Source organism: Pedobacter insulae (assembly GCF_900113525.1).
GTDB lineage: Bacteria > Bacteroidota > Bacteroidia > Sphingobacteriales > Sphingobacteriaceae > Pedobacter > Pedobacter insulae.
This window is the reverse complement of record NZ_FOPP01000006.1, coordinates 115,344-173,014: the sequence shown is the minus strand read 5'-3', so window position 1 is coordinate 173,014 and position 57,671 is coordinate 115,344. Positions and strand designations below refer to the sequence as shown.

Genomic DNA, 57,671 nt, shown 5'->3' with positions numbered 1-57,671 from the left:
TCTAAATTAATGAGTGAGCCAGTGCAGCTTGCTCCGCAAAAAGGTTATGGAGAGGTAAGTTGGAAAACACCGTTGGAAGTGAACGCATTTACAGTGCCAATACCGCAGAAAGTAGAATTGTTATTAAATGTAAATAGTGAGGCGCTAAAAGGTGGGGCTAAATATGTTAGCTCAAACTTGTTCATGGTCAATGAACAAAAATATTTTGCTTCTACAGAAGGATCGTATATTGATCAAGATATTCATCGGATATGGCCGAACTTTACGGTAACAAAAATTGATGCTACTAGTGGGAAATTTGAAACTCGCAATGCTTTGAGTTCCCCTATGGGAATGGGTTTTGAATATTTGACGCCTAAAGAGGAAGAAAAAATAAAGGGCGGCCCGGTTACCATGTATAAAAAGCGGTATGACATGTTCGAAGACGTTAAAGAAGCCACTCGTCATGTGAGCGAAAAATTAAAAGCTAAACCTGTTCCTGCTGGCAAATATGATTTAATATTAGATCCATCACACCTTTTCTTAACCATTCACGAATCGGTAGGACACCCAACAGAGTTAGATCGCGTGCTTGGTTATGAAGCTAATTATGCTGGGACAAGTTTTTTAACGCTCGACAAGTGGGAGAGTAAGAAATTTAACTTTGGTAGTGATCAGGTCGACGTTATTGCCGATAAATTAGAAGTTGGTTCACTGGGTGCAGTTGGTTATGATGATGAAGGTGTTAAGTGTGGGAGCTGGGATATCATTAAAAAAGGAATTTTGGTGAATTATCAAACTATTAGAGACCAGGCGCATATTTTGGGGTTAAAAGAATCTCAAGGTTGCTGTTATGCTGACAGTTGGGACAGCATTCAGTTTCAACGGATGCCTAATGTGTCGTTGGCCCCAGATAACACTTCGCTAACAGCGGCAGAAATGGTTAAGGATGTAGAAAAAGGTATCTATATGTTCGGTCGTAATTCTTATTCGATAGATCAGCAGCGCTATAATTTTCAATTTAGCGCGCAATTAGCCTACGAAGTTAAGGATGGAAAAATTATAGGGATGTTCAAAGATGCTGCCTATCAGTCAAATACGCAAGAATTTTGGAATGCATGTGCCAAACGCTGCGGAAAAAACGATTACCGTTTGGGTGGAACGTTCTCTGATGGGAAAGGCCAGCCTAGTCAAGTAAGTGCCGTATCACATGGAAGTGCAACTACTCGTTTCAACGGTGTAAAAGTGATTAATACAGGAAGTAAATTGGGATAATTTACCCCTAGTTATAAGTTAAAAGACTTACGAAGTTTGTTTTGCGCTTGGTCTGTTAACTTCGTAAGTCAATACATTTTTAAACCACTACGGGTGGGATAATTTCTTCCGTCGATTCGGCAAGCTCCTTAACTTTAGCTAGGGCTTTGGGCCACATCTCTGCGAACATATCGATCATTTGTTTGTTTTGTTCCGACTCATCCATTTCCATAAAGATGTGTAAATTGGTTTTACCTCCTAAATCGGTGAGCGTATAGTTTTCTTTAGCGCCAGCCCACATTTTTACCTGTTCGCTTTCGTAATCTTCCACACCATTATCGTACATTCCTAAATGTTCGATAGACATGTACTCGTTCGGTACATTGTCGGCAATTCTGGAAACCATTCCCCGATTGCTTGAATCTAAAAACAGCGCCTTACTCCCTTTTTTCCAGTCCGTTTCTACTTTGGATCCTTCACTAAAGGCAGTGGTCCATATTGGATAAGTTTTTTCTCCAAAAAGTACATCCCATACTTTTTCTCGTGATGCATTGATTTCAATGTTAAAGTCCATATTGATAGGTTAAAGGTTATAAAATTTGATTGCTTTAATTTACATCGCAATTATTAACAATTGACAGCGATAAAAGATTAAATAAAATTCAGCTTTTTTTAGCGAACAATTCAGGTGAAAAGAGACAATTATAGGGGGTATATGCGACAGTGAAATGTTCTTGGATTACACATTGATTCTCAATATATTCGTAAGTGCTACCTACAAATACTGAATGAATAAACTCTACCCCATTTTACTTTGCCTATTTATCATCCTTGCTTTTAAGCAAGATGACCCTAATTCGCTCGTTAAGGTGGGTAGATTCGTATTACCTAAGGGCGTAACTTCAAAAGATTATCTTCCTAATACGCTTATAGTCAAGTTTAAAAAGTCAAGTAGCAAGCAAGTAAATAGTATTGCTTCTGTTGCAAAAATCCAACTTAATGCTAAGGGCGTTTCTATTGTCAGTTTGAAAAAATTATTTCCCAGTAACTTAAAATCAGTGGGTACTCAATCACTTGCCCAAAGTCCTTTACCCGATTTGAGCGATTTATACGTTGCGCAATATGAAGGTGGCCAAAGTATTACAGATGTCATAAATGCGTTGCTAAAGGATGAACAGATCTTATATGCCGAGCCAAGTTATATTTATAAAACATCTTATGTTCCTAACGACCCTAATTATACTAATCAAAGTTATTTAACAAAGGTACAAGCCCCGCAGGCTTGGGACGTTTTACGCGACGCAAGCTCGGTTATTCTAGCCATTGTAGATTCTGGATCCGATTTGCAACACGAAGATTTAGCGGCAAATATTTATTTAAATACTGCTGACCCAGTAAATGGAATAGATGATGACAATGATGGCTACATAGATAATTATAGCGGATGGGATTTTGTTGGAAATTCCGCTTCGACCATGATTCCGGATAACAATCCAGATGTAACTAGCGATACTACAGATCACGGCGTACATGTTAGTGGTATTGCCAGCGCTGTTAGCGATAATGGTAGGGGTGTTGCAAGTATTGCTTTTAATGCTAAGTTAATGATTATTAAAACTGGTGCTGATAACAACGGCAGAAGTATTTACAAAGGGTATGAAGGAATAAAGTATGCTGCTGATCATGGTGCGAAAATAATTAATTGTTCCTGGGGTGGTCCGGGGGGAGGACAATTCGGGCAAGAAATGGTGGACTATGCCGTTGCTAAAGGGAGTTTGATTATCGCTGCGGCCGGAAATGAGTCTGATGAAGAACCTAGTTACCCTGCGGCGTATAAGGGCGTATTATCGGTAGCTTCGGTTACCAATGCCGATGTTAAGTCGGGTTTTTCTACTTATGGATATTCAGTTGATATTTCTGCACCTGGTACTTCAATTTTTAATACGCGTAATGACAATAAATATGGGTCTTTAAGCGGTACTTCGATGGCCACACCTATGGTTGCAAGTGCTGCGGCATTGGTAAAGGTGAAGTATCCAAATTACAACGGTTTGCAAATAGGAGAGGTGCTGCGTACCACAGCCGATCCAATAGATGCTTTAAATCCAATGCATGCCAACAAAATGGGCAAAGGAAGATTAAATGTTTACAAAGCATTAACCCAACCAACTTCCTCCGTACGCTACCAACAAATAGCTATTGCCGACCAAAGTAATGGCAGCCGCACGGCGGGAAGTGAGTTAACTTTAAGCTTAGATTTAAAGAGTTTTTTAACTCCGGTTGCAGGCCTGACGGTCGATATATCGAGTACCAGTCCATATGTACAGATCTTAAATTCCAGTATTTTAGTGGGTAGTATGGGAACACTAGAAACAAAAACAAATATTGGCCCTGTGGCTGTTAAGATTTTGGCAAATACTCCGCAAAATCAAGAAGTAACTTTTAAAATAAACTACTCGGGAAATGGAGGCAGTTACCTTGATACTGAATTTTATACTATCACGGTAGCTTTGGATTATTTAAATGTAACTGTTAATAAAACGAGCACTACCTTTACCTCAAATGGTAGGGTTGGTTTTAGCAAGGCCGATGCTACGGGTGGCCTGGGATTTATTTATAGAGATGAGCCCATGCTTTTTGAAGCAGCATTAATGATTGGTAATTCGCCCACACAGGTTTCGAATAACGCTAGGAGTGAGGGGAATTCTAGTGAAGATTTTGTTAAGCTTATTAGCGCAGCAAAAGTAAGTGGTTCTCAAGCAGCCTTTGAGTGGGTTGCTACATTCACGGATGAAGGCGCTAGTAATCCGATAGGGTTAAAAGTTAAGTCAAAGATGTTTGCTTATGCGACAGCTCCGGATGATAAATATGTAATTGTAAATTACGATATCACCAATACTTCTTCTACAACGCTACAAGGTGTATATACAGGCATGTTTACCGATTGGGATTTAGATGAATCATCAGCCAACGCTACTCGATATGACGCTGCAACTAAAACTGCTTATGCCTTTGCAAGAGAAAATGTCGATTATCCTTATGCTGGAGTTCGATTATTGACAAATTCAGCGCCTGCTGCCTATTATCCAATGTCGTATCAGTTAGTTGGTGATCCATTGGCGGATAATAAATTTACGACAGCCGAGAAATACCAGGCTTTGAGTTCAGGTATAAAATCAACAAGTTTAGGAACTACAGGTAATGGTTATGATATTATGTATACGATAGGAAGCGGCCCATATAGCATACCGGCAAATGGAACTATAACCGTTGCCTATGCTTTTATTAGCGGAGATAATTTAAGCGACCTATTGAACAGTGGTAATGCGGCGCAAACAAAGTATGAAACTATTCAAAATAAACCCACAGACCCCCAGCCCGGAGACGCAACAGCGTTCTTATTGAAGCAGAATTATCCAAATCCAGCGAAGGATTTTACAACTATACCGTTTAGCATTGCCGAAAGATCCGCTACAAAATTAACCTTAACGAATGTGCTTGGCAGAGTAGTTCAAACGCTCATAAATGAAACCTTAAATGCTGGAAGTTATCATGTTCCGGTTAATTTAAATAAGTTACCGGCGGGAGTGTATTTTTACCAGCTTAGTGCGGGCGGCTATCAGAAAGCTTTAAAAATGATGGTGGTAAAATAGTGGGATGAACTGGTTATTGGAACTGAATTATCCTAAGGCGTTATAGCAAGCTCTGCAACGAGGCTCATAACTATCTTTTTCTCCTAATAAAATCTTCGCATCGTTTGCAGCGGTGCGATAAGAATAAACAGCTGGGCTACCACATTGCATACATACAGCGTTAACTTTGGTTACGTGCTCAGCGATAGCCAAGAGCGCTGGCATCGGACCAAATGGTTTACCTTGAAAATCCATATCTAAACCTGCTATAATTACGCGAATTCCCTTAAGAGCTAATTTATTGCATACATCCGGTAAGTTGTCATCAAAAAATTGCGCCTCATCGATACCTACCACTTGAGTGTTTGTGCCTAATAATAAAATTGAGGAAGAATGGGCAACCGGGGTCGATTGTATGGAATTTAAATCATGCGATACCACCGCATTTTCATCATATCGCGTATCTGTTTTAGGCTTAAAGATTTCAACATTTAGTTTAGCGATTTGTGCGCGTTTTAGTCGCCTGATTAACTCTTCTGTTTTACCAGAAAACATCGAACCACAGATAACTTCAATGCTTCCACAAAATTCACCTCTTCTAAAGTTTTGTTCGCTAAATAACATCTCCAAAATTAGCTAAAATTCTCTTTAAACACCACGTAATAACAGATTTTTATATTACTTTTGGGTTCACTGTTAACATAAACAATAAATTTTTTCGTTTAATTGCTATGATGAACCAAGAAGACCTTTTTAAGAAAATTGGAGTGATTTTAAATGAGTTAAATAGTCAATATGAATTTTTAGCTCAGAACCCACAACAGCTAAATGAATTGGAATTAGCACTTTTTCACGCAAATGCTGATTTTTTAGCAAATCATGCTCAAATTCTTATTAAAGTAAGTAAGAGTGGGCAGCCACTTGAAATACAGGCTAGCGAAGAAGTAAATGAGGTAAAAGCCACCAATTCAACTATTGATAGAACTGAGGAGTTGGAATCTGAATATTATCGTGAACCATTGCAGGAGGAACAAGTTGAAACAATAGCATTTGCAGAAGAATCTAATAGCGATACCATTGGGGTTAAGGAAGAAGAACTCATTGATGTTAAGGTAATTGAAGAGGAGATTTTTAAAATTGACAATGAGCCCTCTACTTTCGAATTTATCTTAAATGAGCATTCTGAGCACGAGAATGTAGCGGATGAAAAATTTGATTTCGAACAGAAGCCTATTGATGAATTATTTAACCGCCCTTTAAGTGAGGAAGAAGAAAATATACTGGCGCAAAAAGGAAAATTGAATTCAGTACCTATCGAGACGGATGATGATGAAATAGGACCAGAGCCTTTTTTAGTTTCACAACTAATTGAGGAAGAAGAATTCCCAATCCAAGAAGCAGATTTGGAGTTGAAGGAAGCGATCGAACCGGCGATTAACAAAACTCAAGCGGCCGTTGAAGACCCCGGTTATAAACCTACATTGAACGAATTACTTGCTGCAAGGACTGACAAAAGTTTAAATAACCAAAATGGAGCAAATTCAATAAGTGATTTGAAACAAGGTATTAACTTGAATGATAAACTGCTATACATTAAAGATCTTTTCAATGGTTACAACCTGGCTTATGCCGAAGCGATTGATTTAGCCAATAGGCTTCCTAATTTTGAAGCTGCAGATAATTTTTTCAAGAAAAATTATGCCGTTAAAAACAACTGGGCCGAGAAGCAAGCTACTGTCGATAAGTTTTATGCGCTTTTGAATCAAAGGTTTAAATAGCTAAAAAAGAAAGAACTTTTAAATAAAGCCCATTCTATTCGAATCGAGTTTTAAGAAAATAAACAGCAAGATTGTAAAACTCCAGAGTGATGAGCCTCCATAGCTTATGAAAGGTAAGGGAATGCCAATAACAGGCATTACTCCTATTGTCATTCCAATATTGATAAATACGTGGAAGAAAATAATGCAGGCAATAGCGTAACCATATACTCTGGAAAATACAGAACGTTGTCGCTCGGCCATATTAATAATCCTTAATAATAAAAAGATAAAGAGGGCAATTACTGCAAAACATCCAACAAATCCCCATTCCTCGCCCACGGTGGAAAAGATAAAATCAGTGCTTTGGGCTGGTACATAATCATATTTGGTTTGGGTTCCTTGTAAAAATCCTCTGCCGGTAACTTGTCCAGCGCCAATGGCGATTTTAGATTGAATTACATTATAGCCCGCCCCTTTATTATCGGATTTTAATCCTAAGATTAACTCGATACGTGTTTGTTGGTGAGGCTTTAATATATTATAGAATATATATTTTGCAACAAATAGGTAACCGATTGCTAGTAAAGTAATGATGCTGATGCTAATTATTTTTTGTTTCCTTTTACGGTTGTTGTACGCGAAGAGGCCACCTATTAATAAGATAATTGATATAAGCAAAAAGGAGCTCAAAAATAAATTGAGTATAAATAGCAATACCATTCCCCAAAATATGATAAGTAAGTTTCCTGGTAAACCTTCCCGGTATAGGGGGAACATAAATGAAAGAAAGACCAACATTGATCCTGCGTCTGGTTGAAGCATAATTAAGCACATAGGCAAACCAATAATGCCCATGGATATTAAGATAGGTCTTAGGGTATTAAGCTTAATATTAAACGTGCTGATGTAGCGCGCCAATAGTAACGCAGTACCAAATTTAGCCAGTTCGGAAGGTTGCAAACTAAAAGAGCCAATTTGAATCCAGGCCTGGTTTCCACCAACGTTCTTCCCGATTACCAACACGGCTATGAGTAAAATAATGGTAACCCCATAAATCACGGGAGCAAAGACACTGAAGAATTTTGCATCGAATAGTAAAATAGATAGGCCTAAAATTAATGCTGTGAATATGAAAATAAGTTGTTTGCCATATTCGGCAGCAAAACTAAAAGCAGCAGATTTATCAGGATCGTATTGTACCGAGAAAATATTTAAAAACCCAATCATGCACAAAGCGATGTAGATTAGGATCGTTATCCAGTCTACATTAAAGAAAAATCGATTGCTTTGTTGTTGAATCATTTTTTTGGCTTTATAACTTGCTTAGTAGGGAGTATTGCGGTTGAATTGATCTTAACTTGGGGCGTTTTACTTTTAATTGGCAATGAGTTATTCGTACTATCCGATTTCTTAGTGGTATCTGCTTTAACCACACGTTTAACAGGCTTGGCTATTAGCGCTGGAAGTAAATTATCAGCTTTGTATTTTTCGATAGAACTTCCATTAATGAGTCTGCCAGAAAGCGAATCGGTTAAATATTTTTCTGTAATGAAACTCGCAATTGGGGCTGCATAAGATCCACCGTACCCCCCATTTTCAATAATGACGGCGATGGCAATTTTTGGGTTATCGCGGGGTGCGAAACCAATGAATACTGAGTGATTTTTACCACCGTTCTGGGAGTTTTGTACTGTTCCCGTTTTTCCGCACATGATGATATTACGTAAGCGTGATTCAATTGCCGTTCCGGTTGATGTGTTTACTGCGTCTTGCATGCCGTCTATCACGGGATCATAGTGCCGTGCGTCAACACCGGCAAAATGTTTTTCTTTATATTTTTTATCAATTAATTCATTGTTACCTATTCCTTTTACAACATGCGGTTTAATGTAGTAGCCTCTGTTAGCTATAATAGCCATTATATTGGCCATTTGCAGCGGTGTAGTGGTAATCTCTCCCTGACCAATGGCTACGGATAGAACCGTATTATAGTTCCAACGATTTTTATACATGCGGTCATAATCTGCCTTTCTATATAATTTGAAGGCTTTTTCTCCCGGGAAGTCTATTCCTAGGGTATCTCCAATCCCGAATTTCCGTACTTTTTTTTGCCATTCCTCATAGGTGGCTCGCTGATTTTTAACCCCATTTTTAGTCATCATTTTGGCAAAAATGTTAAAGAAATAGGTGTTGCAAGATCGGGACAATCCCCATCTCAAGTTGGTATTTAAATCTACATGTTCACATTTTACTTTTCGACTTCCCGACATAAAGTAGCCTGGGCAAAAGAACGTCGAGTTGGCGTCAATCACGCCATCTTGCAAAGCAATAAGTGCATCTAAGGGCTTGAAAGCCGATCCAGGGGAATATCTGCCAGATATTGGCCTAACAGTTAGCGGCCGGTATGGATTTTTGGAAAGTTCGGAATAGTTATTGCCAGTTTCTCTTCCAATCATTTTGTTAGGGTCATAACCCGGACTACTCACAAAGGCTAAAATCTCGCCAGTACTTGGTTCAATGGCTACTAAGCTCCCAACCTTATGGGCTAATAACTCTTCCCCTAGTTTTTGGATACGGCTATCAATAGTTGTCACCAATTGTTCGCCAGAAATGGCTAGTGAATCTAGTTTGCCGTCTGCATAACTGCCTTGAGCTACGTTTTTATTGTTGTACAGTACGTGTTTTACCCCCTTTTTTCCTCTCAGGTATGGTTCGTAGAACTTCTCTATTCCACTTTTGCCAATATCATCCCCAGGTTTGTAGTAACCATCATGCTTTTCTATTTCAAAGGGTGAAACCTCCTTTACGTAGCCTAAAAACTGACCGGCGATGCTATCTGGATAATAACGAATGGTTCTGTTTTGAACAAAAAAACCACTATAGTTATGCATCTTTTCTTGTAGCGAAGCATAGGTTTCGATAGATAAGAGTTTTTGGAAGATAGAAGCCCGACCTCGAGAATACACAATTGCTTTACGAAGTTTCTCATTAAATTCAACCGTATCAATTCCTATTATTTTGCAGAGGGATAAAGTGTCAAAAGCTTTCACTTGGTTTGGTATTACCAACAAATCATAAGTGGGCTGGTTTTGCGCTAAAATCTTATGGTTTCGATCAACTATCACTCCACGCGCAGGATATACATACAGTTTACGCAATGCATTATTGTTGGCATCTAGAAAATACTTATCACTAGCAACCTGCATGTAAAATAATTTACCTAGTAGAATAAGTGCAATTACAATAAATAAGCCTTGAATAATGTATCGTCTATTAAATAATTGATCCATTAGTTCGATTTTCTATTATGAAAGATAAATTCTGTTAGTAAGATTATAAATAACGTAAAAACGGCACTTAATAATGTCCTTCCAATAGTATAACTAAACTCGGTTAATTTAAATGCTTCCAGAAAAAATACCACAATATGATGTATTAGGATACATAGAATGATATATAGGGAGAACCACTTAAAACCCATATTGCCTAAGGATGGTTCAGGTTCATCGATCGATTCTCGATTTAAACTAACCGATATAAATAAAATTCTCACAAAAGCTAATGCCACACAGCCCGCAGTATGAACGCCTAAGGTGTCGTAAAATGCGTCAACAGTTAAGCCTGTAAGAAAGGCTAAACTGTATAAGATTAAATTGGGTGTATTAAATGGAAGTACTAAAATGAATAAGATATAAAGAAAGGGCGTAGATAAATTATAGAAACCAATGTTTCGCAGTAAGAAAATCTGTACAAATAAAAGTACAATCCATCTAAATAGGTTAATAAAAATAACTTTACTGTTCATTGGGTAATTTAGCTTCTAAAAGTTTTTGTTCTAACGCTAACCTATCTTTGATAATGTAAACATATTGCAAGGAACTAAAATCGTTAAAAAGATCGATTTCCAAAGTCATAAAGCTATCGCCGGTGCTGATTTGTGTATTACTAATTCGTCCCACAGCAATTCCTTTCGGGAAACCCCCAGCTCCTGAAGTGATAATGGTATCTTTTAAATTGATTTTATAATGATTCGGAATTTCCTTTACATAGGCCTTTTTGAGGTTAAAATTCCCTTCACCCCATACCAAGGATCCAAAAGCATTGTTTTTTTTGATGAGCACACTAATGTGTGTCTCTTTATTGAGCAGGGATCGAATAGTTGAAAAATTAGCAGAGACGTCCATAATAAATCCTACCACACCATTTTGAGGAGAAATAACAGCCATGTCTCTACTTATTCCATCCTTACTACCTTTGTTAATGGTGATGTAGTTATTACGGTGAGTGATAGAGTTCTTAATTACCTTAGCCGATAGGAGCGTATACTGTTGGTTGTAAATAGTATCTTTAATATTCACAATTTTGCTGCTATCTACGTTTTTGATATTCAACAATTCGCTTCTAAGCTTTGCATTTTCCAGTGCCAAACTATCATTGGCCTGACCAAGGTATAAGTAGCGTTTAATTACATTTAAGCGTTCGTATAAACTTCCAACTACTGAATTGGTAGAATTTAAGGTAATACTTCTTTGGTAAGCATTATTTTTAATGCAAAGGAAAATACCAATAGTAAAGAAAATGATGAAAAAAAAGAATGCGTTATATCTACTTATGAAAATCCAAAGGTTACGCATCTTAGTTGAAAGTTGAAGGTTGCACGTTGAAAGTTTGGGCTTGCAACCCATAACTCACATACTGCAACTCTGAATTATTGCATTAAAAATTTAAAACCGCCTATATTTTTTAAGGCTATCCCTGTTCCACGAACAACCGCTCTAAGTGGGTCTTCAGCAACATGAACTGGAAGCTTTGTTTTAGCGGCAACACGTTTATCAAGCCCGCGTAATAAAGCTCCACCACCGGTTAAATAAATACCGGTTTGATAAATATCTGCAGAAAGTTCTGGTGGAGTAATCTCCAAAGCCTTCAGAATTGCTTCTTCAATTTTTGAGATTGATTTATCCAGGCAGTGCGCTATTTCTGTATAAGAAACCGTGATTTGCTTTGGAACTCCCGTCATTAAATCTCTTCCTTGAACAGCGAAATCGGCAGGAGGATCAGCTAACTCAGGTAAAGCTGCGCCAACTTCGATCTTAATTTTTTCTGCGGTACGATCACCAATCATAATATTGTGCTGGCGGCGGATGTAATTCACGATATCTGAATCAAAGTTATCGCCCGCAACGCGAATAGATTGATCACAAACAATACCAGATAGCGCAATAACAGCAATTTCGGTTGTTCCACCACCTATATCGATGATCATATTTCCCATTGGTTCCTCTACATCGATCCCAATACCTACTGCTGCGGCCATTGGCTCATGTATAAGATAAACTTCTTTAGCACCAGCAATTTCCGCGCTGTCTCTTACCGCACGTTTTTCAACTTCTGTAATGCCAGAAGGAATACAGATTACCATTCGCAACGAGGGAAACATCCAGCCTTTTCCGCCATTTAGCATTCTAATCATGCCTTTAATCATGGCTTCAGCGGCATTAAAATCAGCAATTACTCCATCTTTTAATGGTCTAACCGTTCTAATGTTGTCATGTGTTTTACCTTCCATTTGCATGGCTTGGCGACCAATGGCGATGATTTTGTTTGTCTGCCTGTCAAAAGCTACTATCGAAGGTTCGTCTACTACTACTTTGTCGTTATGTATGATGAGGGTGTTCGCAGTACCTAAATCGATAGCCACTTCTTGCGTAAACCAGTTAAATAATCCCATTGATGATTGTTGTATTAAAATTAAGTGTACCTATACAATGTAAAAATACACCTTTTTATTGTATTTAAAATTAAAAAAAAATGCATTCGTGTTTATTCATCTTATTCAAAATGAACAGAGAGCTAATTCAATTTTAATGTTTAAAATGTCTAACGCCTGTAGTAACCATTGAAATGCCTTTTTGATTGGCCATGTCAATTGAATCTTGGTCTTTTATTGAGCCTCCAGGTTGTAATACAGCAACAATTCCGGCATCAGCGGCTAACTCCACACAATCAGGGAAAGGGAAGAATGCATCAGAAGCCATTACCGATTCCTGTAAACTGAACCCAAATGAATCAGCTTTTACAATGGCTTGTTTCAAGGCATCAACTCGGGAAGTTTGACCAACACCACTCGCAATTAAAACGTTGTCTTTCACGAAAACAATGGTGTTTGATTTGGTATGTTTTACAATTTTGTTTGCGAAAATCAGGTCCTGAATCGCAGCGTCAGACGGCGCTTTTTCTGTGACAACGGTCATTTGATCTGCAGCTTCTAAGCTTAAATCTTTGTCCTGTTCAATTACACCGTTCAGTAGTGTTTTAAATTGTTTTTTGCTCAATTCAACCTCATTACGCTGTAAAATAACTCTGTTTTTCTTTGCTTTGAACAACTCTACAGCTTCTGGTTGATAAGATGGTGCGATAAGCACTTCGAAAAACAAATTGTTGATTTCTGTCGCAGTAGCTAAATCGACTTCTTTATTAGTGATTAAAACACCGCCAAAGGCCGAAACCGGATCGCATGCTAATGCGTCTTTCCAAGCTTCTAAAACTGTTGGTCTTGAAGCTAAGCCACAAGCATTTGTATGTTTTAAGATGGCAAAAGTAGGTTCCGTAAATTCATCAATCAGACTAACTGCTGCATCAACATCAACTAAATTGTTATAACTCAATTCTTTGCCATTTAGCTTGGTAAACATCTCCTCTAAATTGCCATAAAAAGTACCTTGTTGATGAGGGTTTTCGCCATAACGCAATGTTTGAGCTTGTTTTATACTTTGTTTAAAAACGTGGAGCGGCTCTTCTTCATTAAAATATTCAAAGATTGCAGTGTCATAATGAGAAGAAGTATGGAAAGCCTCCTTTGCGTAAGCTTTACGCTGCGCTAAAGTAGTTGTGCCGTCTTGACGCGTCAGTTGGTCTAATAATGTACTATAACTATCTTTTGAAGCAATAATTACTACATCATTAAAGTTTTTGGCAGCTGCACGGATTAAGGAAATACCGCCAATGTCAATTTTTTCGATAATCTCGGCATCCGTACCGCCAGCTTTTACTGTTTCCTCAAATGGATAAAGGTCGACTATAACCAAATCAATTTCGGGAATTTCATATTGAGCAATTTGAGCTTGATCGTCGCTTAAATTTCTACGGTTTAAAATACCACCAAAAACTTTTGGGTGTAACGTTTTTACACGACCGCCTAAAATAGATGGATATCCGGTTAAATCTTCAACTGCGGTAACAGGTAAACCTAAATCTTTGATAAACTGTTCGGTTCCACCAGTAGAAAATAGGGTTACACCTTGCTGTGCAAGATATTGAACAAGAGGAGCTAATCCATCTTTATAATAAACTGAAATTAAAGCGTTTTTGATCTTTATTGACTGACTCATTAGGGCTGTTATTTTAAGCCGCAAAGGTAAGAAAATACGACGATTTTTTAAAGAAAAACGAGTAGAAAAATATTACGAATTTCTGAGTTTAGGGAAAAGACTATTTCTTGATCTTTTTTATAATGCCCTCTACTATACGGGGGTAATGCAAATGTTCTAGTTGTTGGCCTTTAAACTTGATCATTTCCAGGTTGTCGCTTTTATCAATACGGTATTTTGCTTGATAGATATATTCACCTTCATCGTAATTTTCATCTACATAATGAATTGTGATGCCACCTTCAGGTTCATTGGCTTCCATCACGGCAAGGTGAACAAAATCTCCATACATGCCTTTACCTCCATATTTAGGTAAGATTGCAGGATGTATATTGATAATCCTTCCTGGATACTCCTGCAATAAATTCTTAGGGATTAACCACAGGAATCCAGCTAGCACGATTAGATCAATATCTAGATTTTTAAGCAGGTCGATAATATTGTCGGTATGATAAAATTCATCTCTATCGAAAATATGGGAAGGAATCTCAAAGCTGTCTGCACGTTGCAAAACATATGCGTCTGCATTGTTTGTTAACACCAGAGCTATCTCTACTTCTGCGCTGCGTCTAAAATGCTCCATTAATTTTTGTGCATTTGATCCTGATCCTGAAGCAAAAATGGCGATACGTTTTTTCATGGTATGATTTGTTTTTAATCGCAAGAGTTTCTTAGTCAATTGATCGCTAATGACTATTGATTAGGAGTTTTACTTGACAACATACTAAGCTAGTATTTTTTCAAAAATAACATTTTAGGCTTTTAAAGGAAATATTTTAAGCGTTTTTCTTTTTAGGAGGATGGTTTGGCTTTAAAATCCGACTTCGTAAGTCGACGTTTTTAGGTCGACTTACGAAGTCGGAAAAAATAATAAAAAAAATATTTCAAAAGCATTTTGCATTTTAAAAACATAAACTCTATATTTGCAGTCCGAAAATTAGTAAACACAGAAGATAAAAGGCTAAACAAGAATGGCAAATCATAAATCGTCTTTAAAAAGAATTAGAGCAAACGCGACAAAACGTCTACGTAACAGATATCAAGCAAAAACTACCCGTACCTTTATCAAAAGATTACGTGCTGTTGAAGATAAAAAAACTGGTGCTGAGTTATTACCTAAAGTAATTTCTATGTTAGATCGTTTAGCTAAAAAGAATGTTATTCATAAAAATAAAGCTGCAAACAATAAATCTAAATTAACGAAATTCGTTAACGGTTTAAAATAGTCGCTTTTTATTAAAGATATAGACGGGATAGTTTAATTACTATTCCGTTTTTTTTTGCGCCAAATCGGTCTTAGAATTCCTTACCTTTAAGCAAGAAATAATCCATCCCCGTTATTAATAATAATTAAACCAGCAGTTGGATGGAAAATGATGCTCAAAAATTAGGAGTTAAAACTTGGGCGGAGGCAGATCGGCCCCGTGAAAAATTGATGTTGAAAGGCAGGAGAGCCCTAACAAATGCAGAATTGATTGCTATTTTGATAGGGTCTGGTAATAGAGATGAGTCGGTGGTCGATTTAAGTAAGCGTATTCTTCGGTATTATGAAAATGACCTTAATAAACTCGCAAAACTGGGTGTGAAAGAGCTCGCTAAATTTAAGGGAATTGGAGCTGTCAAAGCGATGGGTATTATAGCTGCCTTAGAGCTTGGAAGAAGAAGAGATGGCAGGGAAAATAGCAAAGAACTCCTTAAGATAGTTTCTTCTAAAGATGCCGACGCTCTTTTTAGACCTGAAATGGCAGATTTGACCCAAGAAGAATTTTGGATTCTTTTACTTAACCGATCTCATCGCGTTATCGCAAAGCAGCATATTAGTAAAGGCGGTCAGGCTATGACTGTTGTAGATCCAAAAGTAATATTTAAAGTAGCCCTCGAACAAAATGCAGCCTCTATCATACTTGGTCACAACCATCCTTCGGGAAATCTTACGGCCAGTAGCTCTGATATCAGTATTACCAGGAAATTAATTGAAGCAGGAAAAATGCTAGGATTGCCTGTACTAGACCATCTTATTATAACAGATCATTACTTTTTAAGCATGGCTGATGAAAACTTGGTAGATTTCAATTAGTCAATTAAAACAAGATTACGTAGCTTAGCATTCATATGAAAAAAATAGTTGCCTTATTAATATTGCTTTTTTTAGTCGGACAAGTTAGTTACGCCCAAAAAAATCACCCCCTTAATGTTATTACTTATAATATTAGATATAGTAATGATACAGATGGGGCGAATGTTTGGGAGAAAAGAAAGGAAAACGTCAAAGCACTGGTTAAATTTTATGATACCGATATTTTATGTGTCCAGGAAGCTTTGTCGGATCAGTTCGACTATTTATTAGCTGGTACTAATTTCGACGTAGTAGGTGCTGGCAGAGATGACGGTCAGCGTAAAGGCGAGTTTTCTGCTATCTACTTTAATAAAGATCGTTTTATAAAAAAGGATGGGGGTATTTTTTGGTTATCCGCTACGCCCGATGTTCCCAGTAAAGGTTGGGACGCTGCTTTGAACAGGGTTTGTTCTTGGGTTAAGCTGTACGACAAATCGAATAAAAAGGAATTCCTAGTTTTTAATACCCACTACGATCACGTTGGTGTACAAGCAAGAATTGAATCTGCAAAATTGATTAAACAAAAGATTCAGGAAATTGCACCTAAGTTGCCGGTTATATTTACAGGAGATTTAAATGTAACCCCAGAAACTGAGGCGATTGCTACTATAAAATCTTTCTTAACGGATGCAAAGGATATTTCACTGGAGCCACATTATGGGCCAAATGGCACTTTTAACTCATTTAATTTCAACAGTGAATTGAAGAATAGAATTGATTATATCTTTGTAAATAAAGGTTTTAAAGTGTTGAAGCATGCTACGTTGTCTGACAGTAAAGATCAACGTTATTATTCTGATCACTTGCCAGTTTTTGTAAAGCTTAAATTTTAACTTGATTTTCTATAAATTTTATGAAAAGGATAGCACTGATTTTATTTGTAGCCCTCATTCAAATATCATGTAGAGAGAAGAACTGTTGTACGATAATCGATGCAACTGTAGACCTATCGATCATGAACTCAAATGGCTACGATCTTTTAAATCCTAATACCCCAGGGGCGCTTAACGAAGAAAATATAGATATATTAATATTAAAGAACGGAGCAAAAGTTCGTCTTTATCGAGGGAATTTAGATGTTGCGAAGTTTTTTAAAATTCGCAATTCCAATAACAAGCATATCTTTCAAATGTACTTTGATGTTAGCCCTGAGAGTTTTAATGGAAATAAAATTACTCAGTTCATTAGATACAAAGACGGCACTGAGGATGAAATTGTTGGTGAGTTTAACGAAAACAGGAAAACAAATACGCTATTGCAAAAAGTTTGGATTAATGGCGTTGTAAAGACACGCCCTTTCGTTGTAGTGAAATAATTGGGATAATTTCGGTTCAGTGGTCAATCGGACTAATTCTTTCTTCTTTCCGTATTAAATAATATCTTTGCGGTTCAAAAACGCAATACCTCGACGATGAAAATATCATACAGCTGGCTTAAGCAATTCATAAATACCGATAAAACTCCACAAGAAATTTCTCTAATTTTAACAGATATTGGGCTGGAAGTTGAAAGCTTGGAAAAAGTGCAGCCAATTGTTGGTGGCTTGGAAGGCTTGGTAATCGGTCACGTTGTTGATTGTGCACAGCATCCAAATGCAGATCGTTTACGTGTAACGAAGGTTGATGTGGGTGGCGAGGAACTTTTACAGATTGTTTGTGGGGCGCCAAATGTAGCTGCAGGTCAGAAAGTTGTTGTGGCAACTGTAGGCACTACTGTTTATCCTAATGAGGGTGAGCCTTTCAAAATCAACAAATCGAAAATCAGAGGTGAAGTTTCAGAGGGCATGATTTGTGCTGAAGATGAAATTGGATTAGGTGCTTCTCATGCGGGGATTATGGTATTGCCAGAAGATATCCAAATCGGAATTGCAGCAAAATCATACTTTAAAATGGAAGATGATTTTATGTTCGAAATCGGCTTAACGCCTAACAGGGCTGATGCAGCCTCTCATTTAGGTGTAGCTAGGGATTTAGCGGCCTATTTACGCACTAGCTACCAAATGCCCGACGTGAGCGCCTTTAAGGTGGCTAATGAAAGCTTAAACATAGCGGTAAAAGTGGAAGATGCAGTTGCTTGTCCACGTTACAGTAGTGTAAGTATAAGTGGCGTAACCGTAAAGTCATCGCCAGACTGGTTAAAGGATAAATTAAAGGTAATTGGCATCCGCCCAATCAATAACATTGTTGATGTAACCAATTATGTACTACATGAATTAGGACAGCCCTTACATGCATTTGATGCCTCGCAGATTAAAGGTAAACAGGTCGTTGTAAAAAAATGTGTTGAAGGAACATCTTTTACCACATTGGATGAAGTAGAACGTAAGCTCTCAGCTGATGATTTAATGATTTGCAACCTTGAAGAACCCATGTGTATTGCCGGAGTTTTTGGCGGTAAAAATTCTGGGGTAAATGAACAGACAACCACAATTTTCTTAGAAAGTGCATACTTTAATGCTGTTTCAGTTCGTAAAACTTCTAAAAGACATAATTTAAAAACAGATGCTTCATTTAGGTTTGAACGAGGTACCGATCCGGAGATTACGGTAATAGCCTTAAAAAGAGCAGCGCTATTAATTCAGGAAGTTGCTGGTGGAGAAATATCATCTGCTATTGCTGATCATTATCCTGTAAAAGCAAACCCATTTGATGTAGCAGTTAGCTATGCAAATATTGTTAAATTAATAGGTCAGGACATACCAAAGGAAGAAATAAGAGGAATTATTGTGGCATTAGGTATTGAGATAGTAGGCGAAACAGCTGAAGGCTTAAATTTAAAAGTTCCACCATATAAAGTAGATGTTACGCGCGAATGTGATATTACAGAAGAGGTGTTAAGGATTTATGGCTATAATAATATCCATATTCCCACCAAAGTAAATGCGTCACTCGCTTTCACCGAAAAACCCAATAAGGAAAATATTCAAAATCTAATTGCCGACCTATTAACCGCCAATGGGTTTTTGGAGATCTGGTGCAACTCGCTAACTCGCGCTAGTTTTTCTAAAAGGCCTGAGGAAGCAGTACAGATTTTGAATCCTTTAAGCTCAGATTTAAACGTAATGCGTCAGAGTTTGCTGCAGCCGGCTTTAGAGAGTGTTGCCTACAATCAAAACCGTAAAAATGCAGATCTTAAATTTTACGAGTTCGGTAAAACCTATCACCTTCTTGAGGGTAAGTACGTAGAGAAGCCGCGGTTATTGATTTTAGTTACCGGTGCTAAGCAAAGTGAACAATGGAACCATGTGACAACACCTTCTACCTTCTACAATCTTAAAGCAGCTGTTGATGCGATCATTGGTAGAATGGGGATTGCAAATTACCAGATAGAAGAGGTTAAAGACGAAAACTTTGCTTTTGGGTTAAAATACTTTAGAGGTGATAAGCCCTTAGTAACCTTTGGTGCAGTTACAGCCGCAGATAGAAAACAAACGGATGTGGAAAAAGAAGTGTTTTATGCTGATTTTGATTGGGCAGCATTATTGGACGCAGTCAAGAAAAACACTATAATAAATAAAGAAGTACCTAAGTATCCTGCAGTAAGAAGAGATTTGTCAATGTTGGTAGATAAGCGGGTTACGTTTAATGAGTTAAAGGCAATTGCTTTTAAAAGCGAGAAAAAATTAGTTAAGAGTGTGCAGGTGTTTGATGTTTATGAAGGAAATAAGCTCCCTGAAGGTAAAAAATCGTATGCATTGAATTTCACTTTGCAGGATGAGGAGCAAACTTTAACCGATAAGCAAATTGATGCGATTATGCAAAAGATTATCCATAACTTAGCGCAAAGTGCAAATGCAGAAATAAGAAAGTAAGATTTCTTAAATTAGTTTGATTGTTTTAAATTTTAATTTTATTTAACGATGTCTTCTGTTGCCAGTCAATTAGATAATGTGTTGCAAAAAACAAATCGCTTAATTGAGCTTTGTAATGCATTGCAAGAAGAAAATGAGTTGTTGAAAGTTGAAAACAAGCAAACAAAACTGGCGCTGGAATTGGCAAAAAGCAAAGGTTTAGAATTAGACGAAAAAGTAAGAGTACTCAAATTAGCGAAGAGTATTGAAGGAACAAGTGAAAAGACGCTTGATATAAAGCAAAAAATTAACGAATTTGTGCGTGAAATTGATAAGTGCGTAGTGTTACTTAAAAAATAAGCAACATAATTATTGAAACAAAGCTACAAAAATGGGAGAAATCTCGATTAAAATAACTATTTCTGACCGTATTTACCCCCTAAAGGTAAATGTTGAGGAAGAAGAAATCGTAAGACGGGCTGCTAAAATTATTAATGAACGTATAAAAGACTACCAAGAAAATTATGCGGTTAGAGATAAGCAGGATTTGCTATCAATGGCAGTGTTGCATTATGCAACAGCGGTATTGAGAACAGAACATAAGGTGCAAAACCAGGATACTGCAGTTGCTGAAAAAGTTGAAGATTTAGATAGTTTATTAAACGAGTTTTTCGCTAAATAAAAACGTTCTTTATAGGTAGTTTAGAAATTTGGCCGTGGCTAGATTTTTATGTTTCAATAGTACAAGAAGATTTAATTGCCATCCCTGATGCGCAGTTGATTTTTTTGGCATGAGTCATAAATATTTAGTTACGGTTTTTTTATATAACAAAAAAATGGAGCCAATGTCATGCTTGAAAAATTATGATAGGACCATTCATTAAAACAAAAGAGAAATAATGGAGATATTAGGAATAATAGGATGCATACTGGTCAGTTTAATTATTGGCGTAGTTTTAGGAAGATACCTTTTGCGAAGTTTGTTTAAGCAACAAGAAATTGCTGCTCAAAATAAAGCTAAAAAAATATTAAAAGATGCAGAAAGTAACGCAGAAATCTTAAAAAAGGACAGGCTTTTAGAAGCGAAGGAGAAGTTTTTACAGATGAAAGCCGAGCATGAACAACAGGTAAATTCACGAAATAATGAAGTCAACCAACGCGAAAACTCTATTAAACAAAAGGAACAATCTCTAAATCAAAAATTAGAGAACATGAACCGTAAAGAGCAGGAATTAGATAATCATAAGGCTAATTTGGAGAAACAGACTGCAGTTGCCATAAAAAAACAGGAAGAGGTAGATATTCTAAAAAATCAACACGTTCAACAATTAGAAACCATTGCAGGTTTAAGCGCTGAAGAAGCTAAAAACCAATTGGTTGAGAACATGAAAAGTGAAGCGCGTTCTCAAGCAATGATGCAGGTTAAAGATATTGTTGATGAAGCCAAGCTCACCGCAAGCAAAGAGGCTAAAAAAGTTGTTATCCAAACCATTCAACGTACAGCTGCAGAGGCCGCTATTGAGAATTCAGTATCAATTTTTCACATCGATAATGACGAGATCAAAGGACGCGTAATTGGAAGAGAAGGAAGAAACATCCGTGCGTTAGAAGCTGCGACTGGTATTGAGATTATTGTAGACGATACCCCGGAAGCGATTATCTTGTCTGGTTTTGATCCAGTTAGGAGAGAAATTGCCCGCTTGGCATTACACCGTTTGGTAACCGATGGCCGGATACATCCTGCGCGTATTGAAGAGGTTGTAGCGAAAACCAAAAAACAAATTGAAGACGAAATAGTAGAAATCGGTGAACGTACTGTAATTGATTTAGGAATTCATGGGCTGCATCCCGAGTTAATTAGAATGGTGGGTCGTATGCGTTACCGTTCATCCTACGGACAAAATTTGCTACATCACTCTCGTGAGGTTGCAAATTTCTGCGCAACCATGGCAGCCGAGCTCGGTTTAAATGCTAAAATGGCTAAACGTGCAGGATTATTACACGATATAGGTAAAGTGCCTGATGATAATCCCGAATTACCACACGCAATTTTAGGTATGCAATTAGCTGAAAAATATAAGGAACATCCGGAAATTTGTAATGCGATTGGAGCTCACCATGACGAGATCGAGATGACCTCTATGATTTCGCCAATTATCCAGGCATGCGATTCAATTTCTGGTGCTAGGCCAGGTGCTAGACGTGAAGTTGTAGAAAGTTATATCAAACGCTTAAAAGAATTAGAAGAACTGGCTTTATCTTATCCAGGAGTTGAAAAAACTTTTGCTATTCAGGCTGGTAGGGAACTACGTGTAATCGTAGAAAGCGAACGCATTAGCGATCAGCAAGCAGAATTATTGGCAGCTGATATCTCTACCCGTATCCAAACTGAAATGACTTATCCGGGTCAGATTAAGGTGACGGTAATTAGAGAAACTAGATCGGTAGCATTTGCTAAGTAAGCTTCTCATCCCTCGCAAAGTGAAGGATCAACAATAATTTTTAAGCGATGGAATTTCCATCGCTTTTTTTAATTTTATACAATTAATTCAAATCTCCATGGAAAAAATTGAAAAACGACCAGTTGATATCCTTTTCGATAAGTACGCCGAAAGCCATCAAAACCATACGAATGAAGTAATTCATTGGATTTGTGTACCGCTGATAGTTTTTAGTTTACTAGGTTTGGTTTGGCAGATTCCCTTTCCTCATCTTGATTTTTTAGGTCAATACAATACTTTTTTAAACTGGGCATCATTTGTCATTGCTTTTTCTGTATACTATTATTTCACATTATCTCCAGTACTTGCTTGGTTAATGGCTGGCATTGTTGGTATAATGAGTTATTTCATTGTAAAAATCGAATTGTTGTACGGCTTGGGTAGCTTAACTTCTTGTTTAATTTATGTGGCAATTTTTGTACTGGCGTGGATTGGTCAATTTATTGGTCACAAGATAGAAGGGAGGAAGCCTTCATTTTTAGATGATGTTAAGTTTCTGTTAATCGGCCCTATCTGGTTACTACATTTTATCTGTAAAAAAATAGGTTTGAGGTATTAAGGAAAGATCGTCATTGCGAGGTACGAAGCAATCTTAAAGAAGCGCAAAGCTAGATAAAGAAAAAACGTAAAATTTAACACTGAGAAACAAGAGTATTTCGCAGAGAACATAGAGCTTGTTCTCGTATTAACTATTTGTTAATTTCTTAAAACCTGTTAAGCCTTCCCCAATCTTACCACTAACCCCCCTACACTGCCCCTAAGCGCCAGTTAACAATTACTTAACCTTTGCATAAACGAATGGTAATCTGCTGCTAACATACAGATAACATTGTGGTAATAGTTTTGCTGAAACAAATTTTCAGACAAATTGAAATCACAAGCAACATTTAAAAAAGCATTTTTCACCTTGCTATTGGTAAGTTTTAGTGCGATCGTTTTTGCTCAAGGTTCGGGTAAAATCTCAGGAACCATAACCGATAAAAAAACTGGGGAAGTTATAATTGGTGCAGCGGTTAAAATCAGCGGAGCTACTACCGCAGTCCCTACTGATACGGCTGGGCGCTTTGTTCTACCTAATTTGACAAGAGGTAAATATATTGTAGAGGTTATTTTCTATAATTATAATACGCAAAGTATTTCAAATATAGAGGTTTTAGATAATCAAACTACCACACTAAATGTAACCTTAGAAGAGAGTTCTTCTCAAACGCTTAGTCAGGTTGTAATTTCAGGTAAGAGCAATAAAGAATCGGCAGTGGCTTTAAATCTTGAAAGGCAGAAATCGACAGTTATTGTACAAAAAATAGGTGCCCAGGAACTAAGTCGCAAAGGATTGTCGAATGTTGGCGAAGGTGTAAGCAGAATTGCTGGTGTATCAATAGTTGGCAACAAAAATGTTTTTGTTCGTGGTTTGGGCGATCGCTATAACAACACTACATTAAATGGCTTGCCCATACCGTCTACCAATCCAGATTTAAAGCTAATCCCTCTTGATATATTTCCTACAGCAGTGGTTAAAAATATTGGTGTTACGAAATCTTACTCGCCTGAACTATATGGCGACTTTTCTGGGGGTTCTATAGATATTGTAACGAAGGATTATCCTGTACAAGGCTTTTTTAAAGTAGGTTTATCCAGTGGGTACAATTCTATAACTACAGGTAAAGACTTTTACACAACAGATAGAACTGCGCTGAATTATTTTGGTTTTGATAGGGCCCATCGGTCATTACCCCAAGCTATCGATAAGTTAAAAGTTTATGAGTCGGTTAATCAGCCCAACTTAAAATCAGCATTTGCCACCCAATGGTCGCCTGAGTTGTTATCTGCACCCGTAAATACTGGATTTTCATTTGCTGGAGGAGATTTATATGAACTAGGAAACGGTAAAAGGTTCGGTTTTTTAGCACACTTAGGCTATAAAAATGATTTTACATATAATGGGGGAATCAGCGCAATTTATAATGCTCAACAAGCGCCAGATTATTTATATCACACCGATAAATATAGCTTAACTACAAATACATCAGCCTTGTTGAACCTATATTTTAAAGCAGGAAATAAAAGCAACTATTCAATTACCGGTTTATTTGTAAACGACTCGAGAAATGATATTTTCGATCAGCAAGGTTTTAAATCAGATCTAAGCGGTGATATTTATGCTCGAAGAAATTCATATGTTCAAAATTCATTGTCAACAGGGCAATTTGCGGGGACAAATAACCTTAACGAGAGTTTCATGTTAAAGTATACAATTGGGTTTACTAATATTACTGGCAGTACGCCAGATCGAGTTCAAAATAGTTTTATTGACAACAAAAATGGAACCTATTCCTTTTTAAAATTTAATAATAGCGATAATCATAGGTTCTTCGCAGATTTAAATGAAGACGATATCTCAGCAAATATATCGGTCGATTACTTTTCAAGAAACAAAGAAGTAGCATTTGAAAGTTTACAATTTGGATTTCAAGGAAGATATAAGAGTAGAGTTTTTAATTCTAGACAAATTGAAACTAGAATTGGTTTAAATCCAACACTAAGCCTAGATCAAGTAGATAGTTATTTGAATGATAATAATTTGGGTAGCGGGGAGGATGCGCAATCTTTTCGTTATACCGAGTCATATTATGCACCGAATGATTATGAAGCGGACCTATTAATAGCTGCTTCATTCGTTAACTTTAACTTTGAATTCAATAATAGATTAAAGCTTATAGCCGGTTTAAGAGCAGAATACTCACAGCAAAATACCTATTATAAATCTGGTAGCCAAACTTACGATTCGCCTTTTAAAATAAAAAAATTAGACGGGTTAGACCTTTTACCTGCCCTTACTTTAAAACATACATTAACGGATAAAGCAAACGTTTTGTTTGCCGTTAGCAGAACGATATCTCGTCCACAATTTGTTGAATCTGCCCCTTTTAGATATAACGTAGGTTTCGGGATTGCCGAAGGAGAAGGAAATCCAGATCTGGTGAACAGTTCAAATTATAATGCCGACTTGAAGTACGAATTCTACCCTTCAAACGCAGAAATATTTGCCGTAAGTGTATTTGGTAAATTTATAGACAAGCCGATTGAATTAAGCCAGGTTAATTCTGCAGATCCCTTGTTTACTTACATGAACACAGATAAGGCAGCCTTGGGAGGAGTAGAGCTAGAATACAATCGTAATTTAGGTAAAAATATGTCTTTCGGTTTTAATGGCTCATATATTTATAGCAATATTGCTGTAAGCCAAGAAACGATCGACAATTCGGTAAAACCAATTGCGCCAACTAACCGATCACGCCCATTGTTTGGAGCATCGCCCTATTTGATTAATTTTGATTATAGCTATAAACATAAATGGTCTGCCAAATCGAACACCACCTTTACGTTAACATATAATGTATTTGGTAAACGATTATTCGTAGCAGGGGCACAACAAGCCGGAGACATTTATGAAATGCCTGTAAACACATTAGACTTTGTTGTTAATACAAAGTTGGGTAATAAGATTGGTTTGGATTTGAATTTCGGAAACCTACTCAACCCAACCATCAGATTTCAACAAGAGTACACCAAGAATAACCTTACCTATAATCAATATAAAAGAGGAATGAATGTTAGTGTTAACCTTAACTATACCTTTTAAGAATTAATAGTGTGATAACGTTAACTTGATTAACTGATAACAATTACCTAATCTATAATTAACACTAAATCTATTGATTTGTAATAAATAGAAAATTAAATAATTAATATGAATAATTTCAAGAGTTCAAGATTTTTCTTCTTAGCTGCAGTAGCAGTAATGTCAGTATTTAATGCTTGTAAAAAGGATAAAAAAACTGATGATTCAGGAATGGATGGGGCATTGCCAAATGGGACGGTAATTACAGGTGATATAACTTCTAATGTAACATTAACCAAAGGAAATTCCTATGTATTAAAAGGGGGTGTTCACGTTAAAAGTGGTCAAACTTTAACAATCGAAGAAGGTGTTACGGTAAAGTCTGATGCAAATGAACCTGCAACAGCTTACTTATTAATTGAGCCTGGAGCTAAAATAATGGCTCAAGGTACTGCAAATAGTCCAATTGTATTTACCTCTGGCAAAGCAGCACCGAAAGAGCAAGACTGGGGGGGGATAATTGTGTGTGGGTCTGCTCCAGTAAATGGTGAAGGTGGTCGAATTTCTTCAGAAATGGGAGCAGGTGTAAGTTACGGTGGCTCGAATGCAGCTGATAATTCAGGTACTTTAAAATTTATTCGCGTTGAATATACTGGTAAAAAGCAAACTGCGGATAAAGAACATAATGGTTTTACTTTTGAAGGTGTTGGCAATGGAACGGTAGTTGAGAACCTGGCTGTATATAGAGGTGGAGATGATGCTTTTGAATTTTTTGGAGGTACGGTAAATGTGAAATATCTTTTTGCTTATGGTGCCCAAGATGATACTTTCGATTGGACGTTTGGCTGGTCTGGTAAAGGTCAATTCTTAATAGGTGTGCAAGCCGATGGTGTAGCCGATAGAGGCATCGAAGCTGATAATAGTAATAAAAACAATGCAGCTAGTCCATTTTCTAACCCAACACTTTCTAATATAACCTTAGTTGGTTCATTAACGGCTAAGACAGGTGATGATCCTACATCTGCTACTGAGACTGGTAAAACACTAGGTATAAAATTACGCGAAGGTACAAAAGGTAAATTACACAACTTCGTAGTATATAACTTTAACAATGGTATTGATTTAGAACATGACGGTACATTAGCTAATATGGCAGATGGCTCACTTTCTATCAAAAATTCTGATATTTCTAATATCAAAACTTGGGCATTCAAACCTACTAAAGTAAACAATGTTACTCCCCCATTTACAGGTATAAATATGTTTATTGATGCATCTTATACAAATACAATAACTGAAACAAGTACAAAGCCACCGTACATCATAGGTGTATTTGTTGGTGCAAGCGCAACAGGAGCAATAAATCCAACTACTTTAGATTCTTTCTTTACTGCTGCAAATTATAAAGGTGCAGTACAAGCTGGTTCTGATTGGACAAATGCTGCATGGGTTAGAACAGATAAAAGATAATAATTCCCTATAGTTTTGATAAAAGTACCTTGCGACAACCGTAAGGTGCTTTTTATTTAATAGGATCGTAAGCATAAACTATCTCATAATGCTCTTTTTTAAACTTTGGAGAAAGTTGTCCTATTCTTAAGTCTTTTAATTGTGGCGTTGGTTCGCAGAATGTATAAGATTTGCCATTATAATTTATCCGATTTCCCTTTGTTTTATCAAGTTGTACAGCCATAGTTACGTGTGTTGGGTATAACAATACAATCATTGGTAAATTATAAATCTCTTTGACTAAATAGAAAAATAAGGCCGCCCTGTCGTCGCAATCACTATACTGATTTAATAAAGTTTGCTCAGGGGATAATCTTTTTTCTTTTCCAAAGTTGTTGCTGTCATCTTCATAAAGAAATGCATATCTGGTAAAACGCATAAGATAATCAATACCTTTTTTTTGCGACATCTTACTTATGTTGATTTTTAAGATTGGAATTAATGAGCTATAGGTTTCTTTGGTTAGTGGAATGTTAAAAGAGTACGAAAAATCAACTCCAGGATAGTTTTTGAATATGGCTTCAACTTCACTATTTAATTTGATGTCGAAATGATAATCTTGCATTTTATATCTAAAAGTTATTTTCTTTTCTTTATAACTTTTTGGATTAAAGTCTGGCATTTGGGTAATTCGGTACGAAAAAGATTTACTAGCATTAGAAATGCTTAATACTTCCACTTCTGGTAATGAGGTAAAGTTGGTATGCGCATAATCGTGATAATTTAGACACATGTATTTTTTCTTACCAATTACTATAGAAGGAATATCTGAAATATTTTCGTCATTGTATATATACATAACAATTCTATCATCAACTACAGTAAGTCTCGCATCATATCCAGATTTGCCCAATAAAAACCATTTGTAAATGGTATAACGTTCATAGCTCTGTTTTTTAGGGCTTATTTCCTCTGCTGTTCTTCTTATCAATTGATAAAATAACCAATCGTTTAAGTTCTTATCTTTTTGATAGGCTAGTAAGGTGTCAATTATTGGTTGATAATGACTTTCATTTAGTCTGTTGTACGCAACGTTAATAGATTGAGTTGAAATTGATTCCAGGTTTTCTAATAAAAATGAGTTTTCAACCTTTAAATTGAAAGTATTGCCATAGATTTCAAAACTATAGTTTTGTCCATAGACTCGATTGGAAAAGGTAAGTCCAATAAGCATTAAAATAAAGTAGAGAATAGATCTTTTTAGGTTAATCATTATTTAATATTAAATATATAAAAACAATTCACACACTTTTAGTCTTGCTTTGAAAATCTTAAATCTCCGAAGCTTTTTTCAAGTACTCTATTTGTCATTTCAATTAATACTCTAGAATGCTTAAGGCTTATTTAACGGTTACTTAACTTATGTATAAATTGGAGTTTTAGATTTATATATGAAAAATTTTAGATCTAAATTCATAAGAAATGCAATAGTTGCATTTTTTGGGATGACAATTGTTGTTAGTTGTGAAAAACAGGTACCTGAGAACGATTTGGTTCAGGTACAAATTAACAAAGGAAAATCCATCTTTAAAAGGGAGGTTGATGTTGACTCGTTAAAATTATACCTGGGTCAACTTTTGGGGAAAGATACTTCGGAAATCAGGTATGATGGCCTAAAAGAGGCGTTTATAGCAAACGAAATAGGCGAAATAAGTAATCAAAAATTGATTGAACTATATAAAAGCCACCCTATTATCATTTATAAAAATGGAGAGCAAATTAAGTAATTGAACAACCTTTTTACCAAATTTTTAATCATGAAAATTCATTTCAATCTATTAATTATCGCTGTGGTCTATTTTATTAGTATCAAAAATGTCGTAGCTCAGACAATTTCTCTTGCTGCTTCAGGTACAACTGTTGAGTCAGGCGGTATAATTAAAATATCAGCTAGTGGTGAAAATAATCAAAAGAAGATATCGACTTTCGGTCACCCAATTACCAATAATTCAGATGTGCAGTCTTCTTTGTGGAACACTTCATATTATCTAAACACTAGTAATCCGTCTACTTCCGAATACAAATTTATAAACAATACCAACTCTCCTATTACTTTAAATGTTCAAATCCCACATACAATTTTAACAATACCATCAAGTGGGCCAATGACATTCACTCCTCAAACCTTCAATTTTAATGTTACCGTCAGCCCTAAGTATCCAATTAATATTAGTAAGGTCAGTAAAGATGAAACAGTATTGATCGGGAGCGATTGTGGCTTTCCTCATGCATATGGTACTTGGTATAATACAAATGGAATGATGGAATATAACGTTTGGAAGTTTATCTTTATTGTCGAATTTACCAATAGCAGTTCAACAATTAGTGACTCCGATATATATTGGGAGTGGGAAGTAGAGGATCCCTCGGCTTATTTTTACAATGAAAAACAGTTTTTAGTTTATCCCTATGGAGCAACAAAACAGACACCATTAAATGGGGAAAAAAAAGTAGCCATAGAGGCTAATGATCGTTTAGATGAATATAGTTCTAGGGTTGTAGTTAGAGCCAAATCTAAAACTAGCGGTACAATTTTATCTCCAGATTTCTTCTTTTCTGTAGCAGCTGTTGATCACTAGCTTCCCATTTGTTTGTTTTTTAACAGTATTGGACCTACAATCATCTTTGTTAGCTCAACGTGGGTTTATATTTAAAAAGCACAAGTACAATTTTCAGTGTTTTAATCTCATTTATAACCTAAAATTAACCTGGATTTAATACAACTGGATTAACTTTGGAGTATTAAATATTTGGTTAATGTTTAATGAGTTTAGGTTAGTTGATAACAAGAAACCCCGGCTGGTTACCGGGGTTTCGCTTTTTTAAAAGTTTTTTCCAACTTTTTCCAGCATTTCCGAAGGAATTTTTTGTAGGTCAACCACTAAAAATCCATCCAGACAATCTGAGAATTTAGGGTCTATATTAAAGCAAATGATTTTTGCATTTAAGTTTAAATATTGGCGTAATAATACTGGGATTTTAATATGTGAATTTTCAATATCACCAATTAATCCGTCTAGGTCTTTTAAAGTTCCACTACTTTCCACTAATAAATCCGTAGCAATAGGGGATAAATCCGCTTTAAATTTGTTTTTAGGCTTTACGTAGCTCGCTAGTTCGTAATCAAAGTGATTTTTAGTAATATAGTCCACTATCAAAGATTTAGAGAAAGTAGAAAAATTATTGCTAATACTCACCGGTCCAAACATATAACGATATTTTGGATTATCTACCAGGTATTTTAAGATCCCTTTCCACAACAAGAATAGAGGGAGCGGTTTAAGCTGATATTCCTTTCTAATCCACGACCTGCCCAGTTCAATTCCCTGTCTCAAAACCGGATAGAATGGCTCTTTAATTTTGAAAAGTTCCGAAAGATAAAATCCCCGTCGCCCCATCGTGTCTAATATTTCATCACCTTTTCCAATTCGATAAGCACCAACAATATTTTGTAAGTCTTTATCCCAAATAAACAGGTGATTGTAATAGATGTCGTAGTTGTCTAAGTCTATTTTCTTATTGGTTCCTTCACCCACTTCCCTAAAAGTGATTTCGCGCAACCGGCCAATTTCTCTTAAAATATGGGGAATGTTTACAGTGGGAGTGATATAAACTTCGTAATTCTTTTCTTCCCAAACTTTAAAATCTAACAGCTGTTCAACTTCCTTTACAATCAGGTTTCGATCTGTTTCATCAACAACTTGTGCAGGCTTTTTCTTTCTTTTGAAAGGATTGATAGGGTTAAATAATTTTTTCTCCTGGTCTAAGCTGGTTCCCAAAGCATAGGTTCTTGCCCTTAAAAAATCAAGGAGTTTGTTGGTGTCTTTTTTATAAGAAATATCTTCAATTTTGATTGGTTTTCCTATTCTAACCTTAATTTTTAAACCTTGTTTATTTAAAAATTCCGAAGGCAGTTTAGCGGTTCTAAGCGTTGGGTGGATAAAACTTAAAATGTTAAATAACACGCCATTATTACCGTGGAAATAGATAGGGATTACTGGTACTTTGGCGCGCGAAATTAATTTCCCTACAACTGGATGCCAAAGGCGATCGGTAACTTCCTGGCTATCGAGGTTAAAAGTGGAGACCTCACCGGCGGGAAAAATACCTATCGGCGTTCCATTTTGTAATAGGTCGAAAGTCGCCTTTAAGCCGCTTATACTCGATGAATGTTGTACATTCTCAAACGGGTTTACCGCTACAAAGAATTCGCTAAGGTTGGGAATTTTCTTTAAAATAAAATTAACCATCACTTTAGCTTCTGGTCTAACTGTGCAAAGCAACCTAACAAGTGCTAAGCCTTCTACGCCTCCGTAAGGGTGATTGGCAATGGCAATAAAGCCGCCAGTTTTAGGGATGTTTTTAAGGTCTTCTTCGTCGAAATCAATCGTAACGCCTATGGTTTCTAAAATTTTATCAACAAATTCTAATCCCGCAAAATGCTCATTTTTAGAAAATACTTTGTTTATATCGTTGAGTTTCATGACCTCCATCATCAGGGCGGCAAGCCCTGGGACGCCTAATTTGTCAATTTTGGTCGCTTTAGCAAACTCTGTTTTTGTTATAATTTTCATCTAGTTGATCTGTGTTTTTTTGGTTAGATGGAGCCTTTGATGATTAAAATAATTACTACCTTTTGGATTATAATTTGGCAAGCAGTTTCAAAAATAAGCTAAAAATTTGTACTACCTATGCATTAGTTGAAATGATATTGGTTTTTATGGTTATATGACACATCTTTTATGCATCAAAAACGCCCAACGCGCTTCGTTATTAAACATTGGCTCACTCATTATTTCAGTCTCACAAAGCGGGAGTATAATGCCGTACTTGCCTTGCTTGGATTAATTAGTCTAACAATTGTTACGCCCTATATCTATGAAAGTTTTTCGCCTAAGGAAGAACTAATGACCGATTATGAAACTAAAGCAATCCACAAATTAACGTTGATTGATCAAGAGGACTTTCGTAGTAAGGCGGATAGATATAGGCGTCCAAATGCAAAAGAACTTAAAGCCAAGATTACTTTATTTAAATTCGATCCCAATCAAATTGATGTAACAGATTGGGAAAAGCTGGGTTTATCAACTAAGCAAGCGCAATCAATTTTGAATTACCGTAGTAAAGGTGGAAAGTTCTATAAAGTGGATGATGTTAAGAAAATGTACGCTATTTCTCCAACGGTATTTGAACGTTTACAACCTTATATTCATATTGAAGCGGGAGGGTCTAGAAATGAACAATGGAATACAAAGCATGTGAAAATGCCTGTTAAACAGTTCATTAGTATAGAGATTAATACTGCTGATACGACTAATCTGGATCAAGTTAAGGGTATAGGGCCTACCTTTGCGCGAAGGATTGTTAGCTACCGCGGGCGCTTGGGAGGTTTTTATAAAAAGGAACAATTAATGGAGGTTTATGGATTGGATAGCCTAAAATTCAACGAAATTAAAGGTCAGATCCAAATTGATCCTTCTTTGATCAAAAAGATCGACATCAATACGGCTGATTTCGAAATCTTTAAAAACCATCCATATTTAAAATACAAGCAAATTAACGCCATTATTCAATATAGAAAGCAGCATGGAAACTATACTAGTATTGCCGACCTTAAAAAATTGCTTATCTTGAGCTCCCAAACAATTGAACAGCTCACACCATATTTACAATTTTAATGTTAGCAGCTAAGATAAAAGCAACTTTAAGAGATGTACCCAACTTCCCGAAGCCCGGGATTATTTTTAAAGATATTACTCCAATCTTAAAAGATCCAGCCTTATGCGGCGAGATTACATCAGCACTTGTTTTACAATTAAACGGCATTAAAATCGACGTAGTAGCGGGCATTGAAAGTCGTGGTTTTTTATTCGGACTAGCGCTAGCTCAAGCCTTAGATGTGCCGTTTGTCCCGATTCGCAAAGCAGGTAAATTGCCCTATAAAACTATTCAACAAAGCTATGAGTTAGAATACGGCAGTGCAACGCTTGAAGTTCACGAGGATGCGTTTGGAGCGGGCCTGCAGGTATTAATTCATGATGACTTATTAGCTACCGGAGGAACTGTTGTTGCGGCATCACAGCTTGTTGAGCAATTGGGTGCGCAAGTTGCAGGTTATTCTTTTCTAATCAGCCTTGGGTTTTTAAATGGCAAAGAGAGACTCAGTTCTTTTTCGGAAGATGTTTATTCTTTAGTGGATTTTTAACGTTTATGTATGATTTTACCGCTGATTAGTTTCTTGCCTCTGCCAGCAATCCCAAAATATTTTCCCTTTCAATAAAATACATTCCAATCCCATTCGTGGACACGCCGGTTTTTAATTGATAGGTGAATTTTGGCTTTTCATCAACAATTAGGTGCTCCAAGTATTTAAAAGCAATATTTTTAGCTTTTAGCTCATCAGCTAACGCTGTAATATGGCTGGAAACAATAAATATCGAATTCGGAATAACTGCAAGACCATTAACTACCAACAATGACGCATCAAAGGCATCCTGGGCATTTGTTCCTTTAAATAGCTCATCTAAAATGATAAACATTCTTTTTCTTTCAGTTAAAAGCAGTGCGATTTTTTTAACCCTCATTACCTCGCTGTAATAATGACTCAGCCCACTTTCAATCATGTCTGCCAAATTGATAGTGGTGATTAAACCATTAAACACAACAGTCTGCATGCTCGCAGCGGGTACTGGGAAGCCTAGATGCGCCAAATAAACCGCTATGCCTATCGATTTTAACAAGGAAGACTTGCCCGCCATGTTAGAGCCACTTAGAAAGATCAAATTATTTTGGTGATCAATTTTTAGATCATTTTTAATAGGTTCTGCTAACGCAGGATGAAATAAGCCTGAAATTGCTATGCTGATAGGCCCATCCTCCAGGTAAGTCGGTATGCAAAACGCTCGTTCCTTGGCCACCTTTGCAAGTCCTTCAAATACATCTAATTCATAAAATAGGGCTAACAATTCAAGTACCGTCAAGCGGTTTTCTCTTCTAATCAAAGTATCTAATTTGCCAAGCTGACGAAAGGAAAACTGCGTTTTATGACTTAATGAAGTTGCATACCGGATCCCTGGCTTTTCTAGGATAGTATGGATTTTAATGGCTAACTCCTGTAAACGGGCAGGTGCATGCAAGTCGATAAATTGGGAAGATAACTCATCGGCATATTTTAGTAGGACTAATAGATGTTTTATTCCAACCTGAACAACATAATAGTTTTGGTTAGCTTTAATTCGGTTGCTAAGCCAGGGAAAAAATGAATCCAATATATTACTCCTTAAAAAGCCCCGATCATAATTCACATAATGCAAAATCAAGTCAAACTGATCGTGATCTATCAGGAGTTCATTAACCGAGCTTGAGAAATAATTGATAGCTGCTGTTCTTTTTTGAAGCTCTTCAATTGAATTAGAAGGATTTCTCATCCAATGCTCCATAAGTGCTCTCCCGCCAACAGTTTTAGTCTTTTTAAAGAGGGCAAACAACGAGAAATTATTTTCACTACCTCCGAAGACATTCAAGTCGCCGTAAGTTTGTTCGTCCATTTTAAAATCCATTGTAGCGTTTTTATGTTGAAATTAAGTATCCTGTCGACTCCGACTTCGTAAGTCGGCCTAAAAACCACCGACTTCGTAAGTCGACCAAATTAAGCCGACTTCGTAAGTCGGACTAAAAATGCTAAAAAAAATCTAACTATTTTTTGATGGCTTTTTAGCTAACGATATTTCCTCAATAAAGGTATTGAACCAAATACCAAATCGTTCTACTTTATAGTCGATTTTATTATGCTTGCATTGTAATAATATTTACTTATCATTGTCCCAAACCAAATATAAATCTTCGAAATTTTGAATTGGGACCCTATATTTAAAGGTTTGAATTCAAAATTTCTTTTTTAAAGTAAATCCAAAATATGCAAGCAGGTTTCAATTTCCAAACTACAGAAAACCAAGATCTAATTAAAAAAATGGTAAGCGACTTTGCCGAAAAGAATATTCGTCAACATTTAATGGAATGGGATGAAGCGCAACATTTCCCCATAGAGATTTTTAAGCAATTAGGTGAACTCGGCTTAATGGGGGTTTTAGTTCCAGAAAATTATGGCGGATCAGGATTTGGCTATCAAGAATATGTAGACGTGATTGTAGAAGTTTCACGCGTTTGTGGTTCAATAGGTTTATCGCTTGCGGCGCATAACTCTTTATGTACCGGCCACATTTTAGCGTTTGGCAATGAAGAGCAAAAGCAAAAATGGTTGCCTAAATTGGCAACAGCCGAATGGATCGGAGCCTGGGGACTAACCGAGGCTAACACGGGTTCGGATGCTTTAAGAATGACAACCACTGCGGTTTTGGATGGAGATGAATATGTAATTAATGGCGCTAAAAACTGGATTACCCATGGTAAATCTGGCGATGTTGCCGTAGTAATGGTTCGTACAGGTGATGCTGGAAGCTCGAAAGGAATTTCAGCAATTGTAGTTGAACGTGGTACTCCCGGTTTTTCGGCCGGCAAAAAAGAGAACAAATTAGGCATGCGCGCATCAGAAACTACTGAAATGATATTCGATAATTGTAGGGTTTCGAAAGCTAATCTTTTAGGTGTAGAGGGCGATGGCTTTAAGCAAGCGATGAAAGTATTAGATGGAGGCCGTATTTCTATCGCGGCACTGTCACTTGGTATTGCTAAAGGTGCTTATGATGCAGCTTTGGCTTACTCAAAAGAACGTCACCAATTCGGTGTGGCTATTTCAAGCTTCCAGGCTATTAGTTTTAAACTAGCCGATATGGCAACCGAAATTGAAGCTGCAGAATTATTGATTCGCCAGGCGGCAGATTTAAAAAACCGTCATCTGCCAATGAGCAAAGAATCGGCAATGGCAAAATACTATGCTTCAGAAGTTGCGGTTCGATGTGCCACGGAGGCAGTACAGATTTTTGGAGGCTATGGTTATACCAAAGATTTTCCAGTTGAGAAGTTTTACCGAGATAGTAAGTTATGTACAATCGGGGAGGGGACTTCCGAAATCCAAAAGATTGTCATAGCGAGAGAGATCTTGAAGTAGCTTATGTATAAATAGCGGCTTTACGATGAGTGTGAGCTGCTGAAAAATGAAGAAGCAAGTGTTGGATTAATCTTTTCATATTCTTCTTTTGTTTTAGGTTGCCATGGAGTCCTGCGGCTATCACATAAATTTTATTTATTTGCCGCCGGACTCATCATATCCACGATATTCTTCCAGTTACCATCAGCCCCCTTTCTCCAAATCGTTACGCCATTAAATAACAGTGTTGTCTTTTTTCCGGTTGCATCCTTGTATGTCATTTTTGATTCTTCGAGCAAATATCCCAAATCACCACTCTTTGATACTTCCGCAGATTTTGGCTCCCAGCTAATCTCAAAGTCCGGATCGGTAAAGCTTTTCTGAACCATGGCCCTAATGGCTGCTTTACCTTTCAGTGGTTCTTCACCTGTTGAATACATTATTGCATCGTCTGCCCAATAGCTTACTATTTTGTCAACATCTTTTGTGGCAACTGCTTTTGACCATTCGCGGCTAATCTGCATAATTTTTTCGGCTTCAGTATTTTTGTCAACAACAGTTTTTTGAGTGCAGGCAGTCCATGTGAGTAGGGGTACCGCCAGTATAATTAGTTTCATATTTTATTAATTAGTTTTTTATTCTTTAATAATTGACTTTAAAAATGCTTGAATTGCTTCCGATTTTCCAATTGGTTCCAAAAAATAGATTGACACTTATTTCTTAAAAAAAACTTCTGCATTCTTAAAAAAGATCTTCTCTCTTTGCGCGGTAGATAAAAAGTCTAGATTATTTACAGACTCTATCGCTTGTTTAATATCGCCATTATCAGAGCCAAACATTAATCTATCTTCAAAGCCAGCATCAATTAATTTTTTCATGATACTATAAAATTCCTTTTTAGGAATAATATAGGGGTTTGAAATGGCAGATATGTCCGTATATACATTCCGGTAAACACTCATCACACCAATCGCATCCGCTAAAAAAGGATAACCGGTATGCATAATCCAAACTTTTAACTTCGGAAACTTGATGATAAGCTCTTCCATTAAGATCGGACTTCCTAAGCTCACTCGGAAATTTGGAGATCCATGATTCGGACCGGCTAATCCAGTATGGATCCCTACCGGGAGATTGTATTTTTCAGCTAACGCGTAATAAGGGTGTAAGAGTTTGTCTGACGGGGAAATCCCATAATATTGGCTTAATACTTCTCCAATAAAATCGATTTTTTTGGCGATAATTAACTGTTCAACCCATTTAATGTCAGGCAAATCTTTTCCATTGGAGAAGCAAGGTTGCCCGCTATAAGGAACTTTCCCATTGGGGCAAGCGAGCATTAATCCGAAGAGCAGTTCGGTTTTGTACTTGTCTCGATAAGTGTTTTGCAAATCCCAAGACGTGCTAATGGCCGCTTTATATACACCAGCACCTGCCAATTGCTGCATTTGTAAATCAGGTTTTGCCTCGCCATGAATATGTGTATCGAATATTTTCTGTGAATAGGAATCGTACGTTCCACCAAGTAAAAGGATGATAATCAGTTTTAGCCTTTTCATATAATCACATTCATATAGATTAAATATACGGAAATATCTATGACAATATAAAAGTAAAAAAGGGGGGTAACAAAATTCAGCATCGCTTGATATCATGGTATAACAATTTAATTATATAACCATGAAAAATTCAATTTTAATCGCAGCAGTAGCCATACTTTTTTCAACAGGATGTAAAAAAGATGGCGGAGTAACCGAAGGGCCAACTTTAAGTTTAGCCGATTTCAACAACAAGTTTAGTGTGCCAACACAACTATTTAATGGCGTTGCCGGCACGGGATTCAGTATTACAGGCAATAAGGGGATAAAACTTGATTTCCCTGCCAACGCATTTTTAGATGCCAGCGGAAATCAGGTAACAGGTAATATCAAACTGAGTTTAAAAGAAGTAATGACCAAAGGGGATATTCTTCTCTCTGGAAAAATGACCGAATCAAATAAACAATTATTAGTATCGGGAGGTGAATTTCAGGTTTTGGCTTTGAAAAATGGCCAGCTATTAAAACTTAACCCAGCAGCTGAAGTAATGGTTAAAGTACCTACCACGTTAAGTACGTCACCAATGGATTTATTCGAATTTAAAGGGACGACAAGTTCCGATAGTACTTGGATGTTGAACCAAAAAGCCAGGGTAACAACGACCCCAACTTACTATCAATTTGCTTTGCCAAACTTTGGGTGGGTAAACTGCGATTACTTTTATAATAATCCGAACCCAAAAACAACCATTACAGCTAGTCCCGTTTATGCGGGTGCTTCGCCCAGTATTAAAGATCAGCGAGCCTATTTAATTTTTGATGCCATAAATAATGTAATCGGATTGCCTTTTGAATTATCTATCAACAAACACCAAAGTTATTTAAACTCGATGCCAATTGGGATGACGGGTAAATTGGTAATTATCTCGGTAGATATGGACGATAGGATCTATTTTGGATATAGTAATTTTACCATTAGCAATGGCTTGCATGTCAATGTTCCAGTAGCGGTTTCAACACAAGCAGATATTGATAATTTTTTAAGCGCAATTAACTAAATAAGGATAAGTAAGATAAATTTCCTTAATTAAATAATACTTCCTATCTTTGCAATCCCAAAAACATCGAGAGGAGGTATTTCACGTTATGATTATAATTAACATTAAAGACGGCGAATCATTAGATAAAGCGCTAAAACGTTTCAAGAAAAAGTTTGAGAAAACTGGTGTATTGAGAGAATTACGTAGTCGTCAGGCATACGAGAAAAAATCTGTTGCTCGTCGTACAGAAATTAAACACGCTGTATACATTCAGAACATGAACCAAGAAGGAACTTTATAGTTCTAAATTGATTTCTAGATATAAAAACCTCGGCATTAGTCGGGGTTTTTGCCTTTAGAGTTGGAGTATATTCCTTCGATACTCGTTTAATACTGCCGTGCATCAACCGTGCATCAGCCGTGCATTGGTCGTGCATAAGCCGTGCCCAGACGCACAGTAAACCCACGATCAACGCAGATATACGCATGCCTATTTAATAGCGCAATTAGTCGATAACCGAACAAACCTACCATTGTGATTAAGCATAATTAATTGGTAATATTTTCTGCTAAAAAAATTGCATCAACTATTTTTTTTGTATATTCACATACCACGAAGATTAAGGCCTATGCTCATCAGCAGTTTCTTAACATATTTAAAGGACGAGAAGCGATACTCACCCCATACATTGGTGGCTTATGAAACAGATTTATGTCAATTTGAGCAATACATAAAGGATAACTGCGAATTAACACTTTTAAGTTGCAAAGCGGCTCAGGTGAGGAGTTTTATGGTGGCGCTGATGGACGACCAGATTTCGGCCAACGCCATCAATCGCAAGATGTCATCCCTTCGTAGTTTTTATAAATACTTACAAAGAGAAGGTACGCTTGCTGCTAATCCGATGCTGTTAATTAAGGCGCCTAAAATACCGAAACGACTACCTGTTTTTATTGAAGATCATAAACTCGATCAATTATTAGATTCGCAAACAGTATTTACAGACGATTTTGCTTCTAAGCGAGATAAAATCGTTTTAGAGCTCCTTTTCGGAACGGGCATTCGCTTAGCGGAATTGTTACTTTTAAAAGACACGGATATTAATACGTACGAATCCACGATTAAAGTATTGGGAAAGAGGAGTAAAGAACGAATTGTACCCTTGCATAGCTCGTTGCTTAAAGAAGTTGAAACCTATATTAAACTAAAATTAGCTCAAAATTTTGACAACAAAACTGCAGCATTAATCGTTACCAATACCGGGACTGCTGCTTATCCTAGAATGATTTATCGAATAGTACAGCGCTACTTAACGCTTATATCAACGCAAGATAAAAAGAGCCCGCACGTATTGCGCCATTCTTTTGCAAGTAGTTTGCTCAATCGGGGTGCTGATTTAAATGCCATTAAAGAGTTGTTGGGGCATGCAAGTTTGGCTGCTACACAAGTTTATACGCATAATTCTGTTGAACGCTTAAAATCAATATATAAACAAGCCCATCCAAAGGCATAAAAAAGGAGGAAAACATGAAAATTAGAGTACAGTCGATCCATTTCAATGCAGACAAAAAACTATTAGACTTTATTCAAAAGAAGGTAGATAAGTTAGATATATTCTTCGACCAGATTATTGGAGGAGAAGTTTATTTAAAATTGGAAAATGTTGAAGATGAAGCAAACAAGATATCTGAGATAAAATTAATGGTTCCGGGCGTAACATTATTCGCCAAGGAGCAGTGTAAATCATTCGAAGAAGCTACAGATTTAGCTATCGAGTCGTTAAAAAAGCAAATTACTAAACATAAAGATAAAACTAGAGCAAAATTAAGTGAGCACAAAGAATTGCTAAGTGCAAATGAAGTGTCTGATTATTAGGGTAGTATTTCACCACATAAATGAATATGAAATTGGCGAGGCATAACTCGCCAATTTTTTTTGAAAATATATTTTGTTACAAGATTAATTTTTGTAGATTTGCATTCCATTTCGGAAGGGGCGTTGGTCGCAAAGGAAATGAAAGTTCTATGAAAGTTTAAAATTTTATCCAAAACATCGATTTTTATGAATTGATGAAAGATATAAGCCTCCTTAGCTCAGCTGGTAGAGCAACTGACTTGTAATCAGTAGGTCATTGGTTCGATTCCGATAGGAGGCTCTTTTTATTTTGTATGTAAGTATGAAGTAAAAGGGGGGGGATTCCAGAGCGGCCAAATGGGACAGACTGTAACTCTGTTATCGCAAGATTTCGAAGGTTCGAATCCTTCTCCCCCCACCATTAGCTAAAATGATAAAATTGCTAATTGGCTAAATAAAAAAGCGGAAGTAGCTCAGTTGGTAGAGCGATAGCCTTCCAAGCTATAGGTCGCGAGTTCGAACCTCGTCTTCCGCTCATTAAGAATGAGCTGAATATTAAAAGCCGACTTAGCTCAGCGGTAGAGCACTTCCTTGGTAAGGAAGAGGTCATGGGTTCAATTCCCATAGTTGGCTCTGGTAATAATAAAGGAACGAAATACTTTGTTAAATCTGTGAAAACAGAATCAACAAGGTTTTTTGTATTGAATTTTGTATCAAAACAATAAATAAATAAAAAGTTAACCTACTAATAAGTATAAAAACATGGCAAAAGAAAAGTTTGACCGCAGCAAGCCGCACTTAAATATCGGCACTATCGGTCACGTTGACCACGGTAAAACAACCTTAACAGCAGCTATTACTAAATGTTTAGCTGATGCTGGTTTATCTGAGGCACGTTCATTTGAATCAATTGACTCTGCTCCAGAGGAAAAAGAAAGAGGTATCACGATTAACACAGCTCACGTTGAGTATTCAACAGCTAACCGTCACTATGCACACGTTGACTGTCCAGGTCACGCGGATTATGTGAAAAACATGGTTACTGGTGCGGCTCAAATGGACGGTGCTATCATCGTTGTTGCTGCTACAGATGGTCCGATGCCACAAACTCGCGAGCACATTCTATTAGCTCGTCAGGTAGGTGTACCTTCGTTAGTTGTTTTCATGAACAAAGTTGATATGGTGGATGATCCAGAATTACTAGAATTAGTAGAGATGGAAGTTCGTGAATTATTATCTTTCTATGAATTCCCTGGTGATGATATCCCTGTAATTCAAGGTTCAGCTCTTGGTGGCTTGAACGGTGATGCAAAATGGGTTGGAAAAATTATGGAATTAATGGACGCTGTAGATAACTACATTCCAATTCCTCCACGTTTGACTGAACTTCCTTTTTTAATGCCTGTTGAAGATGTATTCTCGATCACTGGTCGTGGTACTGTTGCAACTGGTCGTATTGAGCGTGGTCAAATCAACTCTGGTGATCCAGTGGAAATCTTAGGTATGGGTGCTGAGAACTTAAAATCTACAGTAACTGGTGTTGAGATGTTCCGTAAGATCCTTGATTATGGTGAAGCAGGTGATAACGTAGGTTTATTGTTACGTGGTATTGAGAAAACTGATATCCGTCGTGGTATGGTAATCTGTAAACCAGGTTCAGTAACTCCTCATACTGATTTCAAAGCTGAGATCTATGTATTATCAAAAGCTGAAGGTGGTCGTCACACGCCATTCTTTAACAAATACCGTCCTCAATTCTATTTCCGTACCACAGACGTTACAGGAGAAATCTCTCTAGCTGAAGGAACTGAAATGGTTATGCCAGGTGATAACGTTACAATCAGTGTTAAATTGATTAACGCAATCGCAATGGAAAAAGGTCTACGTTTCGCTATCCGTGAAGGTGGTAGAACAGTAGGTGCAGGTCAGGTAACTGAAATTGTTAAATAATAATCCTTAACGGGATCAATTAATAAGAAGAATTGCAAAGTGCCTGATGCTGTACGGCTTAGGCACTTTGCTTTACTAAACACGGGTGTGGTGCAATGGTAGCATACCGGTCTCCAAAACCGTTGATGGGAGTTCGAATCTCTCCACCCGTGCAAAAAAAAATATAAATATGGCTGGTGTAGTTCAATTTATTAAAGAATCATACGAAGAAATGACCGATAAGGTAACTTGGCCTACTTGGGGTGACTTACAAAATTCGGCAGTATTGGTTTTAGTAGCTTCGTTAATCATTGCAATAGTAATATTTGGAATGGACAAAGGTGCTACTGCTATTTTGCAAGCGTTTTATGAATCAATTTAATTTATATACTAGATGAACGATCAGTTAAAATGGTATGTAGTTAGAGCGGTAAGCGGTAAAGAAAAGAAGGTAAAACAATACATCGATTCTGAAATTAGCCGTTTAGGTCTTTCACATTTGGTACCTCAGGTATTAATCCCTATGGAAAAATACTACCAAATGAAAGAGGGAAAGAAAATAGCTAAAGAACGTAATTTTTACCCTGGTTATGTTTTAATTGAAGCAACCCTTGATGGGGAGCTTGAGCATATTATCAAAGGGGTAAATAGTGTAATTGGATTTTTAGGTGATAAAGCTGGAAATGCGATTCCGATGCGCCAGGCAGAAGTTAACCGTATTTTAGGTAAGGTTGATGAAATGAGCCAACAAGGCGAAACCATGAATGTAGCTTACTATGTAGGTGAAAATGTGAAAGTAATGGATGGTCCATTCAATGGTTTTACAGGCGTTATTGAGGAAGTAAACGAAGAAAAGAAAAAATTGAAAGTTATGGTTAAAATCTTCGGACGTAAAACACCGCTGGAACTTAACTATATGCAAGTAGAGAAAGAATAAAATTTATTTTAAAAAATATATTTGAGGACTGCAAGATTATTCATATCTTTGCAGTCCTTTTGCTATATTCCTATAGCATTAAGGTCTTAAATGTTACATGCTTCCAATATTTAACATTGAGTATTACAATTAACAAATCAGAAAATGGCAAAAGAAGTCGGTGCACTTGTTAAATTACAAATCAAAGGCGGAGCTGCAAACCCATCACCACCAGTAGGACCTGCATTAGGTGCTAAAGGTGTTAATATCATGGAGTTTTGTAAACAATTCAATGCTCGTACCCAAGATAAGCCAGGTAAAGTATTACCCGTTGTAATTACTGTATATGTCGACAAGTCTTTCGAATTTATCATCAAAACCCCTCCAGTGGCTATTCAATTATTGGATGCTACAAAATTAACGAGTGGTTCTGCTGAGCCCAACCGTAAGAAAGTTGGTTCGGTGACTTGGGATCAAGTTAAGTCAATTGCTGAAGATAAGATGACTGATTTAAATGCTTTCACTATCGAGTCTGCTATGAAAATGGTAGCAGGAACAGCACGCAGTATGGGAATCACCGTTAGTGGTGATGCACCTTGGACAAATTAATTAACAAATAACAGTTTACAACAGTGGCGAAATTAACAAAAAATCAAAAACTGGCACACGCTAAACTCGAAATCGGTAAATCGTATTCTTTAAAGGATGCGACTGCTTTGGTAAAAGAAATCACTACCACTAAATTTGATGCATCGGTTGATATCGATGTAAGTTTAGGTGTAGATCCACGTAAAGCCAATCAAATGGTGCGTGGTATTGCTACTTTACCTCACGGAACCGGAAAAACTGTTCGCGTTTTGGTACTTTGTACTCCTGATAAGGAAGAAGAGGCTAAAGCTGCAGGAGCAGATTTCGTTGGTTTAGACGAATATGTGGCAAAGATTGAAGGTGGTTGGACAGATGTTGACATTATTATCACTACTCCTGCTTGTATGGCAAAAGTAGGTAAACTGGGCCGAGTTTTAGGTCCACGTAACCTTATGCCAAACCCAAAATCAGGTACAGTAACTAACGAAGTTGGTAAAGCTGTAACTGATGTAAAAGGCGGAAAGATTGATTTTAAGGTTGACAAAACTGGTATCATCCATGCTTCAATAGGAAAAGTATCATTCTCAGCAGAGAAAATATATGAAAATGCGTTAGAAGTTCTTCAAACGATTTCAAAATTGAAACCATCTGCTGCAAAAGGAACTTATTTTAAGAGCATTCATGTTTCTTCAACAATGAGTCCTGGAATTGCAATCGAAACTAAATCAGTAGCGGGGATCTAATTATGAACAGAGAACAAAAACAAGAAGTAGTTTTAGCTCTACAAGAGAAAATGCAAGAGTATGGCAATTTTTATATTGCTGATACCTCTGGATTATCTGTTGAGAAAGTAAATAACATCCGTCGCAAATGTTTCGAAAGCGGTATCGAAATGAAAGTTGCAAAAAATACCTTGATCAAAATTGCGATCGATGGTTTAGAAGGCGACTCATCTGAGATATTCACAGCGTTAAAAGGCCAATCGGCTTTATTATTTTCAACAGTAGGTAATGCTCCAGCTAAGCTGATCAAAAGCCTAAGAAAAGGTAAAGAAGAGAAACCAGCGCTTAAAGCAGCTTATATCGATTCAGCTATATTTGTTGGTGATAACCACCTAGATTCATTAGTAAGTCTTAAATCAAGAGAAGAACTTATTGGCGAAATCATCGGTCTATTACAATCACCAGCTAAAAACGTTGTTTCGGCATTACAATCAGGCGGTTCGAAAATTGCAGGTATTGTTAAAACACTACAAGAAAGAGGTTAACGGACACCTTAAGTTCGAATTAAACAAAATTATTATTACGTAAATTTTTAAAATCTTAATAAAATGGCAGATTTAAAAGCGTTTGCTGAGCAATTGGTAAACTTAACAGTTAAAGAAGTTAACGAATTAGCTCAAATCTTAAAAGACGAGTATGGTATCGAACCAGCTGCAGCTGCAGTTGCTGTTGCAGGTCCTGCTGCTGGTGGCGAAGCTGCTGCAGTTGAAGAAAAATCTACTTTCGATGTAATCTTGAAAGAAGCTGGTGGTCAGAAATTAGCAGTTGTGAAATTGGTAAAAGACTTAACTGGTTTAGGTTTGAAAGAAGCGAAAGACTTAGTTGATGGTGCACCTAAAGAATTAAAATCAGGTGTTGCTAAAGACGAAGCAGAAGCTTTGAAAAAACAATTAGAAGAAGCTGGAGCTGTAGTTGAGATTAAGTAATCTCTCTACTTTGACAATCTTCCAAAGATTGTCAAAGTTCTAAGTGAATTAAGACTCCGACTGTCAAGTCGGAGTCTATTCCCGTTTATAAACATTTCATCTTGTTTGGTTGGTGTTATGTTTAAAGGCAAACCAAGCAAATAGTTTATTCTTAAACTAAATTAAATTTAGTCCCTTGGCAAATAAAGTCGTAGACCAAAGAGTAAATTTTGCACGTAGTAAGCACATCATTGATTATCCAGATTTTTTGGATGTGCAGTTGCAATCATTTAGAGAATTTTTTCAGATAGAAACAACTTCAGATAACCGTCACACAGAAGGTTTATTTAAAGTATTTGCTGAAAATTTCCCAATCACAGATTCTAGAAACATTTTCGTTTTAGAATTCTTAGATTATTTTATTGACCCACCACGTTATGACATTCCTGAATGTATCGATCGTGGGTTAACTTATAGTGTTCCGTTAAAAGCAAAGCTTAAGCTTTCTTGTAACGATGCAGAGCACGAGGATTTTGAAACTATCATTCAAGATGTATACTTAGGAACCATACCTTATATGACTCCTAAAGGTACTTTTGTGATTAACGGTGCTGAACGTGTAATTGTTTCTCAATTGCACAGATCTCCTGGTGTGTTCTTCGGCCAAAGCCGCCACACTAACGGAACCAAGTTGTACTCGGCCCGTGTTATCCCTTTCAAAGGTTCTTGGATTGAGTTCGCAACAGACGTAAATAACGTAATGTATGCGTATATCGACCGTAAGAAAAAATTCCCGGTAACCACCTTATTGCGCGCAATTGGTTACGATTCTGATAAAGACATCCTTGAATTATTTGATCTTGCCGACGAAGTAAAAGTTAGCAAATCTGGTTTGAAGAAATATATCGGACGTAAACTTGCGGCGAGAGTTTTAAGAAAATGGGTTGAAGATTTTGTTGATGAAGATACAGGTGAGGTAGTTTCTATCGACCGTAATGAAGTAATCTTAGACAGGGATACCGTTCTAGAAGACGACCATATCGATATGATCATTGATGCAGGTGTTAAAACTATTATCTTGTCAAAAGATGATGGTGCCTCTCAAGCTGATTATACCATTATATATAACACTTTACAAAAAGATACCTCAAACTCTGAAAAAGAGGCTGTAGAAAACATCTATCGTGCTTTGCGTAACGCAGAACCACCTGATGAGGAAACCGCAAGAGGTATCATCGAGCGTTTATTCTTCTCAGATAAACGTTATGACTTAGGTGATGTAGGTAGATACCGCATCAACCGTAAGTTAAAAATGGATACACCTGATCACGTTAAAGTTTTAACCAAAGCAGATATTATTGCAATTGTTAAATATTTAATCAAGTTGATCAACTCTAAAGAAGAAGTGGATGATATCGATCACTTGTCTAACCGTCGTGTACGTACCGTAGGTGAGCAATTATATGCTCAGTTTGGTGTAGGTTTAGCACGTATGGCCAGGACAATCCGTGAGCGTATGAATATTCGTGATAACGAAGTGTTTACACCTACAGATTTGATTAATGCCCGTACTTTATCGTCGGTTATTAACTCTTTCTTTGGTACCAACCAGTTATCTCAGTTCATGGATCAAACCAATCCTTTGGCAGAGATTACACACAAACGTCGTTTGTCAGCCTTAGGCCCAGGTGGTTTATCACGGGAGCGTGCAGGTTTCGAAGTTCGTGACGTTCACTATACGCACTACGGTCGTTTATGTACAATCGAAACTCCAGAGGGACCAAACATCGGTTTGATTTCATCACTTTGTGTACACGCTAAAATTAACAATTTAGGTTTCATCGAAACTCCTTATAAAATTGTTGAGAATGGTGTTGTAGCAGTTGATAAAGACGTTATTTATTTATCTGCAGAAGACGAGGATGGTAAAACTATCGCTCAGGCAAACGCTGCTTATGATGATAAAGGTAACTTTACCACCGCACGCGTTAAAGCACGTTACGAGGGTGACTTCCCAATTATTGAGCCTGAGAAATTAGACTTAATGGATATTGCCCCTAATCAAATTACATCAATCGCTGCTTCTTTGATTCCTTTCTTAGAGCATGATGATGCGAACAGGGCTTTGATGGGATCGAACATGCAACGTCAGGCCGTGCCATTGTTACGTCCAGAGGCGCCAATTGTTGGTACAGGTTTGGAAGGTCGCGTTGCACGTGATTCAAGAACGTTGATCAATGCTGAAGGCGAAGGTGTTGTTGAGTATGTAGATGCAAATGAAATTACCATTAAATATGTACGTAACGATGGAGATCGTTTAGTTTCATTTGAAGGTGATAGCAAAACATATAGATTAACCAAGTTCAAAAAAACCAACCAGAATACTTGTATCAATTTGAAGCCAATTGTTAAAAAAGGCGAGAAAGTTAGTAAGGGACAAGTGCTTTGTGAGGGTTATGCAACTGAAAATGGAGAATTGGCATTAGGAAGAAACTTAAAGGTTGCTTTCATGCCTTGGCAAGGATATAACTTTGAGGATGCGATTGTAATTAACGAGCGTATTGTTAGAGATGATATCTTTACCTCTTTACATATCGAAGAATTTGAATTAGAAGTGCGTGATACAAAACGTGGAGAAGAGGAGTTAACACCAGATATTCCTAACGTTTCTGAAGAAGCTACTAAAGATTTAGATGAAAACGGTATTATCCGTATCGGTGCTGAAGTAAAAGAAGGCGATATCCTAATTGGTAAAATTACGCCAAAAGGAGAGTCTGATCCTTCACCAGAAGAAAAATTACTTCGTGCAATCTTTGGTGATAAAGCCGGTGATGTTAAAGATGCTTCCTTGAAAACCCCACCTTCAATTAAAGGTGTGGTAATCGATACTAAATTATTCTCAAGAGCTAAGAAAACTACTAAAGCAGAAGAAAAATCAGCGATTGAGAAATTAGATAAGAGATATAATTTAGCTACAGAGAACCTTAAAAATGAGTTAGTTGATAAATTATTCCAAATTGTAAACGGTAAAACATCTCAAGGTGTATTTAACGTGTACAAGGAAATGTTAATCGCTAAAGGTGCTAAGTTCACACAGAAAATATTGGCAGACCTAGAGTATGCACATATTAATCCATACAAATGGACAACTGATGATGATAAAAATGATCAGATCAAGTTGTTATTACATAACTATGGTATCCGTGTAAATGAAGAATTAGGTGCTTATAAACGCGATAAATTTGCAATTAGTGTTGGTGATGAGTTACCATCAGGAATTGTTCAAATGGCGAAAGTTTATGTAGCTAAAAAACGTAAATTAAAAGTAGGTGATAAGATGGCTGGTCGTCACGGTAACAAGGGTATTGTTGCTCGTATTGTACGTGATGAAGATATGCCATTCTTAGAAGATGGAACACCTGTTGATATCGTGTTGAACCCACTAGGTGTGCCTTCACGTATGAACTTGGGTCAGATCTACGAAACCGTATTGGCATGGGCTGGAAAAGAACTGGGTGTTAAATTTGCAACTCCGATTTTTGATGGTGCTAAATCTGATGAGGTTGAAGAGTGGATTGCTAAAGCTGGCGTTCCTGCTTCAGGAAGAACTTACTTACACAATGGTTTAACAGGCGAGAAATTTGATCAGCCGACAACAGTAGGTATTATTTATATGCTTAAACTGGGTCACATGGTTGACGATAAGATGCACGCTCGTTCTATCGGACCATACTCATTAATTACACAACAACCATTGGGTGGTAAAGCACAATTCGGTGGTCAGCGTTTTGGTGAGATGGAGGTTTGGGCATTAGAAGCATTTGGTGCTGCTAATATCCTTCAAGAAATCTTAACGGTTAAATCGGATGATGTTGTTGGAAGAGCCAAAACTTACGAAGCCATTGTTAAAGGCGAAAACCTACCTACTCCAGGTGTACCAGAATCATTCAATGTATTGGTACATGAGTTAAGAGGTTTAGGTTTAGATATTACGTTAGACTAAATAGTATTTAGCAGAGGTATTTAGTATATAGTATTTAGTATTTAGATCTGGGCGTTTAGTCTATCTAATTACTAACTACTAACTACTAACTACTAGTAACTAAGTACTCAAAATTAAAGAGCTATGTCTTACAAAAAGGATAATAAATTAAAAAGCAATTTCACCTCGATTACCATTAGCTTGGCATCGCCTGAGAATATCTTAGAGCGTTCAAGTGGTGAGGTGTTAAAACCTGAGACGATCAACTATCGTACTTACAAACCTGAACGTGATGGTTTGTTCTGCGAGCGTATTTTTGGTCCGGTAAAAGATTACGAATGTCATTGCGGTAAGTACAAACGTATCCGTTATAAAGGTATTGTTTGTGATCGTTGTGGTGTTGAAGTAACTGAGAAAAAAGTACGTAGAGAGCGTATGGGACACATCAACTTGGTGGTTCCTGTTGCGCATATCTGGTATTTCCGTTCGTTACCAAACAAAATCGGTTACCTTTTAGGTTTGCCAACCAAAAGATTGGACTTAATTATTTACTACGAACGTTATGTAGTAATCCAATCGGGTTTAATGGCCGATCAAGGTATCAATTATATGGACTTCCTTACTGAGGAAGAATATTTGGATATTTTAGATAAATTACCTAAAGAAAATCAATATCTAGATGATAAAGATCCTAATAAATTCATCGCCAAAATGGGTGCTGAAGCATTAGAAGACTTATTAAAACGTATTGACTTAGATACTTTATCTTATAACTTACGTCACCAAGCAGCCAATGAAACTTCACAACAACGTAAAAACGAGGCGTTAAAACGTCTTCAAGTTGTTGAGGCTTTCCGCGGTGCTAGAACACGTATTGAGAATAACCCAGAGTGGATGATTATTAAAATCGTTCCAGTTATTCCACCAGAGTTACGTCCACTAGTTCCTTTAGAAGGAGGTCGTTTTGCAACTTCAGATTTAAATGATTTATATCGTCGTGTAATTATCCGTAACAACCGTTTAAAGCGTTTGATCGAGATTAAAGCACCAGAGGTTATTTTACGTAACGAGAAACGTATGTTACAGGAAGCTGTAGATTCGTTATTCGACAACTCACGTAAAGTAAATGCTGTTAAAACTGAAGGTAACCGGGCCTTAAAATCACTTTCAGATATTTTGAAAGGTAAACAAGGTCGTTTCCGTCAGAACTTATTAGGTAAACGTGTAGATTATTCAGCTCGTTCGGTAATTGTTGTAGGTCCAAACCTAAAATTACACGAATGTGGTTTACCAAAAGATATGGCAGCTGAGCTATTCAAACCATTTATCATTCGTAAGATGATAGAAAGAGGAATAGTGAAAACTGTTAAGTCTGCTAAGAAAATTGTAGATAGAAAAGATCCATTGGTATGGGATATTCTTGAAAACGTATTGAAAGGACACCCTGTATTACTTAACCGTGCGCCTACGTTGCACAGATTAGGTATCCAGTCTTTCCAACCGCGTTTAATTGAAGGAAAAGCAATCCAGTTACACCCATTAGTGTGTACGGCGTTTAACGCGGATTTTGACGGTGACCAGATGGCGGTGCATTTACCTTTAGGTCATGCCGCAATTTTGGAAGCCCAAGTACTAATGCTTGCTGCGCACAACATTTTGAACCCTGCTAACGGTACGCCAATTACGGTACCTTCTCAGGATATGGTTTTGGGTCTTTATTATATTACTAAAGGCCGTAGAACTGACGCAAGTCGTGTTGTAAAAGGACAAGATCAATCATTCTATTCTCCGGAAGAAGTAATTATTGCTTATAATGAGAAGAAAATTGATTTACATGCTTTTATCAAAGTAAAGGTAAATGTAAAGCAAGAGGATGGTACAATTGTAAATAAATTAACAGAAACTACTGTTGGTAGAGTACTATTTAACCAAATGGTGCCCGAAGAAGTAGGTTATATCAATGAATTGTTAACTAAAAAATCACTAAGGGATATCATTGGTGAGGTAGTTAAAATGACAGGTATGGCTCGTTCTGCAAGATTCTTAGATGATATCAAAGAATTAGGTTTCAAAATGGCATTCCAAGGTGGTTTATCGTTTAACCTACAGGATGTAAATATTCCGGTAGAAAAACATACATTATTAGAACAAGCTGCAGGCGAAGTAGAAGAGGTAAGAAACAACTATAACATGGGTTTCATTACCAACAACGAGCGTTACAACCAAATTATCGATATTTGGACACGTATTAACAATCGTTTAACTTCATTTGTAATGAATCAATTGTCAAGTGATAACCAAGGTTTCAACTCGGTTTACATGATGCTAGATTCAGGAGCACGTGGTTCGAAGGAACAAATTCGTCAGCTAGCAGGTATGCGTGGTTTGATGGCTAAGCCTCAAAAATCAGGTTCTGGTGGTGAGATTATTGAAAATCCGATTTTATCCAACTTTAAAGAGGGATTATCTGTACTAGAGTACTTTATCTCTACTCACGGTGCTCGTAAAGGTTTGGCGGATACAGCGTTAAAAACGGCGGATGCGGGTTACTTAACTCGTCGTTTGCATGACGTGGCGCAAGATATGATTGTAAATGCGGTAGACTGTGGTACTTTAAGAGGTATGTACACTACAGCTTTAAAAGATAATGAAGATATAGTTGAGCCATTATATGACAGAATTTTAGGTCGTATTTCGCTTCATGACGTATTTAACCCATTAGATGGGCAATTATTAGTGGGTGCTGGCGAAGATATTTCTGAAGAAATTGCTAAAACAATTGAAGAATCTCCATTAGAAGGTATCGAAATTCGTTCGGTATTAACTTGTGAGAACAAAAGAGGGGTTTGCGCCCTTTGTTATGGTCGTAACTTGGCCTCTGGTAAACGTGTTCAAAGAGGAGAGGCTGTAGGTGTAATTGCTGCACAGTCTATCGGTGAGCCGGGTACACAGTTAACCTTACGTACGTTCCACGTGGGTGGTACTGCATCAAACATCGCTGCAGAATCTCAGATCAATGCGAAATTTGATGGGGTAATCGAATTTGAAAACCTACGTACTGTTCCAACTACTACAGAAGAAGGTGTGGTTGATATCGTATTAGGTCGTTCAGGTGAGTTTAAAATTACGGAACCAGGAACTGGTAAAGTAATCGTAACTAACAACGTTCCTTATGGTGCATTCTTATATGTTAAAGAAGGAGATAAAGTTAGTAAAGGCGATAAAATCTGTTCATGGGATCCATATAACGCGGTTATTATTTCAGAGTTTGCAGGTAAAATTCATTTTGATGCAATCGTGGAAGGGGTAACTTTCCGTGAAGAATCAGATGAGCAAACTGGTCACCGTGAGAAAGTAATTATCGATACACGTGATAAGACTAAAAACCCTGCTATTCAGGTAGTTGATAAAAAAGGCGAGCTGATTAGGAATTATAACATTCCGGTAGGAGCTCACATCGCTATTGAAGAGGGTGAAGCAGTTCAAACTGGTCAGATCCTAGTTAAAATACCTCGTGCAACAGGTAAAACCCGAGATATTACAGGCGGTTTACCACGTGTAACGGAATTATTCGAAGCACGTAACCCATCAAACCCGGCGGTAGTAACCGAAATTGATGGTGTGGTAACTTTAGGCGGTGTTAAACGTGGTAATCGTGAGATGACTATCGAATCTAAAGATGGAGAAATTAAGAAATATTTAGTGCCATTGTCTAAACACATTTTGGTTCAAGACAATGACTTTGTGAAAGCTGGTATGCCATTATCAGATGGATCAATCTCTCCAGCTGATATTTTAGCAATTAAAGGCCCCGCTGCTGTACAAGAATACTTAGTGAATGGTATCCAAGAGGTTTACCGTTTACAAGGTGTAAAAATTAACGATAAGCACTTTGAAGTAATTGTACACCAAATGATGCAGAAAGTGCATATCGAAGATCCGGGTGATACTCGTTTCTTAGAAAATGATTCTGTTGATCGTTGGGATTTCCAAGTGGAGAACGACGAGATTTATGACAAGAAAGTTGTTGTAGATGCTGGAGATTCAAACGTTGTAAAACCTGGCCAGATTCTTTCTTTACGTAAATTAAGAGATGAAAATTCTCAATTAAAACGTAAAGATATGAAGCAAATTGAAGTGCGTGATGCAAAACCTGCAACTGCTAGTTCAATTTTGCAAGGTATTACTAGAGCATCATTAGGAACTAAATCGTTCATCTCCGCAGCTTCCTTCCAGGAAACTACTAAGGTGTTAAATGAGGCGGCTATTGCTGGTAAACGCGATAACATGTTAGGCTTGAAAGAGAACGTAATTGTTGGTCACTTGATCCCATCAGGTACCGGTGTGCGTGGCTACGAGCGTATCATTGTAGGTTCTCAAGAAGAATACGATAAATTATTAGCATCTAAAGCTGAAGAAGAAGTAGAGGCTTAATTTATCTTAATGATTGAATATAAAAGTCCCGATGAAAATCGGGACTTTTTTTATGTCTACAACACAAACGTTTGTGTGAAATTAGCAACTACTAATTTTTTCACCTCAGACCTAATTATTTATCTTAGGTTTATGAAATATCTATTTTTAATCCTTTCTGCTTGCATTACGCTAAATTTAAAAGCCCAAGATGTAAGTTTGGCTTTACAAAAACAGCCCAAATTAGACAATCATACTATAGCACACTTTTGGTTGGGAGCACCGAGTGGATTAAACACAAGCTTTGCATCGGCGGACCAACGTTTTGCGAAAAATTTACCCCCAAAAGTTGCCTTGCAAAAAAGTTGGTCGACTAAAGCATGGAAAGGCGAAAAAATTCATACTCAATTATTAACGTGGACAAGAGACAAGTCAGTTGCAATACGCGTGCAAATTAATGACTTGGAAGATGAACGAGGTAATTTGTTGAAAAAGGAAAATATCAGTACTGGGTTTATTAAATATGTAATCACTGATGAATTTAGAAATGGATGTGGTCATCGCAAAGCAAAAGATTTCGATTCTTCTTACGTTGCTGATCTTATCGACACTAAAACATCGTCACTTGTAATTGAGCAAAATACAACACAACCGATTTGGATAAGTATTAAAGTGCCTGAAAATACTCTTCCAGGTAATTATAAAGGCACAGTTAAAATTTCTGGAACCCAGGAAATCACTTTGCCAATACAGGTAGAAGTATTGAATAGAACCTTACCTGCACCCAGGGAATGGGCTTACGATTTAGATTTATGGCAACATCCAGCATCAATTGCTCGCGTACATAATGTGCCTTTATGGGGTAATGAACATTTTGGTTATATGAAAAGCTACTATCAGATGTTGGTCAATGCGGGGCAGAAAACAATTACCACAAGTATAGTAAATGAACCATGGGGCCATCAAACCTACGACGATTATCCGAGTTTGGTGAAATGGACGAAAAAGAAGGATGGAAGTTGGGTATATGATTATAATTTGTTCGATAAATATGTCTCATTTGTAATGGATTGCGGAATTGATCAACGAATTAATTGTTACAGCATGGTACCTTGGAAGATCGCTTTTACCTATTATGACGAAAACCTACAAAAGGAAGTGATTTTTACTGACCCTATAGGCACACCTGCCTATAATGCTTTTTGGAAAACAATGCTTACAGATTTTACCAAACATCTGAAAGAAAAGGGCTGGTTTAACAAAACGTATATAGCGATGGATGAGAGACCGATGAAAGCTATGCAAGATGTGATTAAGTTGCTGAAATCTGTAGATCAAAATTGGAAAATAGCATTGGCCGGAGATTATCACGCGGAGATTGAAGCAGATATTGACAATTATTGTATTGCTTCTAGGTGGAGTTTTCCTGCAAATGTATTACAGAAACGTAAGGAAGCTGGAAAAATTAGTACATGGTACACCTGTTGTACCGAACCATATCCTAATGGCTTTAGTTTTTCATCTCCCGCCGAATCTGTTTGGATGGGCTGGTACACCGCACATAAGAATATGGATGGATATTTGCGTTGGGCTTATAATAGTTGGACAAAAAATCCACTTATTGATACTCGTTTTACAACTTGGCCTGCTGGCGATACCTACCAAATTTATCCGGGTCCACTCAGTTCAGTTAGATTTGAAAAATTGATTGAAGGTGGTCAGGATTTTGAAAAAATTAAACAATTAAGATCGCTTTATCAACAAAATGGGCGGAGCTCAAAGTTGGCCGAATTGAATAAAGCGCTGGAGGATTTTGAGATTAAGGACTTAGCAAATATTACCGCTGATGAGATGTTAAACAAAGTAAGAAAACTGCTTAATGAATAACTTAGGCAGATCATAAGATATAATTCTAAAGATTGTAGATTATCGGCTTAATTTTTTATTTTTGATTATCATGGAAGAACAACAGAACGAAAACCAAATCAATATAGAATTATCCGAAGAAATTGCAGAAGGAATTTTCTCTAACCTGGCAATCATTACGCATTCCAACACAGAGTTCGTTGTAGATTTTATTAGAGTGATGCCTGGCATCCCTAAGGCTAAGGTAAAATCTAGAATTATTTTAACTCCCGAGCACGCAAAACGTTTAATGCATGCCATGCAAGATAATATCGAAAAATTTGAAGCAACAAATGGTAAAATAAAAATGCAGGAAGAAGCTGTCGGATTTCCCTTGAATTTTGGCGGACCCACAGCACAAGCTTAAGCAATTAGCTAATTGGTGAATTTACGAATTGATTTATATGTGCTAGAATTTTATCCGTTTCTTTCGGCTCAAACCATTTGGTATTTTCATCCCTTCTAAACCAGGTTAATTGGCGTTTGGCAAAACGGCGGGTATTTTGTTTAATCATCGCAACGGCTGATTCTAAATCTATCTTACCTGCCAGATAATCGAATAATTCGGAATAACCTACAGTATTTAACGCATTATATTGCCGATAGGGCTCAAGTGCTATAACTTCGTCAAGTAACCCATCCTTCATCATCATATCAACGCGATCATTTATTCTTTGATATACTACCGTTCTATCTGTATTTAAGCCAATCTTTAAGATGTTGAAGGGTCTTTCTTTTTTTGCAGCGGTTAAGAATGAAGATAATTTTTTGCCAGTTGATAAAACAACTTCCAGGCCTCTGATCATGCGCTGTGGATTGAATTGATCTACTTTTGCAAAATATTCTGGATCTAAAGTTCGAAGCTGGTTTTGTATATCTATAATCCCTTTGTTAGCAAATTGCTCATTAAGCTGCTCACGAATGTTTAAGTCTATCTCTGGTAGTTCATCAAGACCTTTACATATCGAATCTATATACAAGCCCGATCCGCCAACCATAATTAATACATCATACTTTTTATAGAGTTCGTCCATAAGTTTCAGCGCTTCCGACTCAAAATCTCCTGTGCTAAATAGCGTGCTAATGCTATGCGAATCTATAAAATGGTGCTTTGCGGCAGCAAGTTCTTCTTTAGAAGGTTTTGCCGTACCGATATTAATTTCCCTAAAGAATTGCCGTG

The 57,671-nt window shown here is 37.0% G+C and carries 49 protein-coding genes and 5 tRNA genes (2 of these 54 cut by a window edge); 39 read left to right on the top strand and 15 right to left on the bottom strand.

What is annotated here, in order from left to right:
• A protein-coding gene (locus tag BM207_RS11790) for a TldD/PmbA family protein (RefSeq protein ID WP_090994233.1) crosses the window boundary here: on the top strand, positions 1-1,254 show its 3' portion. Its footprint begins 387 nt before the window's first position; only the last 1,254 of its 1,641 coding nucleotides appear in the window; its start codon lies off the left edge, out of view; its stop codon occupies positions 1,252-1,254.
• A 79-nt stretch (positions 1,255-1,333) separates the two neighbouring features.
• Here BM207_RS11790 and BM207_RS11785 read toward each other — a convergent pair whose 3' ends face one another.
• Positions 1,334-1,807, bottom strand: a complete 474-nt coding sequence (locus tag BM207_RS11785; protein WP_090994231.1) for an SRPBCC domain-containing protein — start codon at positions 1,805-1,807, stop codon at positions 1,334-1,336.
• Between the two features lie 214 nt (positions 1,808-2,021).
• Here BM207_RS11785 and BM207_RS11780 point away from each other — a divergent pair, with 214 nt between their 5' ends.
• Entirely contained in the window at positions 2,022-4,886 is a 2,865-nt protein-coding gene (locus BM207_RS11780; RefSeq protein WP_090994229.1) for a S8 family serine peptidase, read from the top strand.
• 27 nt (positions 4,887-4,913) lie between these two features.
• Here the strand turns inward: BM207_RS11780 and BM207_RS11775 are convergent, their stop codons facing one another.
• Positions 4,914-5,489 carry a thymidine kinase gene (locus BM207_RS11775; RefSeq protein ID WP_090994228.1) on the bottom strand — a complete coding sequence of 192 codons (576 nt, stop codon included), beginning with the start codon at positions 5,487-5,489 and terminating at the stop codon, positions 4,914-4,916.
• Positions 5,490-5,596: 107 nt separating this feature from the next.
• Between BM207_RS11775 and BM207_RS11770 the strand changes: the two genes are divergently transcribed.
• Entirely contained in the window at positions 5,597-6,643 is a 1,047-nt protein-coding gene (locus tag BM207_RS11770) for a hypothetical protein (protein ID WP_143095949.1), read from the top strand.
• A gap of 18 nt (positions 6,644-6,661) precedes the next feature.
• Here BM207_RS11770 and rodA read toward each other — a convergent pair whose 3' ends face one another.
• From rodA to purN, 7 genes are all read right to left on the bottom strand, one after another.
• On the bottom strand, positions 6,662-7,927 hold the full coding sequence (rodA, locus tag BM207_RS11765; protein ID WP_090994225.1) for a rod shape-determining protein RodA: 1,266 nt from the start codon (positions 7,925-7,927) through the stop codon (positions 6,662-6,664).
• Positions 7,924-9,915 (bottom strand): penicillin-binding protein 2, encoded by a 1,992-nt coding sequence (mrdA, locus tag BM207_RS11760; RefSeq protein WP_090994222.1) that lies wholly within the window; start codon positions 9,913-9,915, stop codon positions 7,924-7,926. Before mrdA ends, rodA begins: the two co-directional genes overlap by 4 nt.
• The gene (locus BM207_RS11755) at positions 9,915-10,430 is read right to left on the bottom strand and encodes a rod shape-determining protein MreD (protein WP_090994220.1); all 516 of its coding nucleotides are present in this window, start codon (positions 10,428-10,430) and stop codon (positions 9,915-9,917) included. Before BM207_RS11755 ends, mrdA begins: the two co-directional genes overlap by 1 nt.
• Positions 10,420-11,259, bottom strand: a complete 840-nt coding sequence (gene mreC / locus BM207_RS11750; protein WP_090994430.1) for a rod shape-determining protein MreC — start codon at positions 11,257-11,259, stop codon at positions 10,420-10,422. Before mreC ends, BM207_RS11755 begins: the two co-directional genes overlap by 11 nt.
• 74 nt (positions 11,260-11,333) lie before the next feature.
• Complete coding sequence (locus tag BM207_RS11745; protein ID WP_012780976.1) at positions 11,334-12,356, bottom strand: rod shape-determining protein; 1,023 nt, start codon at positions 12,354-12,356, stop codon at positions 11,334-11,336.
• Positions 12,357-12,489: 133 nt separating this feature from the next.
• Complete coding sequence (gene purH / locus BM207_RS11740; RefSeq protein WP_090994219.1) at positions 12,490-14,016, bottom strand: bifunctional phosphoribosylaminoimidazolecarboxamide formyltransferase/IMP cyclohydrolase; 1,527 nt, start codon at positions 14,014-14,016, stop codon at positions 12,490-12,492.
• A 100-nt stretch (positions 14,017-14,116) separates the two neighbouring features.
• Complete coding sequence (gene purN / locus BM207_RS11735) at positions 14,117-14,695, bottom strand: phosphoribosylglycinamide formyltransferase (RefSeq protein WP_090994217.1); 579 nt, start codon at positions 14,693-14,695, stop codon at positions 14,117-14,119.
• Between the two features lie 331 nt (positions 14,696-15,026).
• Here purN and rpsT point away from each other — a divergent pair, with 331 nt between their 5' ends.
• From rpsT to BM207_RS11680, 11 genes are all read left to right on the top strand, one after another.
• Positions 15,027-15,281, top strand: a complete 255-nt coding sequence (rpsT, locus tag BM207_RS11730) for a 30S ribosomal protein S20 (RefSeq protein ID WP_090994215.1) — start codon at positions 15,027-15,029, stop codon at positions 15,279-15,281.
• Between the two features lie 140 nt (positions 15,282-15,421).
• Positions 15,422-16,132, top strand: a complete 711-nt coding sequence (gene radC, locus BM207_RS11725; protein WP_090994213.1) for a RadC family protein — start codon at positions 15,422-15,424, stop codon at positions 16,130-16,132.
• Positions 16,133-16,167: 35 nt separating this feature from the next.
• Positions 16,168-17,004 (top strand): endonuclease/exonuclease/phosphatase family protein, encoded by an 837-nt coding sequence (locus tag BM207_RS11720; protein ID WP_090994212.1) that lies wholly within the window; start codon positions 16,168-16,170, stop codon positions 17,002-17,004.
• Between the two features lie 20 nt (positions 17,005-17,024).
• Positions 17,025-17,486, top strand: coding sequence for a hypothetical protein (locus BM207_RS11715; RefSeq protein ID WP_090994210.1), 462 nt, complete (start codon positions 17,025-17,027; stop codon positions 17,484-17,486).
• 96 nt (positions 17,487-17,582) lie between these two features.
• The gene (gene pheT / locus BM207_RS11710; protein ID WP_090994208.1) at positions 17,583-19,982 is read left to right on the top strand and encodes a phenylalanine--tRNA ligase subunit beta; all 2,400 of its coding nucleotides are present in this window, start codon (positions 17,583-17,585) and stop codon (positions 19,980-19,982) included.
• Positions 19,983-20,030: 48 nt separating this feature from the next.
• On the top strand, positions 20,031-20,321 hold the full coding sequence (locus tag BM207_RS11705) for a hypothetical protein (protein WP_090994207.1): 291 nt from the start codon (positions 20,031-20,033) through the stop codon (positions 20,319-20,321).
• Between the two features lie 31 nt (positions 20,322-20,352).
• Complete coding sequence (locus BM207_RS11700; RefSeq protein ID WP_090994205.1) at positions 20,353-20,643, top strand: cell division protein ZapA; 291 nt, start codon at positions 20,353-20,355, stop codon at positions 20,641-20,643.
• Between the two features lie 217 nt (positions 20,644-20,860).
• A complete protein-coding gene (gene rny / locus BM207_RS11695) occupies positions 20,861-22,423 on the top strand; it encodes a ribonuclease Y (RefSeq protein WP_090994203.1) in 1,563 nt (520 codons plus the stop codon).
• Positions 22,424-22,520: 97 nt separating this feature from the next.
• A complete protein-coding gene (locus BM207_RS11690; RefSeq protein WP_090994201.1) occupies positions 22,521-23,021 on the top strand; it encodes an Mpo1 family 2-hydroxy fatty acid dioxygenase in 501 nt (166 codons plus the stop codon).
• Positions 23,022-23,330: 309 nt separating this feature from the next.
• Positions 23,331-26,105, top strand: coding sequence for a TonB-dependent receptor (locus tag BM207_RS11685; protein WP_090994199.1), 2,775 nt, complete (start codon positions 23,331-23,333; stop codon positions 26,103-26,105).
• A 108-nt stretch (positions 26,106-26,213) separates the two neighbouring features.
• Positions 26,214-27,554: a hypothetical protein gene (locus BM207_RS11680; protein WP_090994197.1), complete on the top strand. Its 1,341-nt coding sequence runs from the start codon at positions 26,214-26,216 to the stop codon at positions 27,552-27,554.
• 52 nt (positions 27,555-27,606) lie between these two features.
• On the opposite strand, the gene BM207_RS11675 is transcribed toward BM207_RS11680, so the two are convergent.
• On the bottom strand, positions 27,607-28,806 hold the full coding sequence (locus BM207_RS11675; RefSeq protein WP_245768086.1) for a hypothetical protein: 1,200 nt from the start codon (positions 28,804-28,806) through the stop codon (positions 27,607-27,609).
• A gap of 178 nt (positions 28,807-28,984) precedes the next feature.
• Between BM207_RS11675 and BM207_RS11670 the strand changes: the two genes are divergently transcribed.
• Entirely contained in the window at positions 28,985-29,320 is a 336-nt protein-coding gene (locus BM207_RS11670) for a hypothetical protein (RefSeq protein ID WP_090994195.1), read from the top strand.
• Positions 29,321-29,350: 30 nt separating this feature from the next.
• Entirely contained in the window at positions 29,351-30,172 is an 822-nt protein-coding gene (locus tag BM207_RS11665) for a hypothetical protein (RefSeq protein WP_143095948.1), read from the top strand.
• A gap of 243 nt (positions 30,173-30,415) precedes the next feature.
• On the opposite strand, the gene BM207_RS11660 is transcribed toward BM207_RS11665, so the two are convergent.
• Complete coding sequence (locus tag BM207_RS11660; protein WP_090994192.1) at positions 30,416-32,167, bottom strand: lysophospholipid acyltransferase family protein; 1,752 nt, start codon at positions 32,165-32,167, stop codon at positions 30,416-30,418.
• A 168-nt stretch (positions 32,168-32,335) separates the two neighbouring features.
• Between BM207_RS11660 and BM207_RS11655 the strand changes: the two genes are divergently transcribed.
• Both BM207_RS11655 and BM207_RS11650 read left to right on the top strand, forming a co-directional pair.
• Entirely contained in the window at positions 32,336-33,271 is a 936-nt protein-coding gene (locus tag BM207_RS11655; protein WP_090994190.1) for a ComEA family DNA-binding protein, read from the top strand.
• Positions 33,271-33,798: an adenine phosphoribosyltransferase gene (locus tag BM207_RS11650; RefSeq protein WP_090994188.1), complete on the top strand. Its 528-nt coding sequence runs from the start codon at positions 33,271-33,273 to the stop codon at positions 33,796-33,798. The genes BM207_RS11655 and BM207_RS11650 overlap by 1 nt, the downstream gene beginning before the upstream one ends.
• A 25-nt stretch (positions 33,799-33,823) precedes the next feature.
• Here the strand turns inward: BM207_RS11650 and BM207_RS11645 are convergent, their stop codons facing one another.
• Positions 33,824-35,152 (bottom strand): MutS-related protein, encoded by a 1,329-nt coding sequence (locus BM207_RS11645; protein ID WP_090994186.1) that lies wholly within the window; start codon positions 35,150-35,152, stop codon positions 33,824-33,826.
• Between the two features lie 356 nt (positions 35,153-35,508).
• On the opposite strand from BM207_RS11645, the gene BM207_RS11640 reads away from it, so the two are divergent.
• Complete coding sequence (locus tag BM207_RS11640) at positions 35,509-36,660, top strand: acyl-CoA dehydrogenase family protein (RefSeq protein ID WP_090994185.1); 1,152 nt, start codon at positions 35,509-35,511, stop codon at positions 36,658-36,660.
• A gap of 131 nt (positions 36,661-36,791) precedes the next feature.
• Here BM207_RS11640 and BM207_RS11635 read toward each other — a convergent pair whose 3' ends face one another.
• Positions 36,792-37,256, bottom strand: coding sequence for a YybH family protein (locus tag BM207_RS11635; RefSeq protein ID WP_090994183.1), 465 nt, complete (start codon positions 37,254-37,256; stop codon positions 36,792-36,794).
• Between the two features lie 96 nt (positions 37,257-37,352).
• Positions 37,353-38,198 carry an amidohydrolase family protein gene (locus BM207_RS11630; RefSeq protein WP_090994181.1) on the bottom strand — a complete coding sequence of 282 codons (846 nt, stop codon included), beginning with the start codon at positions 38,196-38,198 and terminating at the stop codon, positions 37,353-37,355.
• Between the two features lie 121 nt (positions 38,199-38,319).
• On the opposite strand from BM207_RS11630, the gene BM207_RS11625 reads away from it, so the two are divergent.
• The 20 genes from BM207_RS11625 (at position 38,320) to BM207_RS11530 (ending at position 56,858) form a co-directional block, all read left to right on the top strand.
• Positions 38,320-39,234 (top strand): hypothetical protein, encoded by a 915-nt coding sequence (locus BM207_RS11625; protein ID WP_090994179.1) that lies wholly within the window; start codon positions 38,320-38,322, stop codon positions 39,232-39,234.
• A gap of 88 nt (positions 39,235-39,322) precedes the next feature.
• Positions 39,323-39,517, top strand: a complete 195-nt coding sequence (rpsU, locus tag BM207_RS11620; protein WP_055132547.1) for a 30S ribosomal protein S21 — start codon at positions 39,323-39,325, stop codon at positions 39,515-39,517.
• A 328-nt stretch (positions 39,518-39,845) separates the two neighbouring features.
• On the top strand, positions 39,846-40,730 hold the full coding sequence (locus BM207_RS11615) for a tyrosine-type recombinase/integrase (protein WP_090994177.1): 885 nt from the start codon (positions 39,846-39,848) through the stop codon (positions 40,728-40,730).
• 14 nt (positions 40,731-40,744) lie between these two features.
• Entirely contained in the window at positions 40,745-41,092 is a 348-nt protein-coding gene (hpf, locus tag BM207_RS11610) for a ribosome hibernation-promoting factor, HPF/YfiA family (RefSeq protein WP_090994175.1), read from the top strand.
• Positions 41,093-41,299: 207 nt separating this feature from the next.
• Positions 41,300-41,372, top strand: a tRNA-Thr gene (locus tag BM207_RS11605).
• Between the two features lie 34 nt (positions 41,373-41,406).
• A tRNA-Tyr gene (locus BM207_RS11600) sits at positions 41,407-41,492 on the top strand.
• Between the two features lie 41 nt (positions 41,493-41,533).
• Positions 41,534-41,606: transfer RNA gene (locus BM207_RS11595), tRNA-Gly, on the top strand.
• A gap of 26 nt (positions 41,607-41,632) precedes the next feature.
• Positions 41,633-41,704 (top strand) — tRNA-Thr (locus BM207_RS11590).
• A gap of 129 nt (positions 41,705-41,833) precedes the next feature.
• On the top strand, positions 41,834-43,021 hold the full coding sequence (tuf, locus tag BM207_RS11585) for an elongation factor Tu (RefSeq protein WP_090994173.1): 1,188 nt from the start codon (positions 41,834-41,836) through the stop codon (positions 43,019-43,021).
• An 81-nt stretch (positions 43,022-43,102) separates the two neighbouring features.
• Positions 43,103-43,173 (top strand) — tRNA-Trp (locus BM207_RS11580).
• A 17-nt stretch (positions 43,174-43,190) separates the two neighbouring features.
• A complete protein-coding gene (secE, locus tag BM207_RS11575) occupies positions 43,191-43,382 on the top strand; it encodes a preprotein translocase subunit SecE (RefSeq protein WP_090994171.1) in 192 nt (63 codons plus the stop codon).
• Positions 43,383-43,394: 12 nt separating this feature from the next.
• The gene (nusG, locus tag BM207_RS11570; RefSeq protein ID WP_090994170.1) at positions 43,395-43,937 is read left to right on the top strand and encodes a transcription termination/antitermination protein NusG; all 543 of its coding nucleotides are present in this window, start codon (positions 43,395-43,397) and stop codon (positions 43,935-43,937) included.
• 144 nt (positions 43,938-44,081) lie between these two features.
• Positions 44,082-44,525 (top strand): 50S ribosomal protein L11, encoded by a 444-nt coding sequence (gene rplK, locus BM207_RS11565; protein ID WP_090994168.1) that lies wholly within the window; start codon positions 44,082-44,084, stop codon positions 44,523-44,525.
• Positions 44,526-44,548: 23 nt separating this feature from the next.
• The gene (gene rplA, locus BM207_RS11560) at positions 44,549-45,247 is read left to right on the top strand and encodes a 50S ribosomal protein L1 (RefSeq protein WP_090994166.1); all 699 of its coding nucleotides are present in this window, start codon (positions 44,549-44,551) and stop codon (positions 45,245-45,247) included.
• Between the two features lie 2 nt (positions 45,248-45,249).
• On the top strand, positions 45,250-45,771 hold the full coding sequence (rplJ, locus tag BM207_RS11555; RefSeq protein ID WP_090994164.1) for a 50S ribosomal protein L10: 522 nt from the start codon (positions 45,250-45,252) through the stop codon (positions 45,769-45,771).
• Positions 45,772-45,834: 63 nt separating this feature from the next.
• Positions 45,835-46,212 carry a 50S ribosomal protein L7/L12 gene (gene rplL, locus BM207_RS11550; RefSeq protein WP_090994163.1) on the top strand — a complete coding sequence of 126 codons (378 nt, stop codon included), beginning with the start codon at positions 45,835-45,837 and terminating at the stop codon, positions 46,210-46,212.
• A gap of 175 nt (positions 46,213-46,387) precedes the next feature.
• Entirely contained in the window at positions 46,388-50,194 is a 3,807-nt protein-coding gene (gene rpoB / locus BM207_RS11545; RefSeq protein WP_090994161.1) for a DNA-directed RNA polymerase subunit beta, read from the top strand.
• 123 nt (positions 50,195-50,317) lie between these two features.
• Positions 50,318-54,607, top strand: coding sequence for a DNA-directed RNA polymerase subunit beta' (rpoC, locus tag BM207_RS11540; RefSeq protein ID WP_090994159.1), 4,290 nt, complete (start codon positions 50,318-50,320; stop codon positions 54,605-54,607).
• A 132-nt stretch (positions 54,608-54,739) separates the two neighbouring features.
• Positions 54,740-56,473 (top strand): DUF4091 domain-containing protein, encoded by a 1,734-nt coding sequence (locus BM207_RS11535; RefSeq protein ID WP_090994427.1) that lies wholly within the window; start codon positions 54,740-54,742, stop codon positions 56,471-56,473.
• 70 nt (positions 56,474-56,543) lie between these two features.
• Entirely contained in the window at positions 56,544-56,858 is a 315-nt protein-coding gene (locus BM207_RS11530; protein WP_090994157.1) for a DUF3467 domain-containing protein, read from the top strand.
• A 4-nt stretch (positions 56,859-56,862) separates the two neighbouring features.
• Here BM207_RS11530 and miaA read toward each other — a convergent pair whose 3' ends face one another.
• Positions 56,863-57,671, bottom strand: partial view of a tRNA (adenosine(37)-N6)-dimethylallyltransferase MiaA gene (gene miaA, locus BM207_RS11525; RefSeq protein WP_090994155.1) — the 3' portion only. Its footprint extends 109 nt past the window's final position; the window shows 809 of its 918 coding nt (coding positions 110-918); its start codon lies off the right edge, out of view; its stop codon occupies positions 56,863-56,865.

Coding starts and splice junctions, on each gene's coding strand:
- BM207_RS11785 (WP_090994231.1), bottom strand. CDS start 1,807: ATGGACTTTAACATTGAAATCAATGCATCACGAGAAAAAGTATGGGAT.
- BM207_RS11780 (WP_090994229.1), top strand. CDS start 2,022: ATGAATAAACTCTACCCCATTTTACTTTGCCTATTTATCATCCTTGCT.
- BM207_RS11775 (WP_090994228.1), bottom strand. CDS start 5,489: ATGTTATTTAGCGAACAAAACTTTAGAAGAGGTGAATTTTGTGGAAGC.
- BM207_RS11770 (WP_143095949.1), top strand. CDS start 5,597: ATGATGAACCAAGAAGACCTTTTTAAGAAAATTGGAGTGATTTTAAAT.
- rodA (WP_090994225.1), bottom strand. CDS start 7,927: ATGATTCAACAACAAAGCAATCGATTTTTCTTTAATGTAGACTGGATA.
- mrdA (WP_090994222.1), bottom strand. CDS start 9,915: ATGGATCAATTATTTAATAGACGATACATTATTCAAGGCTTATTTATT.
- BM207_RS11755 (WP_090994220.1), bottom strand. CDS start 10,430: ATGAACAGTAAAGTTATTTTTATTAACCTATTTAGATGGATTGTACTT.
- mreC (WP_090994430.1), bottom strand. CDS start 11,259: ATGCGTAACCTTTGGATTTTCATAAGTAGATATAACGCATTCTTTTTT.
- BM207_RS11745 (WP_012780976.1), bottom strand. CDS start 12,356: ATGGGATTATTTAACTGGTTTACGCAAGAAGTGGCTATCGATTTAGGT.
- purH (WP_090994219.1), bottom strand. CDS start 14,016: ATGAGTCAGTCAATAAAGATCAAAAACGCTTTAATTTCAGTTTATTAT.
- purN (WP_090994217.1), bottom strand. CDS start 14,695: ATGAAAAAACGTATCGCCATTTTTGCTTCAGGATCAGGATCAAATGCA.
- rpsT (WP_090994215.1), top strand. CDS start 15,027: ATGGCAAATCATAAATCGTCTTTAAAAAGAATTAGAGCAAACGCGACA.
- radC (WP_090994213.1), top strand. CDS start 15,422: ATGGAAAATGATGCTCAAAAATTAGGAGTTAAAACTTGGGCGGAGGCA.
- BM207_RS11720 (WP_090994212.1), top strand. CDS start 16,168: ATGAAAAAAATAGTTGCCTTATTAATATTGCTTTTTTTAGTCGGACAA.
- BM207_RS11715 (WP_090994210.1), top strand. CDS start 17,025: ATGAAAAGGATAGCACTGATTTTATTTGTAGCCCTCATTCAAATATCA.
- pheT (WP_090994208.1), top strand. CDS start 17,583: ATGAAAATATCATACAGCTGGCTTAAGCAATTCATAAATACCGATAAA.
- BM207_RS11705 (WP_090994207.1), top strand. CDS start 20,031: ATGTCTTCTGTTGCCAGTCAATTAGATAATGTGTTGCAAAAAACAAAT.
- BM207_RS11700 (WP_090994205.1), top strand. CDS start 20,353: ATGGGAGAAATCTCGATTAAAATAACTATTTCTGACCGTATTTACCCC.
- rny (WP_090994203.1), top strand. CDS start 20,861: ATGGAGATATTAGGAATAATAGGATGCATACTGGTCAGTTTAATTATT.
- BM207_RS11690 (WP_090994201.1), top strand. CDS start 22,521: ATGGAAAAAATTGAAAAACGACCAGTTGATATCCTTTTCGATAAGTAC.
- BM207_RS11680 (WP_090994197.1), top strand. CDS start 26,214: ATGAATAATTTCAAGAGTTCAAGATTTTTCTTCTTAGCTGCAGTAGCA.
- BM207_RS11675 (WP_245768086.1), bottom strand. CDS start 28,806: ATGATTAACCTAAAAAGATCTATTCTCTACTTTATTTTAATGCTTATT.
- BM207_RS11670 (WP_090994195.1), top strand. CDS start 28,985: ATGAAAAATTTTAGATCTAAATTCATAAGAAATGCAATAGTTGCATTT.
- BM207_RS11665 (WP_143095948.1), top strand. CDS start 29,351: ATGAAAATTCATTTCAATCTATTAATTATCGCTGTGGTCTATTTTATT.
- BM207_RS11660 (WP_090994192.1), bottom strand. CDS start 32,167: ATGAAAATTATAACAAAAACAGAGTTTGCTAAAGCGACCAAAATTGAC.
- BM207_RS11655 (WP_090994190.1), top strand. CDS start 32,336: ATGCATCAAAAACGCCCAACGCGCTTCGTTATTAAACATTGGCTCACT.
- BM207_RS11650 (WP_090994188.1), top strand. CDS start 33,271: ATGTTAGCAGCTAAGATAAAAGCAACTTTAAGAGATGTACCCAACTTC.
- BM207_RS11645 (WP_090994186.1), bottom strand. CDS start 35,152: ATGGATTTTAAAATGGACGAACAAACTTACGGCGACTTGAATGTCTTC.
- BM207_RS11640 (WP_090994185.1), top strand. CDS start 35,509: ATGCAAGCAGGTTTCAATTTCCAAACTACAGAAAACCAAGATCTAATT.
- BM207_RS11635 (WP_090994183.1), bottom strand. CDS start 37,256: ATGAAACTAATTATACTGGCGGTACCCCTACTCACATGGACTGCCTGC.
- BM207_RS11630 (WP_090994181.1), bottom strand. CDS start 38,198: ATGAAAAGGCTAAAACTGATTATCATCCTTTTACTTGGTGGAACGTAC.
- BM207_RS11625 (WP_090994179.1), top strand. CDS start 38,320: ATGAAAAATTCAATTTTAATCGCAGCAGTAGCCATACTTTTTTCAACA.
- rpsU (WP_055132547.1), top strand. CDS start 39,323: ATGATTATAATTAACATTAAAGACGGCGAATCATTAGATAAAGCGCTA.
- BM207_RS11615 (WP_090994177.1), top strand. CDS start 39,846: ATGCTCATCAGCAGTTTCTTAACATATTTAAAGGACGAGAAGCGATAC.
- hpf (WP_090994175.1), top strand. CDS start 40,745: ATGAAAATTAGAGTACAGTCGATCCATTTCAATGCAGACAAAAAACTA.
- tuf (WP_090994173.1), top strand. CDS start 41,834: ATGGCAAAAGAAAAGTTTGACCGCAGCAAGCCGCACTTAAATATCGGC.
- secE (WP_090994171.1), top strand. CDS start 43,191: ATGGCTGGTGTAGTTCAATTTATTAAAGAATCATACGAAGAAATGACC.
- nusG (WP_090994170.1), top strand. CDS start 43,395: ATGAACGATCAGTTAAAATGGTATGTAGTTAGAGCGGTAAGCGGTAAA.
- rplK (WP_090994168.1), top strand. CDS start 44,082: ATGGCAAAAGAAGTCGGTGCACTTGTTAAATTACAAATCAAAGGCGGA.
- rplJ (WP_090994164.1), top strand. CDS start 45,250: ATGAACAGAGAACAAAAACAAGAAGTAGTTTTAGCTCTACAAGAGAAA.
- rplL (WP_090994163.1), top strand. CDS start 45,835: ATGGCAGATTTAAAAGCGTTTGCTGAGCAATTGGTAAACTTAACAGTT.
- rpoC (WP_090994159.1), top strand. CDS start 50,318: ATGTCTTACAAAAAGGATAATAAATTAAAAAGCAATTTCACCTCGATT.
- BM207_RS11535 (WP_090994427.1), top strand. CDS start 54,740: ATGAAATATCTATTTTTAATCCTTTCTGCTTGCATTACGCTAAATTTA.
- BM207_RS11530 (WP_090994157.1), top strand. CDS start 56,544: ATGGAAGAACAACAGAACGAAAACCAAATCAATATAGAATTATCCGAA.